Raw genomic sequence first — 56,549 nt, 5'->3', positions numbered from 1 at the left:
CGTGCGGGTCGGACAGGGCCCGGGCCAGGGCGGGGATGCCCAGGTCCGGCGCGGCGGCGGACAGGGCCGTCGCCGCGCCCCGGCGGACCTGCCAGGCGGGGTCCTCCTGGGCCGCCAGGGCCTCCGCGTCCAGCGGCGGCGGGCATCCGGCCGAGGCCAGGGCCTCCAGGGCGGCGGCCCGTACGAGGACGTCCCCGTCCCGCAGCAGCGGCGTGAGCAGTCGCCTGGCCTCCGCCGCGGGGCCGCCGGGCGCCAGGGTGCCCAGTGCGCCCGCGGTCGCCACCCGCACCTCGCGCGACGCGTCCGCGGCCCCCGGCTCCAGCGCGGTGAGCGCGTCCACCGACACCAGCCCCCGTACGGCCTGGAGGCGGACCTCGATCGCCGCGTCCGTCAGCGTCCCCGCGAACAGCTCGGCGTCGCCGAGGCTCAGCGCGCGCAGGACGTCCAGGGACGCGGCGCGCACCGACGGGTCGGGCACCGTGAGGGCGTGCAGCAGGGGGTCGCGCAAGGCGGCGTCCGGGGGCAGGACCTCGACCAGTTCGCGCAGCGAAGCGGCTGCCCCGGCGCGTACGCCGGCGTCCGCGTCGGCCAGCGCCGCCGCCAGCGCCGGGCCGGTGCCCGGTGGGGCGGTCTCGGTGAGGGTGGCGACGGCGGCGCGCCGGACGGCCGGGTCGGAGTCGGTGAGGTAGGGCCGCAGGGCCGGGAGTTCGGGCTGTTCGTCGGCGAGGGCGAGGAGTTCGAGGATGCGGGGGGAGGAGGTCGGGGTGGATGCCTTCGTACGCTCTGGCGAGGCTCCGTCGACCGGCCGTCCCGATCCGCGCGGCGCGGTCTCGCGCGGGCCCGCCGTGGCGACCTGCTCGGGGTGCACCTCGCCGATCGGCCGGGACGCGCCGCCGACCGGCGCGTACTCGTCGATCGGCACGAGGTACGGAGCCACCGGCCGGGCCGTGAACTCCATCGCCCCCGAGGCCGACTTCCGCAGGTCGAGATGGTGCAGCCAGTCCGTGTCGTCGCGCCGCGGATGGTCGGTGCGCTCGTGGTAGAGCCCCCACCGGCTCTCGGTGCGGGCGAGCGAGGACCGGGCGGCCATCTCGGCGCAGTCGCGGATGAAGCTGACCTCCGCGCAGCGCATCAGCTCGTGCGGGGTGCGGGCGCCCATGGCGGCGATGTCCCCGCGCATCCGCTCGAACGCCTCGACGGCGAGCGACAGCCGGGCGCCGCTCTTGGGCGGGGCGACGTAGTCGTTGACGAAGCGCCGCAGCTTGTACTCGACCTGCGGCTGCGGCGGCCCGTCGGGGTTCCGCAGCGGCGCGTACACGAGGGCGTGCGCTTCGGCGAGCTGGTCGCGCGGGAGTTCGCCGTCGTACGCGCGGTACCGGGCGGCGTCCGCGCCCGCCAGATCGCCGAAGACGAAGGCGCCGATCATGTAGTTGTGCGGTACGCACGCCAGGTCCCCGGCCGCGTACAGCCCCGGCACCGTGGTGCGCGCGTGGTCGTCGACCCGTACGCCGGAGGCCGAATGGCCGCCGCACAGGCCGATCTCGGAGATGTGCATCTCCACGTCGTGGGTGCGGTAGTCATGGCCGCGGCCCGCGTGGAAGGCGGCGCGGGTGGGGCGTTCGGTGGAGTGCAGGATGGATTCCAGCGCGGCCACCGACTCCTCCGGCAGATGGCTGAGCTTCAGATAGACCGGGCCGCGCTCGCTCGCCACCTCCGCCGCGAACTCGGACATCATCTGCCCGGACCAGTAGTCGGAGTCGACGAACCGCTCACCGTGCCGGTTGACCTGGTAGCCGCCGAAGGGGTTGGCGACATAGGCGCAGGCCGGGCCGTTGTAGTCCTTGATCAGCGGGTTGATCTGGAAGCATTCGATCCCAGTCAGCTCGGCGCCCGCGTGGTACGCCATGGCGTAGCCGTCGCCCGCATTGGTGGGGTTCTCGTACGTCCCGTACAGATAGCCGCTGGCGGGCAGCCCGAGCCGCCCGCAGGCGCCGGTGGCCAGGATCACGGCCCCGGCCCGTACGGTGACGAAGTGCCCGGTGCGGGTGTGGAAGCCCGCGGCGCCGACGGCCCGGCCGCCCGCGGTGAGGACGCGCACCGGCATGACCCGGTTCTCGATCCGGATGCGCTCGCGCATCTCGCGCCGCCGCAGCTGCCGGTAGAGGACCTTCTTGACGTCCTTGCCCTCGGGCATCGGCAGCACGTACGAGCCGGAGCGGTGCACTTGGCGGACCGCGTACTCGCCGTGCTCGTCCTTCTCGAACTTCACCCCGTACCGCTCCAGACGCTTGACCATGTCGAAGCCCCGGGTGGCGGTCTGCCGGACGGTGGACTGGTCGACGACGCCGTCGTTGGCGCGGGTGATCTCGGCGACGTAGTCGTCCGGTTCGGCCCGGCCGGGGACGACGGCGTTGTTGACGCCGTCCATGCCCATAGCGAGCGCGCCGGAGTGGCGGACGTGGGCCTTCTCCAGCAGCAGGACGGAGGCCCCGCGCTCGGCGGCGGTGAGCGCGGCCATGGTCCCGGCCGTGCCGCCGCCGATGACCAGGACGTCACAGGACAGCTCCTCGGCCGCGTCGAGCGAGGGGATCTCCAGGGTTTGCTCGGTTGTCACGGGTGCGCCTTTCACGTACCGAGGGATTCGAGGACCTGGCGGCGCAGCGCGACGGTCGCGGCGGCGTCGTGCGCCGCGCGCTCGCGCGGATGCGGTACGCCGAGCACCCGGGCCGTGCCCGCGCCGTCCAGGAGGGCGATGCGGTCGCCGAGGAATACCGCCTCGTCCACGTCGTGGGTGACGAAGACGACGGTGGCGTGCGTCCCGTCCAGCACCTCCACCAGCAGTCGCTGCATCCCGGCCCGGGTCTGGGCGTCGAGCGCGCCGAACGGCTCGTCCATCAGGACGGCGCGCGGCGCACCGGCCAGCGCGCGGGCGAGCTGCACGCGCTGCCGCTGACCGCCGGACAGCTGGTGCGGCAGGCGCCGGGCGTGGTCGGTGAGCCCGACCCGCTCCAGCCACTCCGCGGCCCGGGCGCGGCGCGCGGCCCGCGGTACGCCGCGGATGGCGAGCGGGAGTTCCACATTGGCGCCGACGGTGCGCCAGGGGAGCAGTGCGTCGTCCTGGAAGACCAGGGCGCGGTCGGCGTGGGGGCGGGTGAGCGGTTCGCCGTCCTGGGTGACCCGCCCGCCGAGGACCGGCAGCAGCCCGGCCAGGGTGCGCAGCAGGGTCGACTTGCCGCAGCCGGACGGGCCGACGACGGTCAGCACCTCGCCGGGGGCCACGTCCAGGTCGAGGCCGTGCAGGACCGGCGCCCCGGGGCGGCCGAGGACGGCGTCGTGCAGCCGCAGCCGCAGCCCGGGTGGGGCCGGGGCGGCGGTGCGCGGGGCGGCCTCCTGCTGGGTGGTGACATCGGACGTGGTCACGGTGTGCCCTTCCCTGTGAGGTGCGCCGACGGGGCCGTGTTCTCGGTGCGCGGCAGCCAGCGGGTCAGCCTGCGGCCCGCCACCTCCACCGCGGTGGAGGTCAGCCAGCCGAGCAGGCCGATCGTGGTCATGCCGACGAAGACGCCCGGATAGTCGACGATCGTGTAGTCCTGCCAGGTGCGGTAGCCGACCCCGTACGCGCCGGAGATCATCTCGGCGGAGATCACACAGATCCACGAGACGCCGATGCCGACCGAAAGACCGCCGAGGATGCCGGGCAGCGCGCCCGGCAGCACCACCGAGCGCAGGACGCGCCACCGCCCGCCGCCCATGGTCAGCACGGCCTCCTCCCACACCGGCGTCAGGGCGCGCACCGCGTGCCGGGTGCTGACCATGACGGGGAAGAAGGCGGCGGTGAAGGTGATGAAGACGATGCCCTGTTCATTGCTGGGGAACAGCAGGATCGCGACCGGGACGAGTGCGATGGCCGGGATCGGGCGGAGCACTTCGAGGACCGGGCTCAGCAGATCGGACACCAGCGGCGAGCGGGCGATCGCGGTGCCGACGACGACGCCGAGGACGGCGGCGAGCGCGAAGCCGGTGAGGATGCGGGTGAGGCTGTCGGTCAGGTCCTGCCAGTAGGCGCCGGTGGCCAGGCGCCCGGCGAAGGTGTGGGCGACCTGGGTGACGGTCGGGAACTGGGCGAACCGCAGCCACAGGGTGACCTTCTGCGTGGTGAGCAGCTGCCACAGGCCGAGCGCGGCCAGCAGGGAGGCGGCGCGCAGGGCGTACCGCGGCCAGGGGCGGCGGTGCCGCGGTGCGGCGGCGGGTGGGGCGGGTGCGGGGCGTACGGGGGCGGTGGCCACCGTGCCCTCTTCGGCGGAGGCGGCGGACGTGGCGGAGGCGGTCACTTCGCCTCCTTCAGCGCCGTGGCGTACGACACGAGCCGGGCGCCGGGATGCGCGGCGATCCACGTACGGGCGTTGTCCGCCGTGACGAACGCGTGCGGCTGCCCGCCGTCCTCGGCCCACACCGCCCGGTCCGCGAACCAGCGCGTCCCGGTGGCCGCGTCGGGCACGTAAGCGGCCCGGACCTTGCCCTGGTGGGCGGCGGTGAAGCGGAGCAGCTCGGCGGAGGAGCGGAAGCCGCGGACCGTGTTCTCGCCCTTGAGCCACACCTGGTCGGGGGAGGCGGGCGGGGCGGCGCGCAGCGCCTTCGCGTAGGCCCCCGCGCTCCCGTACGCCTGTTTGAGGTAGCTGTCGTCGACGAAGGAGTTCACGTCCACCGGGCCGGTCAGCTTGGCCTTGCGGAGGATCGGGACGTCCTTCTTGAGGGCGGAGATCAGCGCGGGTTTGAGGGCGGGGTCGAAGGTCGATATGCCGCCCTCGCCGTTGTAGAGGTAGACCACCTCGGGCGGCAGCCCGGTCGCCTTCGCCACCTTCTGAGCGGCGGGGAGCGGATGGTCGTCCAGATAGCGGGTGGCGTCGATCTGTGCGGACAGGAACGCCTTGAGGACGTCCGGCTTCTCCTTCGCGAACGCGTCGCGCGCGGTGACCCCGTGGAACGTCGGCAGGTCCAGCCGGGAGCCGTCGTACAGCGCCTTGGCCTTCCCCTGGAACGCCAGCAGCCCCGGCCAGGCCACGAACTGCGAGAGGGCGTCCGCGCTGCCCGACTCCAGGGCGGACGCGCCGACGGCGGGCTGCTGGTTGAGCTTCTCGATGCCGCCCTCGGGGTCGATACCGGCCTTTTGCAGCGCGCGGACGAGTGTGCCGTCGGCGGCCGAACCGACGCTGGTGGAGACCTTCTTGCCGCGCAGTCCCGACAGGTCGCGCAGCTTCGACTTCGGCGCGGTGACGACGGTGTTGAGGCCGCCGCGCAGGTTGTAGCCGGTCACGGAGACCAGCCGGGTGGGGGCGTTCAGCTGCGTACCGCGCCCGGAGTTGATCAGCAGCGGGAAGTCGCCCATCGAGCCGATGTCGACCTTCCCGGCCACCATCTGCGCGGTGATGGGCGCCCCGGTGGCGTAGTCCTGCCACTTCACCTTGTACGTGATGCCCTTGCGGTGGCCGAGCGCGCGCAGTTCGCGCTCGAAGTAGCCGAGCGACCGCAGCAGGGTTCCCGCGGTCGTGGTGTTGATGGTCTTGGACTGGTAGCCGACGGTGACGGTCACGGTCTTGCCGCCCGCTTCCGCGTCGCCGCCGCAGCCGGTCAGGGACAGCAGCAGGGCACCGGCGGCAAGGGCGGCCGGAAGGGTCGTGCGCTGCATCGGGGGGCCTTTCACCTAAGGAGATAGGGCATGTTGACCGTGACCGCGTCGGTGGGACACCGCGCGGCGCACGGGCCGCAGTACCAGCACTCGTCCACGTGCATGTACGCCTTGCCGCTGTCGGGGTGGATCGCGAGGGAGTCCAGCGGGCACATGTCCACGCACAGGGTGCAGCCGTCGATGCACTTCGACTCGTCGATCGTCACGGGAACGTCGGCACGCTGAGGCGTCAGAGGCATGGCTGTCTCCAGGGAGGGCGCTAAGGGTGGGTGGTGAAGGGGGGTGGTTCAGGCGGTACGGCGCAGCAGCCCGCTCATGGTGATCCGGTCGCCGCGGAAGCGGATGAACTCCAGGTCCACCGGGCGTCCGTCGGCCAGGTGGCTGAGCCGTTCCAGCATGAGGACGGCCGCACCGCGCGGAGCCTGGAGCACGGTGGCCGAGTGCGCGTCGGCGTTGACGGCCTCGAGGGTGATCTCGGCGGTGCCGAGCCGCTGTCCGGTGATCTTCTCGATCAGCCGGAAGACATCGGTGTTCTCCAGATCGGCGCCCAGCAGCTCGGTGCCGATGTCCATGGGGAGGTAGGTGAGGTCGAGGGAGAGCGGCAGTCCGTCGAGCTGCCGCAGCCGCTCGACGTAGAGCACATCGGAGCGTACGGGGACGCGCAGCCGGTCGGCGACGCAGGCCGGGGCGGGCACCGGACCGACGGTGCGCACCTCGTTGGTGACCCGGCCGTGTTCCTTCAGGGTCTCGGCCAGCCCCTGAAGCCGGTCGAGGCCGTGCGGATACTTCTCGGCCACGACGACCGTGCCCACGCCCGGCTGCCGTTCCACCAGGCCCTCGGCGCGCAGCAGTCCGAGCGCCTGGCGCACGGTGTTGCGGGACGCGCCGTAGTCCGCGCCGAGCGCGTCCTCCAGCGGCAGGACGCCCCCGGGGAAGCCCCCGGTCAGGATCTGGTGGCGGAGCAGATCGGCGAGCTGCCGGGCCTGGTCGGCGCGCAACCGGCGACGGCGCGCGGCAGCGAGCGGCGGGGCGTGCTCGCGGGTGCGTTCGGCTGGCATCGGCCGGCTCCGGGGTGTGCTGGGTGGGCGGCGGTTCGTCTTCGGACCATGTCGTGTTCGGACCATACCGACGGGGCCGGTGCGATGGTGTTGCCAGCACATTGCGCCACCTGGCGGACCGTTGGAAACCGGTCTGACCTGCGGCTTCCGGGGGCGAGGAAGCAAGATCTGCCACTGTGCGCGGCGAGCCCCCGGCGTTTCGCGCCGGGGGCTCGCGGGGGTTTCGCGGGGCGGTGGATCAGCTGGAGGGGAGGTTCGTCGGCAGGTCGGTGGGGATGTCGGAGGGGAGCTTGGTCGGAATGTTCGACGGGAAGTCGCTGGGGGAGGTGGTCCGGGTGAACGTGTCGTTCTCGGAGAGCGCGTCCCAGTCGACCGTGAGCGTCTTGCCGTCCCCGCTCGGGGCCACCTTGCCCATGGTGCGGTCGGTGTTGCCGTCCGCGCACTTGAACATCAGCATCTTCTCGCCGGTGTCGGTGTACTCACCGGTGCACATGTGCTTGCCCGCGATCAGGGTGGCCTTCTCACCGCCGATGGACAGGATGACCGTCTGGCCGCCGGTCTTGGCGACATAGGCGCCGGTGATCTTGGAGTCCGCGCCCCCCTCCGCCGGGGCGCTCGACTCCTGCGCCGAGGGGGTGTCCTTGGACGTGTCCTTCGTCCCCTCGTCGCTGTCACTGCCACAGGCCGTCAGCAGGAGGGCGGCCGCGGCCACCGTCCCGGCGATGCTCGCTGCCTTCTTCACGCGCGTCTCCTCGGAAATCCAGGGCTGTCAGGTATCAGGGCTATCAGGGCAGGAGCACGACAAATTAGCAGTCGCTCATGACGCCGCCGGAACAACGTGGCCGGTCACCTCACCCATACCGATGCGGACCCCGCCAGGGCCCGGTGCCCAGGCCGTGAGGGTCACCTCGTCGCCGTCCTCCAGGAAGGTCCGGGTGCCGCCGGGGAGGCGCAGCGGATCGCGGCCGCCCCAGGTGAGTTCGAGCAGGCAGCCCAGCTCGTCCGGGCGCGGGCCGCTGACCGTGCCGGAGGCGAAGACGTCGCCGGTGCGCAGCGAGGCGCCGTTCACGGTCAGGTGCGTGAGCTGCTGGGCCGCCGTCCAGTACATGGCGGAGAAGGGGGGCCGGGAGACGGTGTGGCCGTTGACGGCGACCTCGATGCGCAGATCGAACCCGCCGGGCTCGGCGGCCGAGTCGTCGAGGTACGGCAGCGGCGGTACGTCGCGGGCGGGCGGGGCGGTACGGGCCGCGGCGAGGGCGTCCAGCGGGGTGATCCAGGCGGCGAGGGAGGTGCCGAAGGACTTGCCGAGGAAGGGGCCGAGGGGGCGGTACTCCCAGGCCTGGATGTCGCGGGCGGACCAGTCGTTGAGGAGGCAGACGCCGAAGACGTGATCGTGGAACCCGGCGAGCGGCAGCGGTGTATTCAGAGGTGAGGGCGCGCCGACGACGAAGGCGACCTCGGCTTCGAAGTCGAGGCGCAGCGAGGGGCCGAACACCGGCCGGGGAGGAGCGGGCGATGCGGGGGCAGTTGATGTGGGGCCATCCGACGGAGGGGCATCCGGCGGAGGGGCATCCGGCGAGGGCGCGGGCAGGCGCTGGCCGTGGGGGCGGACGATGGGCGAGCCCGAGACGAGCACGGTGCCGGCCCGGCCGTGGTAGCCGATCGGCATGTGCTTCCAGTTGGGGGTGAGGGCGTCGCCGTCCGGGCGGAAGATCTTGCCCGCGTTGGAGGCGTGATGCTCGCTGGCGAAGAAGTCGACATAGTCCGCCACCTCGATCGGGAGGTGGAGCGCCAGGGTGGTGAGGGGGTGCATCAGGGGCTCGATGGCGGGCCGGTGCGCCGGGTTGGTCAGCCAGTCGCGCAGCTCCGCGCGGACGGCCTGCCAGACCGGACGGCCCGCGGCCATCAGCGGGTTGAGGGAGGAGGCGCCGAGCAGTTCGGCGTGCGGGGAGGCCGCGGCCGCCGCGGCGGCGCCCGCGTCCAGTACGTGGCCGCCGTAGCGCACGCCGATTTTCCGCAGATGAGGGGCGTCGGAGGTGGTGAACACGCCATAGGGGAGGTTGTCCGGTCCGAAGGGATCGCCTTCGGGCAGGTCGAGCGGGCTTCGCTGCGCCATGGGTGGTGCCTCGCCTTCTCCTCGTCGCCAGGGTGGGCCGGTCCACACCCTATGGCGCGAGGGGCCGCCACCCTTGTGGGGTGACTGCCACCTAAAGGGATGGCAATGTCCGGATAATCCTTGCTGGAGGGAGTAATTCCGAAGTAGCGTCCTTCACTAGGTCACGCACAGTGGGGGGACCACTGCGGTGGGGTGACCGAGGGGGGCTTGTGGCGAGCAGTGCCGTGCCGTTCGCGGTGGACCGTTCCGTGCCGGGGCTGATCGTGAAGATAGGCGATTACCCGCTGCACCACGGGGGCGTGGGGGCCATTCGCTCCCTGGGCCGTCTCGGCGTCCCCATGTACGCGGTCACCGAGGACCGTTGGACCCCGGCCGCCCGATCGCGCTATCTGCGGCGGGCCTTCGTCTGGCCGACCACCGGCAGGGAGCGGCCGGAGCGGCTGGTGGAGGGGCTGCTGCGGGCGGGGCGGGCGATCGGCCGTCCGGCCGTCCTGCTGCCCACGGACGAGGAGGCGGCGGTGCTGATCGGCGAGCATGCCGATGTGCTCGCCGGGCAGGGCCGGTTCCTCTTCCCGCGCACCGAGCCGGGGCTGCCCAGGCGGCTGGCCAGCAAGCAGGGGCTGCACGGGCTGTGCGTCGAGCACGGGGTGCCCACCCCGGAGGCGGCGTTCCCCGGTTCGTACGCGGACGTCAAGGCGTTCGCGGTGAGCGCGCGGTTTCCGGTCGTCGCCAAGAACCGGGAGGCGTTCGAGCGGCGGCGGCAGCCCGCGGTGGGCGGCACGACCCGGATCGCCGGGCCGCGCGAGCTGCTGGCGCTGGCCAGGAACTGGGGGCCGCGGCCCGGGGTGGTGCTCCAGGAGTACCTGCCGCGGGAGTCCGCCGAGGACTGGATCGTGCACGCCTACTTCGACGCGGAGTCCACGCCGCTGGCGATGTTCACCGGCGTCAAGGTGCGGTCCTGGCCGCCGCACGCGGGCATGACGGCGTGTGCGTACGCGGTGGACAACAAGGAGCTGGCCGGGATGACGGCCCGGTTCATCCGGCGGATCGGCTTCAGCGGCATCGTCGATCTGGACTGGCGCTTCGACCGGCGGGACGGGCGGTACAAGCTGCTGGACTTCAACCCGCGGATGGGCGCGCAGTTCCGGCTCTTCGAGAACGAGGCGGGACTCGACGTCGTCCGGGCCCAGCACCTCGATCTGACGGGGCGCACGGTGCCCGAGGCCGAGCAGTTGGCGGACCGGCGGTTCGTCGTGGAGAACATCGACCTGCCCGCCCTGCTCGCCTACCGCCGCAGTGGATACACCACGCCGCACGCGCCCGCCCGGGCGAGCGGCACCGAGCTGGCCTGGGCCGCGCGTGACGACATGCGGCCGTTCTTCACCATGCTGGCGCGCTGCGTGGGGCCCGGTGCGGCGCATCTGTACCGGATGTGGCGCGCCAAGAACAGGTGACACCCAGGGGAGGGGATTCGTGAACGATCCGGTAGTAGTCATCGGGGCCGGTCCGTACGGTCTGTCGACCGCCGCCCACTTACGCGCCCGCGGCCTGCCGGTCCGCGTCTTCGGGGAGCCGATGGTGAGCTGGCGCGAGCAGATGCCCGCGGGCATGCTGCTCAAGTCCACCCCGGTCGCGTCGACCATCGACGCACCGCAGCCGGGGCACACCCTGCTGGACTACTGCCACGCGGTGGGCGGCGAGCGGTATCAGTCCGACTGGGACATCATCCCCGTCGAGACCTTCGCGGAGTACGGGCTGTGGTTCCAGGAGCGGCTGGTGCCGGATCTGGAGCGGACCCGGGTGGTGGCCGTCGACCGGCGGGGCGGCCGCTTCGAGCTGAAGCTGGACTCGGGGGAGCAGTTCACGGCGCGGGCGGTCGTCGTGGCCAGCGGGCTCGACGGGCTCGCCCATCTGCCCGCCGAGTTCGCCGCCGCCGTCCCCGACGGACCGTCCGCCGCCGGGCCGGTCTCGCACAGTTCGCACCACCGGGACCTCGGGCGGTTCGCGGGGCGCACGGTGGTGGTGGTCGGCGCCGGGCAGTCGGCGCTGGAGAGCGCGGTGCTGCTGGCCGAGGCGGGCGCCGCTTCGGTGCGGGTGGTGGCCCGGGGGAAGGCCGCCGTCTCCTTCGGCGCCCCGCCGGACCGTCAGCCCCGGCTGCGGCCCGAATCGCCCTTCGGGCGCGCCTGGTCGCTGTATGCGCTGTCGTACCACGCGGCGGGTTTCCGGCGGCTGCCCGCACCGGTCCGGGAGTATCTGGTGCGCTCGGTGCTCGGGCCCAAGGGCGCCTGGTGGCTGCGCGGGCGCTTCGCGGGGCGGGTGCAGGTCACCCAGGGAGTGCGGATCACCCGGGTCACCGTGGAGAGCGGCGGCAGGCCGGTGCTCACGCTGCGCCGCGGCAGCGGCCGGGTCGGCGAGCTGGCCGCGGACCACGTCATGGCCGCGACGGGCTACCGGATGGATCTGGCCGCGCTCGGCTTCCTCGGCGCCGAGCTGCGCGCCCAAGTGGAGACCGGCGCCGGCGGGCCCCGGCTGGACGCGGGGTACGGCTCGTCCGTGCCGGGGCTGTATTTCACCGGGCTCCCGGCGGCGGCCTCCTTCGGCCCGGTGATGCGGTTCGTCTGCGGCACGGAGTACGCGTCGCCCCGGCTGGCGAAGGCGGTGGCCGCCACGCACGGCTAGGCGATCCGGGCCCCGGGACACCCCGTGGGCCCGGCCGCGGCCCCCGGCCGGTGAACGGCCTGGGGCCGCATGATGAATGATCTGCTGGTGATCGCGGTACCGGGTGGGTGAGCCGGTCGATCCGGGCGAGGGCCTTGTGCGGCGCACAAGGCGGGAAGGCGCCCACAGTGATCGATACCCGACCGGATACGCTGCCTTTTGGTGGAGGCGGCGACACATCGACATTCCGCGTGAACGTAGGCAGACAGGAGTACCCCGTGAGCGTCATCGGGCCCTTCGGGCTGAGCGTGCGGGACCAGACTCTGGAAGCCGACACCCAGGCCGGGCTGACGGCTGTCGAAGAGGGCCTGTTGGAGGCCACCAAGAGCGACGTGCCCTTCATCACCGAGGCCGCCCAGCATCTGGTGCGCGCGGGCGGCAAGCGTTTCCGGCCACTGCTGGTGCTGCTGGCCGCGCAGTTCGGCGATCCGTACGCCCCCGGTGTGGTGCCCTCGGCGGTCGTCGTCGAGCTGACCCATCTGGCCACGCTCTACCACGACGACGTGATGGACGAGGCGGACGTGCGGCGCGGGGTGCCCAGCGCCAACGCCCGCTGGGGCAACTCGGTCGCGGTGCTCACCGGTGACTTCCTCTTCGCCCGCGCCTCCCACGTCCTGGCCGATCTGGGACCGGAGGCGGTGCGGGTCCAGGCCGAGGCGTTCGAGCGGCTGGTGACGGGCCAGATCCTGGAGACAGCGGGACCGCGCGGCCGCGACCCCATCGAGCACTATCTCGACGTCCTCGCGGGCAAGACGGGTTCGCTGATCGCCGTCTCGGGGCGGTTCGGCGCGATGATGTCGGGCGCCGACGAGTCCATCGTCAACATCCTGACCCAGTACGGGGAGCGGCTGGGGATGGCCTTCCAGCTGGCGGACGACGTGCTGGACATCGCCAGCGACAGCCATGAGTCCGGCAAGACCCCCGGCACCGATCTGCGGGAGGGTATCGCCACCCTCCCCGTCCTGCATCTGCGGGCGCAGGCGGAGGCGACCGGTGCGCCGGAGGACCGGGAGCTGTGCGAGCTGCTGGCGGGCGACCTCACCGACGACGCCCGCCACGCGGAGGTGCTGCGGCGGCTGCGCGCCCACCCCGCCCTGGAGCAGGCCCGCCAGGACACGCTGCGCTATGCGGCGGAGGCCCGTTCGATGCTGGCCCCGCTGCCGGCGGGCCCGGCGAAGTCGGCCCTGGAGGGCCTGTGCGACGCGGTGGCCCACCGCGCCGGATGATCCGGGCGTTTTCGCGGTAGCGAGACCCCCTACGGGATACCCCGAGGGGGATCCGCCCCGTGGCGCGGATCGTCATACCCGAGAGGTACGCGGACTTGATCCTGCGGGCTGACGTATCGGGCCTTCCGATTTGGTGGGATGAGAACACCACCACATGGCGGGATCGGGAGACAATGGCCCGAGAGGTGGACGAGTGCAGGCTGACAACCGCCGCCGACGACGGAGGTAGAGCAACATGGCACGGATCCGACCGATACAGGTCGCCGACGACGGCTTCTGGGACGAGGAACGACCAACACGGCGCACCAAGGCGCTCCGCTACGGGGCGCCGGTCGCGGTGGCGGGCATCGCTGCCGCGACGATCGGGCTCGTCCCGGCGCTGGCCAGCAGCGGTGCCCCGGATCTGCCGAAGATCACGGCGCAGCAGCTGATCAGCAAGATGGCCGCCTCGGACCAGCAGCAGGTGTCCGGCTCGCTGAAGATCACCACCGACTTGGGTCTGCCCACGCTGCCGGGCGGCGGCTCCCTCGCCGGGGCCGCGAACGACCTCGCGGGCGACAAGGGCGCGACCGCCTCGCCGGAGTCCAAGCTCACCGAGCTGGTGTCCGGGACGCACACGCTGCGGGTGGCCGCCGACGGCCCCGACAAGCAGCGGGTGTCGATCGTCGAGAACGCCGCCGAGTACAGCATGATCCACAATGGTGATCAGTTGTGGGCGTACGACAGCGGCAGCAACTCCGTCTTCCACTCGAAGGACGCCGGGGGCAAGCGCGACCACCGGAGCGAGACGCCCCGCGACCTGGGGGACGCCACCCCGCAGCAGTTCGCCAAGCAGATGCTCGCCGCCGTGGACAAGACCACCGAGGTGACGGTCGACGGCACCACCAGCGTCGCCGGGCGGGACGCCTACCAGCTGCTGATCAAGCCCAAGCAGAGCGCGTCCACGGTCGGCTCGGTCCGGATCGCGGTCGACGCGGACAACGGGGTGCCGCTGAAGTTCACCCTCACCCCGAAGAGCGGCGGCAAGGCCGCCATCGACGTGGGCTTCACCAAGGTGGACTTCGGCAAGCCCGCCGCGGGCACCTTCGACTTCACCCCGCCCAAGGGCGCCAAGGTCACCGAGGACGGCGCCCGCGGCCCGGGCCACCAGGAGAAGGGCTTCAAGGGCCGGCCGGGCGGCGCGGACGCCATGGCGGGGTCGCTGTCCGGGCTGAACGTCACCGGCGAGGGCTGGGACACCATCGCCCGCCTCGACGACGGCCAGAAGTCCGGTGCGAGCGGCGAGGCGCCCTCCGCCCCGAAGAGCGGCGACGGCGGAGCGGCCTCCGGCCTCCTCGGCAGCTTCGGCAAGAAGGTCAAGGGCGACTTCGGCTCCGGCACGGTGTTCAGCACCCGCCTGGTGAACGCGCTGATGACCGACGACGGCAAGGTCTTCGTCGGCGCGGTCGACAAGGACGCCCTGGTCGCGGCCGCCAACAAGGCCAAGTAGAAGAACCGGGAAGGAGAGCCCGTGGACGAGCCGTCCCCCGATGCCGTGGTGGAGACCCGCGGGCTCACCAAGCGCTACCGGGGCGGACAGCTCGCCGTGGACGGGCTCGACCTGACCGTGCCGCGCGGCAGCGTCTTCGGCTTCCTCGGGCCCAACGGCTCGGGGAAGACGACGACGATCCGCATGCTCATGGGCCTGATCGAGCCCACCTCGGGCGGCGCCCGGCTGCTGGGGCGGCCGATGCCGCGTGCCGCCCGCAGCGTGCTGCCGAGGGTGGGCGCCCTCATCGAGGGGCCCGCCCTCTACCCGTATCTGAGCGGCCGGGACAATCTGCTGCGCTACGACGCCGCCGACCCGACCGCCGACCCCCGCACCCGTGCCGCCCGCGCCGCGGCCGCCCTGGACCGGGTCGGGCTCGGGGCCGCGGCGGGGAAGAAGGCGCGGGCGTACTCGCTGGGGATGAAGCAGCGCCTCGGTCTGGCCGCCGCCCTGCTCCAGCCGCGTGAGCTGCTGGTGCTCGACGAGCCGACCAACGGGCTCGACCCCCAGGGCATGCGCGAGATCCGCACCCTGGTGCGCGAGCTGGCCCGGGAGGGCACCACGGTCTTCCTCTCCTCGCACCTCCTGGACGAGATCGAACAGGTCTGCACCCATGCGGCGGTCATGGCCCAGGGCCGTCTGATCGCCCAGGGCACGGTCGCCGAGCTGGCGGCGGGCAGCCGCGGCAGGCTGTCCGTCACCACGCCGGACCCGGCCGACGCCGTCCGCGTCCTCAAGGAGCACGGGGTGACGGACCTGGTGGTCCTGGAGGAGCGGGTCTCCGGGGAGCTGCCCACGCCCGCGCCCGAACCGGCCGACCTGAACGCCGCCCTGGTGCGCGCCGGGGTGCGGGTACGGGCCTTCGGCGCCGAGGGCGCCTCGCTGGAGGACGCCTTCGTCGCGCTCACCGGGGAGGGATTCGATGTCGCGGGCTGAAGCGACGGGAGCGGCTGAAGCGACGGGAGTGGCTGAAACGGACGGGGTGCCCCGGCCGCGTCCGCTGTGGACCCTGGCCCTCTTCCGCAGCGAGCTGTCCACCACCTTCCGCCGCTGGCGCACGTTGGCGCTGCTCGGGGTGCTCGCGGCCGTCCCGGTCCTGATCGGCGTCGCCGTGAAGATCGAGACCAGCGACGGCGGCGGCTTCGGCCGGGGCGGCGGAGGCGGGGGAGGCGGCGGAAGCGGTGACGGGCCCGCCTTCTTCTCCCAGATCACCAACAACGGGATCTTTCTCGTCTTCGCCGCGCTGGCGGCGACGCTGCCCGTCTTCCTGCCCATGGCCATCGGCGTGATCGCCGGAGACTCCATCGCCGGTGAGGCGGGCCAGGGGACGCTGCGCTATCTGCTGGTCGCCCCCGCCGGGCGCACCCGGCTGCTGCTCGCCAAGTTCGTCACCATCCTGGCGTTCTGCCTGGCCGCGACCCTGGCGGTGGCCGCCGCCGGGCTCGCGACCGGGGCGATGCTGTTCCCGCTCGGCGATGTCACGCTGATCTCCGGCACCTCGGTGTCCTTCGGGGACGCGCTGGTGCGGGCGCTGGGCGTGGCGGGCGTCGTGGCGGTGTCCCTGGTGGGGATCGCGACGGTGGGCCTGTTCATCTCCACCCTCACCAACAGCGGCATCGCGGCCATGGCGACCACCGTCGGGCTCGTGGTCACGGTGCAGATCCTGGACACGATCCCGCAGCTGCACGCGATCCATCCGTATCTCTTCCCGCACTACTGGCTCAGCTTCGCGGATCTGCTCCGCCAGCCGGTCTACTGGGACCAGCTGATCAAGAACGCCGAGTTGCAGGGGCTGTATCTGGCCGTGTTCGGCTCGGCGGCCTGGGCCCGGTTCACGGCGAAGGACATCACGGTCTGAGCGGTCCGGTGGTCCGAGCGGGCCGAGCGCGCCGAGCGGGCCGAGCGGTCCGAGCGGTCCGTACGCCAGGCGTACGGACCGCTCAGAAATGCCGGAGTGTCAGGCGGACAGCGTCCAGAGGGCATACGCGATGGCGTCGCTGTTGCGGTCCAGCGCGGTGTCGTTGGTGTTGGACGTGGTGTCGCACGACCGGTGGTAGCAGCTGTCGAACGCCTTACCGGAGGTGCCGCCCCACTTCTGGGCCTGGGCGGCGGTCTTGATGTAGTCGGCGCCGCTGAACAGGCCGCCCACCGGGATGCCCGCGTTCTTGAACGGCGCGTGGTCGGAGCGCCCGTCGCCCTCGGTCTCTATCTCCGTCGGGACGCCCTTGGTGGCGAAGAAGTCCTTGAAGACCCCTTCGAGCCGGGTGTCGTCGTCGTAGACGAAGTAACCGGGGTTGGGCGAGCCGATCATGTCGAAGTTGAGATAGCTGTCGATCTTCGCCCGGTTGGCGGACGACAGCCCGCTGACGTAGTTCCGGGACCCGACCATGCCCAGCTCCTCGGCGCCCCACCAGGCGAACCGCAGATGCTTGGTGGGCTTCAGCCCCGAACGGGCCACGGTGAGCGCGGCTTCCAGGACACCGGCGGACCCCGAGCCGTTGTCGTTGATGCCGGGCCCGGCGGAGACGGAGTCCAGGTGGGCACCGGCGAACACCACCTTGTTGGTGTCGCCGCCGGGCCAGTCGGCGATGAGGTTGTAGCCGGTGGAGCCGCTGGAGGTGAACTGCTGGACCGTGGTGGTGAACCCGGCCGCGTCCAGCGCGCCCTTGATGTAGTCGAGGGACGCCTTGTAGCCGGGGCGGCCGTGGGCGCGGTTGCCGCCGTTGGCGGTGGCGATGGACTGGAGCTTGGTCAGATGGGCCTTGACGTTCGCGAGGGGCACGTCCGGTACGGCGAGGGCGGCGGCCGCCGGGGGCGGCGGGGGAGCCGCGGCGGCCGCGGAGGTGGCGGGGACGGCCGAGACCAGCGCGGCTATGGCCGCTCCGGCGGCGACGGCGGTGGCCGCCCGGCGGGACGCGGAACGCCTCGCGGATCTTCGGGGGGTGGCGATGCGGTGCGGATCAGCACATGACGACATGGGGGGCTCCGATTCCGAACGGGAACTGCACGGAATGACGTGACGCTGTGTGATGCACGTACGTACGTTTACCCATGGGGGTGGGTGGTGGAGCAGTCGTACAAAATGAACGCCGTAATGGCGCGAGGCTGATGCTCCGGGTGGGGCTGACCCCGCGTCAAGAGCGGAAACCGGACATCAACCGCCGGATATCGGTCCCGGCCGTGCCTCCGCCGCCTCCGCCACCGCCCTGGCCGGGGCCGCGGCCGCCAGCCCGGCGGCCTCCGCCAGCTCCCGGCGGGCCCGCCGCCCGGCCCGCAGCGCGTCCCAGGTGAGCAGCGCCAGCGCGAGCCAGACGAGGGCGAAGCCCGCCCACCGCTCGGGCGGCATCGACTCGTGGAAGACGACAAGACCGAGGATGAACTGGGAGGTGGGGGTGAGGTACTGGAGCATCCCGATCGTCGACAGCGGCAGCCGCACCGCCGCGGCCCCGAAGAGGATCAGTGGCACCGCCGTGATCAGCCCGCAGCTCACCAGCAGCGCCGAGTGCCCGATGCCGCCGCTGCCGAACGTGCTGTCGCCGCGCGCCTGGAGGAACAGCAGGAAGCCGAACGCGGGCAGGAACTGGACGGCCGTCTCGGCGGCCAGCGACTCCAGCCCGTCCAGCCCGATCCGCTTTTTGACCAGGCCGTACGTGGCGAAGGAGAACGCCAGGGTGAGCGCGATCCAGGGCAGCTTGCCGTAGCCGATGGACAGGACGACCACCGCCACCACGCCCACGCCGACCGCCGCCCACTGCGCCGGGCGCAGCCGCTCGCGCAGCAGCAGGACGCCGAAGCCGATGCTGACCAGGGGGTTGATGAAGTATCCGAGCGCGGTCTCGACCACGTGCCCGCTGTTGACGCCCCAGATGTACAGGCCCCAGTTGACGGATATCGCGGTCGCGGCGACCGCGACGAGACCGAGCCGCCGGGGCTCCCGCAGCAGCGGGCGGATCCAGGACCGGCGGCGCAGCACCAGCAGCACGAGCCCGACGATCACCAGCGACCAGACCATGCGGTGGGCGAGGATCTCGACCGCCCCGGCGGGCTGGAGCAGTGGCCAGTAGAGCGGGGCGAGGCCCCACAGACCGTACGCGGCGAAGCCGTAGACGAGCCCGGAGCGGTCCTGGTGGGCTTGAGTCTGCGGCGGTGATTGCGGCTGCACGAAGGCCCCTCCCCGACGGCGTGACGGGCCCTGAAGAGGTGCCCGTCCGAAGGTAACGCCGGGTGGCCCGCCTGTCATCACCGTATCCGCGATACGGGACTGACAGGCGGACCGGGCCGCTCAGCCCTTGAGGGCCACCGCGACGGAGTCCGCGATCGGCGTGGTCGGGCGGCCGATCAGCCGGGACAGGTCGCCGGGGGTGGCGGCCAGCAGCCCGCGCCCGATCGCCGTGTCGACGTCGGCCAGGATGGCGGCCAGCGGCTCGGGCAGGCCCGCGCCGGTCAGGATCGCCTGGACCTCCTCCTCGGACACGGCGCGGTAGACGATCTCCTTGCCGGTCTGCCGGGCGATCTCGGCGGCGTACTCGGCGAAGCTCCAGGCGGTGTCGCCGGACAGCTCGTACGCGGTGTTCTCGTGGCCCTCGCCGGTCAGTACGGCGACGGCGGCCGCCGCGTAGTCGGCGCGCGTGGCGGAGGCGACCCGGCCCTCGCCCGCGGCGGCGACTACGGCGCCGTGCTCCAGCACGGGGGCCAGCCGCTCGGTGAAGTTCTCGTTGTACCAGCCGTTGCGCAGCAGGACGTACGGCAGACCGGACGCGGTGATGGCCTGCTCGGTGGCCCGGTGCTCGTCGGCGAGCGTGAAGTCGGCGGCCGGGCCGCCCAGCACGCTGGTGTACGCGAACAGCGCGACCCCGGCCTCCTTGGCGGCGTCGATGACGGCCTGGTGCTGCGGGATGCGCTGCCCGATCTCGCTGCCGGAGATCAGCAGCACCTTGTCGCCCGCGGCGAAGGCGCCGCGCAGCGTCTCGGGGTGGCTGTAGTCGGCCACCTTCAGGGTGACGCCGCGGGCGGCGAGCGGGGCGGCCTTGTCGGCGTCGCGTACGACCGCGGTGACCTGGTCGGCCGGAACCTTCTCCAGCAGGCCGTCGATGACGAGGCGGCCGAGGGCCCCGGTGGCTCCGGTGACGACGATGCTCATGGGTGGATCTCTCTCCTCTGGATCTTCTTCTGGATGCGTGATCCACCCTAGGCGCAGCGCTAACCATTCGAAAGTACCCACTTTGAAGTAAGGTACTGGCATGTACGTAAGCAAGGACGGTCCGGTCTGTCCCTCGCGGCTGATCCTGGAGCACATGACCAGCCGCTGGGGTGTGCTGGTCTTCGCCGTGCTGCTGGAGGGCCCCCGCCGCTTCAGCGAGCTGCGGCGCGAGATCGGCGCGGTGAGCGAGAAGATGCTCGCCCAGACGCTCCAGACCCTGGAGCGCGACGGTTTCGTCCACCGCGAGGCGCACCCCGTCATCCCGCCGCGGGTGGACTACTCGCTGACCGGGCTGGGCCGGGAGGCGGCGAGCCGGGTGTGGGCGCTGTCGGGCTGGGCGGAGGAGCACGCCCCGCAGGTGCTGGCGGCCCGGGAGACGTACGACGCGGCCCGGGAGGCATACGAAGCGGCCAGGCCGGGTGCGTAGACCCGGCCTGGCCGCGTTGGTTGTCGGACCTGGTACGGCTCAGCCGACTACGGTCCAGGTGTCGTTCCCCGCGAGCAGCGCGCCGAGGTCGCCCTTGCCCTTGCGCTCGACGGCGGCGTCGATCTGGGTCGACATCTGGTCGTCGTACACCGGCCGCCGGACGTCCCGCAGCACCCCGATGGGGGTGTGGTGGAGGGTGTCCGGGTGGGCCAGCCGGGACAGCGCGAAGGCGGTGGTAGGGGAGGTCGCGTGGGCGTCGTGGACGAGGATCCGGCCCTCGTTCTCCGGGGTGACCGCGACGACCTCCAGATCGCCGGTGGCCTGGTCCCGTACGACGCCCTTGGCGCCGTCGACGCCGAAGCGGATCGGCCGCCCGTGCTCCAGCCGGATCACGGCCTCCTCGGCCTGCTCCTTGTCCTTGAGCGCCTCGAAGGCGCCGTCGTTGAAGATGTTGCAGTTCTGGTAGATCTCCACCAGCGCGGTCCCCGGGTGGGCGGCGGCCTCGCGCAGCACCTGGGTGAGGTGCTTGCGGTCGGAGTCCACGGTCCGGGCGACGAAGCCCGCCTCGGCGCCGATGGCCAGGGAGAGCGGGTTGAAGGGTGCGTCCAGGGAGCCCATCGGGGTGGACTTGGTGATCTTGCCGACCTCGGACGTCGGGCTGTACTGGCCCTTCGTGAGGCCGTAGATGCGGTTGTTGAAGAGCAGGATCTTCAGGTTCACATTGCGGCGCAGGGCGTGGATGAGGTGGTTGCCGCCGATGGACAGCGCGTCGCCGTCACCGGTGACCACCCACACCGACAGATCGCGCCGCGAGGCCGCGAGGCCGGTGGCGATGGCGGGGGCGCGGCCGTGGATCGAGTGCATCCCGTAGGTGTTCATGTAGTACGGGAAGCGGGAGGAGCAGCCGATGCCGGAGACGAAGACGATGTTCTCCTTCGCCAGCCCCAGCTCGGGCATGAAGCCCTGCACGGCGGCGAGGACCGCGTAGTCGCCGCAGCCGGGGCACCAGCGCACTTCCTGGTCGGACTTGAAGTCCTTCATGGACTGCTTGCCCTCGGCCTTGGGCACCAGGGACAGCGCCTCGGTCAGGGCGAGGGGCGGCTGCGAGAGGGTCTCAGTCATCGATGGCCTCCTTGAGGACCGACGCCAGCTGCTCGGCCTTGAACGGCAGCCCCCGCACCTGGGTGAAGGAGCGGGCGTCGACGAGGTACTTGGCGCGGATGAGGGTGGCGAGCTGGCCGAGGTTCATCTCGGGCACGACGACCTTGTCGTACCGGGCCAGCACCGCGCCGAGGTTGGCCGGGAAGGGGTTGAGGTGGCGCAGATGGGCCTGCGCGATCCGGTCGCCCGCGCGGCGCACCCGGCGCACCGCGGCGGTGATCGGCCCGTACGTCGAGCCCCAGCCCAGCACCAGGGTGCGGGCGTCGCCCGTCGGGTCGTCGACCGCCAGCTCCTCGACCTCGATGCCGTCGACCTTGGCCTGCCGGACGCGGACCATGTGGTCGTGGTTGGCGGGGTCGTAGGAGATGTTGCCGGTGCCGTCCTGCTTCTCGATGCCGCCGATGCGGTGTTCGAGGCCCGGGGTGCCGGGCACCGCCCAGGGGCGGGCCAGGGTCTGCGGGTCGCGCTTGTACGGCCAGAAGACCTCGGTGCCGTCCTCGGTGGTGTGGTTGGGGCCGGTCGCGAACTGGACCCGCAGATCCGGCAGCCCGTCGACCTCCGGCACCCGCCACGGCTCCGACCCGTTGGCCAGATAGCCGTCGGAGAGCACGAAGACCGGGGTGCGGTAGGTGAGCGCGATCCGCGCCGCGTCCAGCGTGGCGTCGAAGCAGTCGGCGGGGGTCTTCGGCGCCACGATCGGCACCGGGGCCTCGCCGTTGCGCCCGTACATGGCCTGGAGCAGATCCGCCTGCTCGGTCTTGGTCGGCAGTCCGGTGGACGGCCCGCCGCGCTGGATGTCGATCACCAGCAGCGGCAGCTCAAGCGACACCGCGAGACCGATGGTCTCCGACTTCAGCGCCACGCCGGGGCCGGAGGTGGTGGTCACCGCGAGCTGCCCGCCGAACGCCGCCCCCAGCGCCGCGCCGATCCCGGCGATCTCGTCCTCGGCCTGGAAGGTGCGCACGCCGAAGTTCTTGTGCTTGCTCAGCTCGTGCAGGATGTCGGAGGCCGGGGTGATCGGGTACGAGCCCAGGAACAGCGGCAGATCCGCCTGCTGGGACGCGGCGATCAGCCCGTACGACAGCGCAAGGTTGCCGGAGATGTTCCGGTACGTACCCGCCGGGAAGGCGGTCGCGGCGGGCGCCACCTCGTAGGAGACCGCGAAGTCCTCGGTCGTCTCGCCGAAGTTCCACCCGGCCCGGAAGGCCGCCACGTTCGCCTCGGCGATCTCCGGCTTCTTGGCGAACTTCTGGCGCAGGAACGCCTCGGTGTTCTCCGTGGGCCGGTGGTACATCCACGACAGCAGGCCGAGCGCGAACATGTTCTTGCTGCGCTCCGCCTCCTTCCGCGACAGCCCGAACTCCTTCAGGGCCTCCACCGTCAGCGTCGTCAGCGGCACCGGGTGGACCTGGTAGGCCTCCAGCGAGCCGTCCTCGAGCGGGCTGCGGTCGTAGCCGACCTTCGCCATCGGGCGCTTGGTGAACTCGTCGGTGTTGACGATGATGTCGGCGCCGCGCGGTACGTCGCCCAGGTTGGCCTTGAGCGCGGCCGGGTTCATCGCCACCAGGACGTCCGGCGCGTCGCCGGGGGTGAGGATGTCGTGATCGGCGAAGTGGAGCTGGAAGCTCGACACTCCGGGCAGGGTTCCGGCGGGGGCGCGGATCTCCGCCGGGAAGTTCGGCAGGGTCGACAGGTCGTTCCCGAAGGACGCCGTCTCCGAGGTGAAGCGGTCTCCGGTGAGCTGCATACCGTCACCGGAGTCACCCGCGAATCGGATGATCACACGATCCAGACGGCGGACCTCCTTGCCGCCGTCCGGTGTTCCCCGTTCCCCGGCGAGCCCTCGCTCGCCCTGCTGATCGGCTGGTTCGGCCTGTTCGGCCGGGCTGACCTGGCTGGTCACTGCTTCGGACCTCCCTCGAGGCGGCGCACCTGGACCGTCGGTGCCGACCGGTTGTCCCATGACCATCGTACGTCGGTAAGGCTGGCCTTCCTTGGCCGGATCCCTTGGCGGATCCCGCGCCAAGTGTCCGCTATATGACAATGTGGCACGACTTTCCCCGTCCCCCGTGGTGTCATTTCGGGTGATCCCCGTCACTCGGCCTTTGGTGCCGCTTTGGTCCTACGACCGGCGCTCGACCGGCACTGTCAGGAGTTGAGGTAGGTGAGCACCGCGAGCACCCGGCGGTGATCCCCGTCACTCGGCGACAGGCCGAGCTTCAGGAAGATGTTGCTGACGTGCTTCTCGACCGCGCCGTCGCTCACCACCAGCTGCCTGGCGATGGCCCCGTTCGTCCGGCCCTCGGCCATCAGGACCAGGACCTCCCGCTCCCGCGGGGTGAGCCCGGCCAGCACATCCTGCTTACGGCTGCGCCCCAGCAGCTGGGCTACGACCTCCGGATCCAGCGCCGTACCGCCGCTCGCCACCCGCACCACCGCGTCCACGAACTCGCGCACCTCGGCCACCCGGTCCTTGAGCAGATAGCCGATGCCGCGGCTGTTCCCGGCCAGCAGCTCGGTCGCGTACTGCTCCTCCACGTACTGCGACAGCACCAGCACCCCGAGCCCCGGATGGTCGCGGCGCAGCTGGATGGCGGCCCGTACCCCCTCGTCGGTGTGGGTGGGCGGCATCCGTACGTCGGCGACCACCACATCCGGCAGCGCGCCCTCGTCGGCCAGCGCGCGGACCGTCTTGACCAGCGCCTCCCCGTCCCCCACGCCCGCGACGACCTCATGGCCGCGGTCGGTCAGCAGCCGGGTCAGGCCCTCCCGCAGCAGCACCGAATCCTCGGCGATGACCACCCGCACTCTGTCTTCCACGATGCCCGGCCCCCAGTTGCCGTTCGAATTGTCGGGGCCAGCATTCCAGGATTCGGACGAATCCGCCGCGTATAGCGCGCGTCATGCGGACCGTGTCAGCGCCAGGGCAGCTCGACCGTCACCGACGTCGGGCCGCCGGGCGGGGAGTGGACGATCAGCACCCCGTCGACCGCCTCGATGCGGTCGGCAAGACCGGCCAGCCCACTGCCCCCGGCCCCGCTGCCCGCCCCGCCGCGTCCGTCGTCGCCGACCCGCAGCATCACACGGCCGTCGGCGCGCCACACGTCGATGTCGGCGGTGTGGGCGTGGCTGTGTTTGCTGATGTTCTGGAGGAGTTCGGAGACGGTGAAGTAGGCGATGCCTTCGATGGCGGGTGCGGGTCGCTGGGGTAGGTCGACGGTGACGGTGACGGGGACGGTGCAGCGGGCGGCGAGTGCGGAGAGGGCGGGGCCGAGTCCGCGGTCGGTGAGGATGGCGGGGTGGATGCCGCGGGCGAGGTCGCGGAGTTCTTGGAGGGCGAGTTTTACTTCGCCGTGTGCTTCGTCGACCATGCGGGCGGCTGCTTGGGGGTCTTCGTCGAGTTTTTCTTTGGCGAGGCCGAGGTCCATGGCGAGGGCGACGAGGCGGGCTTGTGCTCCGTCGTGGAGGTCGCGTTCGATGCGGCGCAGGTCGGCGGCGGCGGTGTCGACCACCGTGCCCCGGTCCGACTCCAGCTCCCACACCCGCGACGCCAGCCGGGACGGGCCCAGCAGCCCGGTCACCAGCAGCCGGTCGACGGACGTCAGCGCCCGCATCACCCACGGCGTCGCCAGCAGGAACAGCACCCCCACGACACAGGTCGCGGTGATCTCGAACGAGGTGTCGAGGTAGAGGTGCCACCCTCGCTCGTCGTCCCCGAACAGTTCCATGCCCGGCCGGTCGAGGTACGCGGGGAAGACCCACCGCCACAGCGGATACGTCGCGAACCCCCAGCCGTAGCAGGCGAACACGATCCCCACGGTGAACGCGAAGATCGCCCACGGCAGGTGCAGCAGCGCGTACAGCACATGCCGCCACGACGTGCCGCTCTTCAGCAGCGCCCCCACCCACGACACCGGCCCCCGCTTGCCGCCCGCCGCGCGGACCGGCTCCGGCTCGGCCACGTCGAGGCCCAGCAGCGCCCGGGCGCGGGCCCGCTCCACGACCCCGATGCCCCGGCAGCCCGCCAGGGCGGCGCCGAGCACCGGAACGCCGAGGAAGGTGATCAGGAGGCCCGCGCCGAGGGAGAGCATGACGACCGCGTACGTGAAGGTCAGGATCGACATCGGCAGGCTGATCAGCAGATAGAGGAACTCCCGCCAGACGCGGGCCTGGAACGGCGCGCGCAGTACCGGCGGCACCAGGCCGCCCCGGGGCTCGCTCCCCGGCCCGTACGGTCCGTATGCGGTGGCCATCTCGTCGTCCGTCCTCCCGAACCGAAGCCGGTGCCCGGCTTGTCCGCTGTCGTCGTCATCCAGAGTCCCGGGGAGCGGCGGTCCCGGCCATGAAGCGGGTCGGCGTCTTCGCCCGGGGGCTAACCCCACCCCTCGCACCGCCCTACCGGGTCTTGCGGGCCGTCGCCGGGGGGCGGGGGACGCCGCCCGTACGGCTCGTACCGTCCCGGTCGCGCCACGGCAGCTCGGCGTCCACCGAGGTCGGGCCGCCGGGCGGGGACGCCACCGTGAACCGGCCGTCGACCGCCTCGATGCGCTCGGCCAGACCCGCCAGCCCGCCGCCCCCGGCCGGGGCCGCGCCACCGCGCCCGTCGTCCCGCACTCCGATCAGCAACCGGCTGCCCGACCGGGACAGCGACACGTCGGCGGTGTGGGCGTGGCTGTGTTTGCTGATGTTCTGGAGGAGTTCGGAGACGGTGAAGTAGGCGATGCCTTCGATGGCGGGTGCGGGTCGCTGGGGTAGGTCGACGGTGACGGTGACGGGGACGGTGCAGCGGGCGGCGAGTGCGGAGAGGGCGGGGCCGAGTCCGCGGTCGGTGAGGATGGCGGGGTGGATGCCGCGGGCGAGGTCGCGGAGTTCTTGGAGGGCGAGTTTTACTTCGCCGTGTGCTTCGTCGACCATGCGGGCGGCTGCTTGGGGGTCTTCGTCGAGTTTTTCTTTGGCGAGGCCGAGGTCCATGGCGAGGGCGACGAGGCGGGCTTGTGCTCCGTCGTGGAGGTCGCGTTCGATGCGGCGCAGGTCGGCGGCGGCGGTGTCGACCACCGTTCCCCGATCCGACTCCAGCTCCGCGATCCGCCGCTCCAGCTCGTCCGACGGCGACAGCAGCCCGCGCACCATCACCCGGTCCACGTTGGTCAGCGCCCTGGCGATCCACGGCAGCACCGGCCAGGCGATGAACAGCGAGGTCAGCGTCAGGGTGAAGGTGAGGATGCCCCAGGGCAGCCGGATGGCCGCGTACAGCGTGGCGCGCCAGCCCACCGGATCCCGCAGGCTCCGCCACAGCCAGCTGAAGAAGCCGTCGTCCAGCCCGCGCGGCATGCGGCTGGGCTCGTCCACCCGGAGCGCCAGCAGCGTACGGGCGCGGCTCCGCTCGCACCGGGCGAACCACCGGCTGCCCAGCAGCCCCAGCGCCAGCACCGGCAGCCCGCCGATCGTGACCGCCATGCCCACGCCCACGGCCAGCCACATCAGGGCGTAGACGAAGCCGAAGACGCCCAGCGGCAGATTGAGCAGGAGATGGGAGATCTCCTTCCAGGTCTGCGCGGGATAGGCGAAGGCGGGCGGGCGCGGCAGCCGCTCGACGCGCTCGTCGCCGGAACCGGCAGGGGAACCGGCGGGGGAGCCGTCGGGGGAACTGGAGGTCATGGCACCAAAGAGTGCCGCGCCCCGGCGGGCGGCGCCATGGGGTACATCGCCGGACGCGAGTAGGGCTAGCCCCCGTAGCCCCAGCCTCCGTGGGCTCCGCGCTCCGCATGCCGGACGGGCGGATCACCCCACCGCCGGTAGGGCCTAGACTCCCGTGCGTACGGATCGTCGAACACACGCGGTCGACGAGCAGCAGGCAGGACAGGGAGCGAGGGGCGGACGTGCCGGAGGCGACGACCGTACGCGCGGCCAGTGGCGTCCCGCTCGCGGCCGACTATTTCCACGCCTATACGGTGGTGGGCCTGGTCGCGGCGGTCGGGGTGCTCTTCGTGGCCGTGGCCTTCGGGGCAGGGCGGCTGCTGCGGCCGGTGGTGCCGACGCCCGAGAAGCTGCTGACGTACGAGTGCGGCGTGGACCCCGTGGGCGAGAGCTGGGCACACACCCAGGTCCGCTACTACGTCTACGCTTTCTTGTATGTGATTTTCGCGGTGGATTCGATCTTCCTGTTCCCATGGGCGACGGTCTTCGCCGCGCCCGGTTTCGGCGCCGCCACCCTGGTGGAGATGTTCATCTTCCTCGGGTTCCTCGCCGTAGGTCTGCTGTACGCATGGAAGAAGGGCGTCCTGGAATGGACGTGACACCGACCCCCGCGCAGGCTCCCGTGGATCTCCCGGAGCCGCGCCGCCTCGGCCCGCTCGCCCGGCTGGCGCCCGAACCGATGAAGGTGGTCCTGAACTGGGGCCGCCGCTACAGCCTGTGGGTCTTCAACTTCGGGCTGGCCTGCTGCGCCATCGAGTTCATCGCCGCCTCGATGGCCCGCCACGACTTCATCCGGCTCGGCGTGATCCCCTTCGCGCCCGGACCGCGCCAGGCCGACCTGATGGTCGTCTCCGGCACCGTCACCGACAAGATGGCGCCCGCGGTCAAGCGGCTCTACGAGCAGATGCCGGAGCCGAAGTACGTGATCTCCTTCGGCGCCTGCTCGAACTGCGGCGGCCCCTACTGGGACTCGTACGCCGTGACCAAGGGCGTCGACCAGATCATCCCGGTCGATGTGTACGTCCCCGGCTGCCCGCCCCGGCCCGAGGCGCTGCTCCAGGGCATCCTCAAGCTCCAGGAGAAGATCGCCCGCGAGTCGCTGGGGGAGCGGTACGCGAAGGGCGGCCGCCCGTCCACGGCCGCGCTGCGCAGCGGTCTGGTCGCGCCCCCGGCCGCCGGGGAGGACACGCCATGACCGAGCCGACCGAGGCCGCTGAGCCTGTCGAGCCTGCTGAGCAGGCGGTGGGCTGGCTGCCGGGCCCCGCCCCCGAGCTGTTCGGCGCGGGCGCCACGGCCGAGGAGTCATACGGCCTGCTCACGGTCGACGTGCCCGCCGACGCCTGGATCGCGGCGCTGGAGACCGCCCGCGACACCCTCGGCTGCACCTACTTCGACTGGCTGAGCGCCGTGGACGAGCCCGGCGTGGGCTTCCGGGTGGCCGCGCACGTCGCCGCCCTCACCCCGGGCGCCGCCATACGCCGCCTGCTGGTCCGCACCACCGTGCCGCACGACGCGGCCACGCTGCCCACCGCCGTGGGCGTCTACGCGGGCGCGGCCTGGCACGAGCGCGAGACCCACGAGATGTTCGGGATCGGCTTCAGCGGCCACCCCGGCCTCGCGCCGCTGCTGCTGCCCGACAGCTTCGAGGGCCACCCGCTGCGCAAGGACTTCGTGCTGGCGGCCCGGGTCGCCAAGGCATGGCCGGGCGCGAAGGAGCCGGGGGAGTCCGACCACGGCGGCCCCAAGCGGCGCCAGATGCTTCCCCCGGGCGTGCCCGACCCCAACGAATGGGGCCCGCTCAAGGGCCAGCTCCCGCCCGCCCCGGCCCGCCCGGCCCGAGGCGCCCGCGCCGCGGGCGACCGCCCGGTGCGCCGCACGCGCACCGCGTCGGCCGGTTCGGCGTCCCAGTCCGAAGCGGCCGCCGAGCCGAAGACCACCGACGCTGCCCCGCCCGAGCGCCCGGCCCGCCGCACGCGCAGCGCGTCGGCGGGCTCGGCGAGCCAGCAGGCGGCGGCCGCCGAACCGACGGCGCCGGAGCCGACCCCGGCGCCCGAGGGCGACAGCGCGGCCAAGCCCGACGCCTCGGACGCGGCAACGACCGAGCGCCCGGCGCGGCGGCCGCGCTCGTCCGACGCCCCCTGGCACCACGCACGCCCGGCACAAGACGACGCGGAGCAGGGCGCCGCGGAACCGGGCGCCCCGGAGCAACCGGAAGCCGCGAAACCCGAAGCCGCGAAACCCGGCACCGCGAAACCGGAAGGCGACGAACCGGAAACCGGTGAACCCGGCAACGGCGAACCGCACGACGAGACGACCCGACCCGACGGCCCACCAGGAGGCACCGCGTGAACGACGTCCTCGACGTCGCGCTGCGACTGCTCGTCCTCCTCGTCGCGTTCCTGGTCCTCCCGCTGCTCGTCGGCCAGACCGAGCACAAGGTCATGGCCCATATGCAGGGCCGCCTCGGGCCGATGTACGCGGGCGGCTTCCACGGGTGGGCCCAGCTGGTCGCGGACGGCGTGAAGTTCGCGCAGAAGGAGGACGTCGTGCCGGCCGGGGCCGACCGGCGGATCTTCCAGCTCGCGCCCGCCGTCGCGCTGCTGCCGTATCTGCTGGTCCTGGTCGCGATCCCGGTCGGCCCCGGCAGCGGCGCGGTCGGGCAGGTCGTCGACGCGGGCATCTTCTTCGTGCTCGCCGTGATGGGCGTCGGCGTGCTGGGCTCGCTGATGGCGGGCTGGGCGTCGGCGAATAAGTTCTCCCTGCTCGGCGGGTTGCGGACGGCCGCCCAGCTCATGGCGTACGAGCTGCCGATGCTGCTCACCGCCGCGTCCGTGGCGATGGCCGCGGGCACGGTGTCGCTGCCCGGCATCCTCGACGCGTTCCAGTGGTGGTGGGTGCCGTGGCAGATCGTCGGCGGGCTGGTGTTCTTCACCGCCGGGCTGGCCGAGCTGCAACGGCCGCCGTTCGACGCCCCGGTGGCCGACTCCGAGATCATCTTCGGCGCGTACACCGAGTACACCGGGCTGCGCTTCGCGCTCTTCCTGCTCGCCGAGTACGCGGGCATCGTGATCCTCTGCGGTCTGACCACCGTCCTGTTCCTCGGCGGCTGGCACGGACCGTTCTCGGGCGACGTGGGCTGGCTGTGGACGCTGCTCAAGACGGCCGTCCTCGCCTTCGTCGTGATCTGGCTGCGGGTGAGCTATCCGCGGCTGCGCGAGGACCAGTTGCAGAAGCTCGCCTGGACCTGCCTCATTCCGCTCTCGCTGGCCCAGATCGCCCTCACCGGCGTCGTCAAGGTGGTGATTTCCTGATGGGTATTCCCGGCTCCGGCCTGGCCAAGGGCCTGGCCGTCACCCTGCGCACGATGACCCGCAGGTCGCACACCGCGCAGTATCCGGACGCCCAGCCCGAACTGCCGCCCCGCACCCGTGGGGTGATCGGGCTGTTCGAGGAGAACTGCACGGTCTGCATGCTGTGCGCGCGCGAGTGCCCGGACTGGTGCATCTACATCGACTCGCACAAGGAGACGGTGCCCCCGGCGGCGCCGGGCGGGCGCGAGCGCAGCCGCAATGTGCTGGATCGGTTCGCCATCGACTTCGCCCTGTGCATGTACTGCGGTATCTGCATCGAGGTGTGTCCTTTCGACGCGCTGTTCTGGTCGCCGGAGTTCGAGTACGCGGAGGAGGACATCCGCGACCTCACCCATGAGCGGGACAAGCTCCGCGAATGGATGTGGACCGTGCCCGCGCCGCCCGCGCTCGACCCGGCCGCCGAGGAGCCGAAGGAGATCGCCGCCGCCCGCAAGGCCGCCGAGAAGGCCGCCGCGGCGGAGGCGGCCAAGGCCGCCGAGGCTTCCGAGGCCAACGGCAGCGATGCCGACGGGCAGAGCGGGGCCGCCTCGTGAGCACCGCGGTCCAGCTGGCCGCCACCGGCCACGGGTTCCTGTCGCCCACCGGCGTGGAGATCGCCTTCCTCCTGGTGGGCATCGCGACGTTCGGCGCGGCCGTCGTCACCGTCACCACCAAGCAACTGGTGCACGCCGCGCTGTGGCTGGTGGTGGCGCTCGGCGGGCTCGCCGTGGAGTATCTGCTGCTCACCGCGGAGTTCATCGCCTGGGTGCAGGTGCTGATCTACGTCGGCTCCGTCGTCGTCCTCCTCCTCTTCGGGCTGATGCTGACCAAGGCGCCCATCGGCCGCTCCCCGGACGCCGATTCGGGCAACCGCCCGGCCGCCCTCGCGGTGGCCGTCGCCGCCGCGGCCGCGCTGGTGTGGGTGGTCGTGGACGCCTTCCGGGCCACCTGGATCGAGCTGGACAAGGGCGTACAGGGCTCCACCGCGGTCTCCGGTGAGAGCCTGTTCCGCTACTGGGTGCTGCCGTTCGAGGCGCTGTCCGTGCTGCTGCTCGCCGCGCTCGTCGGCGCGATCGTGCTGTCCCGCAAGAAGGTTGAGGAGAAGCGCTGATGCACCTCGCCTACCCCGCCGTGCTCGCCGTCCTCCTCTTCTGCACCGGTCTGTACGGCGTGCTGGCCCGCCGCAACGCGATCCTGGTGCTGATGTCGGTCGAGCTGATGCTCAACGCCGTCAACCTCAACCTCGTCGCCTTCGACGTCTGGCTCCGCGACACCCTGCACGCGGGCCAGGCGCTCACCCTGTTCACCATCGCCATCGCCGCCGCCGAGATCGGCATCGGTCTCGCCATCGTCCTGCTCGTCTACCGCAACCGGGGCACCTCCGACGTCGACCGGCTCCGGGACCTGGCCGACCCCCCGCCGAGCGGTCAGGACCCCATGGACGACGGCGACGACAGCATGGCAGCCGCCACTGACAACGGCCCCGACACCGAGGGCGCCCGGAGGCAGACCGCGTGACGACCACGACCGCCGCCGTTCTCGTCCCGCTCCTGCCCTTCCTCGGTGCCGCCGCGGGACTCCTGCTGGGCCGTCGCGCCCCCGGCTTCGTACGCCCCCTCGCCATCCTGCCGACCCTCGCCGCGACCGTGCTCGCCGTGCTGGTCGCCGTACGGCAGGGCGGCGGCGAGGGCGCCGGGAAGGCGCCGCTGACGATCGCCACCCGGCTCGCCGACACCGGCTCGGTCCCGATCGACCTGGCGCTGCACATCGACGGGTTCGCCGCCCTGGTCGCGGTCCTCGTCGGCGTCGTCGCGTGCTGCGTGCAGATCTACTCGACCGGCTATCTGCGGGACGACCCCCGCTACCCGTCCTACGCCGCGCTCGTCTCCCTCTTCACCGCCGCGATGCTCCTCGTCGTCTACTCCGACGACCTGATCGTGCTGCTCGTCGGCTGGGAGATCATGGGCATCTGCTCGTACTTCCTGGTCGGCCACTACTGGGAGACCGCGGCCGCCCGGTCAGCCTCCCTGAAGGCGTTCCTGGTCACCAAGCTCGGCGACGTCCCGTTCCTGATCGGCATCTTCGCGCTCGCCGGGGACACCGGCACGTTCCGCATCAGTGAGATCTACGCCCGGCTCACCGCCAGCACCTCCGGCGTCCCGCTGGACCACCCCACCCTGATCGCGCTGCTGCTGCTGGCCGGGGTCGCGGGCAAGTCGGCCCAGTTCCCGCTGCACACCTGGCTGCCGGACGCGATGGCGGGCCCCACCCCGGTGTCCGCGCTGATCCACGCGGCCACCATGGTCGCCGCCGGTGTCTACTTCATCGCCCGGCTGCTGCCCGTCTTCGTCTCCTCCGCCGCCGCGCTCGCCGTCCTCGCCGCCATGGCGGCGGTCACCATGGTCGGCTCGGCGCTCGCCGCGCTCGCCCAGGACGACATCAAGCGCGTCCTCGCCTACTCGACCGTCGGCCAGCTCGGCTACATGACCGGCGCGCTGGCTGTCGACGACCGCGGCGCGGCCGTCTTCCACCTCATCGCCCACGGCGCGTTCAAGGCGCTGCTCTTCCTCGGCGCGGGCGTGATCATCCACGCGGCCGGGACGAACTCCCTCGCCGCCATGTCCCGCATGAGCGGCCTCGCCAAGCGCATCCCCGACGCCTACTGGACGGTCACGGTCGCGCTGCTCGCGCTCGCCGCCATCCCGCCGTTCGCGGGCTTCTTCTCCAAGGAAGCCGTCCTCGGCGCCGCCGAGCACGCCGCCACCGGCCACACCTCCGCCGTGCCCACCGGCGTCGGCTGGACCGTGCTCGTGGCCGGGCTGCTCACCGCGCTGCTCACCGCCGCGTACGCCGGTCGGCTGTGGCTGCTCGCCTTCCGCGGCAAGGGCGAACAGGCCCCCGACCACGGCAGGCAGCCGGCCGCCCTCAACATCGTCCTGTGGGTGCTCTTCGTCCCCACGCTCGCCCTCGGGCTGTCCTACGGCACCCTCCCCGACTGGTTCGACGGCGAGACCCTCACCCCGACCCTCACCACCTCCGTGCTCGGCACCGGCGCCGCCCTCGTCGGCGTCCTCGTCATGTACGCCGCGTGGCGGCACACCTCGGCCCGGGCCGCCCGCGTACCGCTCGGTGCCGTGGCCGCCCACCCCGACGCCGCCGACGCGGTCTCCGAGGTCGAGGCCATCGCCACCCACGAGGCCGCGTACGGCTCCATCGCCGGGGCCACCGACCCCGCCGACCCCGGCCGCCTCCTCCTCGGCCCCCTCCACCGCCACGCGGCAGTCGGCTTCCACCTGGATGCCGTCTACCACGCCCTGTTCGTCCGCCCCGTGCGCGCCGCCGCCACCCTCGTCCGCTTCCTCGACCGTGAGGTCGTGGAGGCTTACGTACGCGGCGCGGCCGGTACCCCCCGGCTGCTCGGCGCGGCCGTCCGCCGCGCCCAGACGGGCAACGTGCAGACCTATCTCGGCGTGCTGCTCGCGGGCTCCCTCGTCCTGGCCGTGGCCGCCGTCCTCGTCGCAGCGGGAGCCTGACCCGTGAACCACACCGTCCTGCAATACCTCCTCGCGGCCGTCGTCGTGCTCCCCCTGCTCGGCTCCGTCGCCGCCCTGCTCCCCGCCCCGCCCGGCTTCAAGGGCCGCGACCCGGAGCAGGCCGTGCTGCGCCACGGCGTCACCGTCACCGGCGCCGTGCTCGCCGCCGCCATCGCGCTCGCCGCGGGCTTCGACCACGGCCGCCCGGGCACGATGCAGGCCCAGACCGACATCAGCTGGATCCCGGCGCTGGACATCCGTGTCCACCTCGGCGTGGACGGCGTCTCGCTGCCGCTGCTCGTCCTGACCGCGCTGCTGACGTTCCTCTGCGCGCTCTACTCGTACAAGAACATGCCCGCCGGAGGCTCCGCCCCCTCGTCAAAGGGTTTTGTCTCGCTGCTGCTCCTCCTTGAGTGCGGCACGCTGGCCAGCTTCGCGGTCCTCGACCTGGTGCTGTTCTTCCTGGCGTTCGAGATGACGCTCATCCCGATGTACTTCCTCATCAACCGGTGGGGAGGCGCCGGACGGGAGCGCGCCGCCTGGCGGTTCATCCTCTACACGCTGCTCGGCTCCGTCGTCATGCTGCTCGGCCTCCTCCTCATCGGGGTCAAGGGCGGCACCTTCGACATGGTGGCACTCGCCACCGACAATGGGGCCGCGCTCAGCCACACCAGCCAGCTCATCGCGGCCCTCGCCATCATCGTCGGACTCGCCGTCAAGGCCCCGATGTGGCCGCTGCACAGCTGGCTGCCGGACGCCCACACCGCCGCGCCCACCGTCGGCTCGGTCCTCCTCGCGGGCGTCCTGCTCAAGATGGGCACGTACGGACTGGTCCGCATCGTGCTGCCGATGGTCCCCGAGGGCGCCCACACCTTCGCGCCCTACCTGGCCGCGTTCGCCGTCGTCGGCATCATCTACGGATCGCTCGCCTGCCTGGCGCTGGCCCGCTCCGGCGCGGGCGGCGACCTCAAGCGGCTCATCGCCTACTCCTCCGTCGGCCACATGGGCTTCGTCCTGCTGGGCATCGCCACCCTCACCCCCACCGGCGTGAACGGCGCGCTGTTCGCCAACATCGCCCACGGCCTCATCACCGGCCTGCTCTTCTTCCTGGTCGGCGCCCTCAAGGACCGCTCCGGCACCACCGACCTCGACCAGCTCTCGGGCGCCAGCGGCGCGGCCCTCTACGGCCGGGCGCCCCGCCTCGGCGGGCTGCTCGCCTTCGGTGCCGTCGCCTCCCTGGGGCTGCCAGGACTCGCCGGATTCTGGGGCGAGATGCTCGCCATGTTCGGCGCCTTCGAACCCGCCGACGGGCTCAGCCGCCCGGCCTACCTCACCTATATGGCGCTCGCCGGGTTCGGCACCCTGCTCACCGCCGCCTACATGCTCATCGTCGTACGGCGCGTCTGCATGGGCGACCACCCCGTGGAACCCGGGGCCGAACACGGCGCCGCCCGGCCCGCCCTGGCCGATGTCCACGGCTACGAATTCGCCGCCTGGAGCCCCCTGGTGGCCCTCACCGTCCTCGCCGGACTGTGGCCAGCGGCCCTCCTCGGCCTCACCGACCCGGCCGTGCAGCAGATCCTCGCGGGAGGCAACTGATGACACCGCTCGCCTCTGGTCTCGCCGCGGGCCTCGTCCAGTCCGTCGACTGGCCCGCCGTCGCCCCGCCCACCATCGCCGCCGTGGCCGGGCTCGCCGTCCTCGTCGCCGACCTCTTCCTGCCCGAGCGCAGGAAGCCGCTGCTGGGCTGGCTGGCCATCGCGGGCCTCGTCCTCGCCGGACTCAGCCTGCTGCCGCTGCTCCACGACGACCGCTCCACCTTCTGCGTCGGCTCCGGCTCCGCCGCCGTGTGCAGCTACACGGCCGACTCCTTCACCCTCGTCATCCAGCTGCTGGTGTTCGGCGGGGCGCTGCTCACCGCGCTGCTGTCCATCAGCGGCATCCAGGATCTGCGGCTCCCCGCGGGCGAGTTCTGGTTCCTGCTGCTGTCGTCCGCCTCCGGCGCGGCCCTGCTGCCCGCCTCCCGGGACCTCGCGACCCTCGTCGTCGCCCTGGAGGTGGCCTCCCTCCCCGCCTTCGCACTCGTCGGACTCCGCCGGGAGAGCCGGCTCTCCTCCGAGGCCGCGCTGAAGTTCTTCCTCTCCTCGGTCACCGCGACCGCCGTCATGCTGCTCGGCGTCAGCTTCGTCTACGCCGCCACCGGCAGCCTGCACCTGACGCAGATCGCCGACGGCCTCGCCCACGTCGACCCGCGGCTCGACACGCTCGCCCGGACGGGCGCCGTCCTCACCCTGGTCGGCTTCGCCTTCAAGACCGCCGCCGTGCCCTTCCACTTCTGGGTCCCGGACACCTACGTCGGCGCGCCCATCCCGGTGGCCGCCTATCTCTCCGTCGTCGGCAAGGCGGTCGGCTTCTCCGGCCTCATCCTGGTGACCCTCCTCGCCTTCCCGCCCTACGACGACGTGTGGGGCCCGGCCATCGCCGTCCTCGCCGCCCTCACCATGACCGCGGGCAACGTCGCCGCCCTGCGCCAGCGCCCCGAGCGCGCGCACAGCGCCGTACGCCTGTTGGCCTGGTCCTCCGTCGGCCAGGCGGGCTACCTGCTGGTCCCCATCGCGGCCGCCGGATACGCGGGTACGGCCGACGACGCGGTCCACGCCATCGGCTCGACCGTCGCGTACGCCCTCATGTACGCGGCCGTGAACCTCGGCGCCTTCGCGGTCGTCGCCCTCGTCGCCCGTACGCACCCCACCGGCCGCATCACCGACTACCGCGGCCTGTACGCCACCCGCCCGGCCGCCGCCCTCGCGCTCGGCTTCTTCCTGCTGTGCCTGGCCGGACTGCCGCCGGGCGTCATCGGTCTCTTCGCCAAGGTGACCGTCTTCTCCACGGCCGTCCACGCGGGGCTCGGCTGGCTGGCCGTCGTGATGGCGGTGAACGTGGTGATCGCCCTCTACTACTACCTCCAGTGGACGACGGTCCTCTTCCGCGCACCGGCCGCGGCCCCCGAGGCCGAGGGCACCGCCGTCACCCCGGTGGCGTCCACCGCCCCCCTGACGGCCGCCATCGGACTCGCCGCCGTCCTCGGCATCGCCCTGTCCGGCGCCCCCCAGCTCGTCCTCCGATTCGCCTCGGGCGCCCTGCTGTAGAGCCGCCCAAGGTGCACAAAGTGCACAAGGGAACTAGTGCCCCCGAGCTGGCGTTGACCAGTTCAGGAGGTTCCACTGAAAGGTGGAGACACCAGTCAAGGGGTTCCCCTGGGCATCATTGGGAGGGCGTACAGTGCACCGCCGGCACAATGGGCTGAAGACCGCCGTACTCCTCGGGGGACTGTCGGCGCTCATCATCGTCATCGGCAGCTTCTTCGGCCGCATGGGGCTGATCATCGCGGTCTTCGTCGCCCTCGGGACGAACGCGTACGCCTACTGGAACAGCGACAAGCTCGCCCTGCGGGCCATGCGGGCGCGTCCCGTCAGCGAGTTCGAGGCGCCGGGGCTCTACCGGATGGTGCGCGAGCTGTCGACGGCCGCCCGCCAGCCCATGCCGCGGCTCTACATCTCCCCGACCGAGGCCCCCAACGCCTTCGCGACCGGCCGCAACCCCCGCAAGGCGGCCGTCTGCTGCACCGACGGCATCCTGCGGCTGCTCGACGAGCGCGAGCTGCGCGGGGTCATCGGCCATGAGCTGAGCCATGTCTACAACCGCGACATCCTCATCTCCTCCATCGCCGGGGCGCTCGCCAGCGTGGTGGTGTTCCTGGTGAACTTCGCCTGGCTGATCCCCGTCGGCCGGTCCGACGACGACGAGGGCCCCGGATTCATCGGCATGCTGCTGATCATGTTCCTCGGCCCGCTGGCCGCCGCCATCATCCAGCTCGCCGTCAGCCGCTCCCGCGAGTACGAGGCGGACGCGTCCGGCGCGCAGCTCACCGGTGATCCGTTGGCCCTGGCCAGCGCCCTGCGTAAGCTCGAAGCAGGGGCACAAGCGCTTCCGCTGCCCCCGGAGCCCCGGCTGGAGACCGCCAGCCATATGATGATCACCAACCCGTTCGGGGCGGGTGGCGGCATGTCCAAGCTGTTCTCCACGCACCCGCCCATGCGGGAGCGCATCGCACGACTAGAAAAGATGGCGGGGGACCATCGATGAAGACAATTCTCAATCTGATCTGGCTCGTACTCAGCGGGTTCTGGATGGCGTGCGGCTATGTGCTCGCCGGTCTGCTGCTGTGCATCACCATCATCGGCATCCCGTTCGGGATCGCCTCGTTCCGCATCGCCGGGTACGCGCTGTGGCCCTTCGGCCGCATGGCCGTCCCCCGCCGCGACGCCGGTGCCGCCTCCTGCGTGGGCAACGTGCTGTGGCTCGTCCTCGCGGGCTGGTGGCTGGCCCTCGGCCACATCGTCACTGGTGTCCTGCTGTGCGTGACGATCATCGGCATCCCGCTGGGCATCGCCAACTTCAAGCTGATCCCGATCTCCCTGACCCCCCTCGGCCACGACATCGTCCCCACGGACCAGCCCTTCACCGGACGCTGAGCCGGTCCGTCCGGTTCAGCTCGCCCGCGCGGTGTGCCTCGCGAGGTCCAGGAGTGCGGGCGGAGCGTCCGGTTGGTGCGCCACGACCAGCAGCGTGGTGCGCAGCCGGTCGCGGCTGCGCTCGGAGGTGACCGTCTCCAGCAGGGTGTTGATCGAGGCCAGCGTCGCCTCGCACTCACGCCACGCGCGGGTGGCCGCGTACGCCGACAGCAGGGCGACGCTGTAGTAGAGCGCCCCCCGGCCGCCCGGGAAGTCCGCCGAGGCCAGTTCGAGCGCGCGCTGCATCTTGGGGATCGCGGCCCTGGCCTCACCGGCGGCAAGGAGCGCCTCGCCCTCGTGGCCGGTGAGCTCGCTGTCGTTCACCCACCACGCCCACGCCGGGTCCCGGGGGCTGATCGAGTCCTCAAGACCGGCCCTGGCGCCCCTCAGCTCGGCCAGCGCCCGCCGGTGGTCGCCCACTTGGGCGAGCGCCCTGCCCCGGCGTACGCGTGCGAGCAGCGTGATGCGAGGCGGGACGCGGAGCCCCGTCAGCAACTCGTCCGCGATCCGTAGCGCCTCGCCCGCCCGGCCGGTCTGTACGTCGTGCATCGCGAGCATGTCCAGGGCGAACCACTCCATGGTCCTGTCCCCGGCCTGCCGGGCGAGCAGATGGGACTCCAGGAACGCCGTCCGCGAGGCGTCCCACTGCCGGGAGTCGAACAGCAGCCAGCCCGCGATCTCGGCAAGCTCGGCGACAGCCGACAGGTACCCGGCCCGCGCCCGGTCGGGAACGGCGCCCCGGTCCAGCTTCCGCTGCTCCGCCCGCCAGACCCGCACGGCGGCCGGTGCCACCGCCGTACCGCCGTACCGGTTGTCGTGCGCCAGCAGGTGGGCGACGGAGGCACGCATGTGCGCGATGTCTCCGTCGACGCCGGTGGGCCGCTCGGCGCCCGGCTCCGGCTGGCGCACCTCGGGCACTCTGAGCGAGACCAGCGCTCCGTCCGCCTCCAGCAGGCCGTCCAGGGCCGCTGCCAGCGCCTCCGAGGGCTGCTGTCTGCCGTTGATCACTCGCGAGACGTAGGCGGGGTCGTAATTGAGCGCACGGGCGGTGGCGCGCAGGGACATGCCCCGCTCGGCGAGCAGAGCACGAACGCGCGATCCGAAATCGCCCATGGCGGGACCCCCTGCGTGGACCGTTGACTCCTCAGCGTAGTCAACGTCCGTCAACTCCCGCAGGTACGGGCCCGCCCTCAAGGATGGCCGCAACAGCACCAACGAGAGGGAAGAAGCACGATGGACGGCCTGCGCCTACTGCCCTGGACCACCCCGGACGGCAAGCCCTGCTACCTCTCCTCCGGCGACGCCGACAGCCGGATGAACCGGCGGGCGGACGAGGTCGAGGCCGTGCAGCTGCACATGGGCACCGAACTGCTGGCCCACGCCCGCGCCCTGCTGGGCGACCGCAGGGCGCACGCCGGGGAGCTGCGCTACCTGGCGCACCGGCTGACCGAGGCCCTCCGCGACGCCCTGCGGATCGCCGAGAGCCGGGGCGAGCGGCTGGCGGCGGCTGCCGCCGCCGGGGAGGGGGCCGCCGCACGCGAACGCCGGGGCCCGCAAGGCCCCGGCGTGCCGTGAAGCGGCCGCGAACCACCTACCGGTAGTTGACGAACTGGATCGCGAAGTCCAGGTCCTTCCCCTTCAGCAGCGCGATCACGGACTGGAGGTCGTCCCGGCTCTTCGAGGTGACCCGCAGCTCCTCGCCCTGCACCTGCGCCTTGACGCCCTTCGGGCCCTCATCGCGGATGATCTTGGCGACCTTCTTCGCGTTGTCCTGGGAGATGCCCTCCTGGAGCGACGCGAAGATCTTGTACTCCTTGCCGGACGCCTGCGGCTCACCCGCGTCCAGCGCCTTCAGCGAGATCCCGCGCTTGACCAGCTTGGACTGGAAGACGTCGAGGATCGCCTTCACCCGCTCCTCGGAGTTCGCGCGCATCTCGATCCGCTCGCCCGACCAGTCGATCGAGGCCCCGACGTTCTTGAAGTCGTAGCGCTGGGAGATCTCGCGGCTCGCCTGGTTGAGCGCGTTGTCGACCTCCTGCCGCTCGACCTTCGAGACGATGTCGAAACTGGAGTCGGCCATCTTGAGTTGGCTCCTCGTACGTAGATCCGTCAGTGGCACGGCCCAGCGGACCGTAGGCGCCAGCCTAGCCATCCCGGCCATGATCCAGAGGCGATCAACCGGGTGGCGGACCACCCCCCGGCATCAGGTATTGTTTACGTCGTTGCCAGGGAGCAGCACCGCGAAAGCGGGGCAGGACACCTGGCCACATCCCAGGCGGTGTGCCCGAGTGGCCAATGGGAGCGGACTGTAAATCCGTCGGCTTAGCCTACCCAGGTTCGAATCCTGGCGCCGCCACGCTGGGAAAACGGCCCCCGAGCCGCGGAAACGCGGCCGGGGGCCGTTGTCATTACGCTGAAAACGTGCCCAGGTACGAGCAGATCGCCGACGCGCGGCTGGCCGCCGGGACGCCGCGCTGTCGCGTCCGGCGGAGCAGCGACCGGCACCAGTGGGAGAAGGACCGGGTGCGCAAGCCCCGGGCCGAGCGGCTGAGGACCGGGGCCACGGAGTACGACACCGGGCTCGAGGTGACCGATCTCGCCTTCCGCGCCGCGTACCGCGAGGCGACGGCGGACGAGGGCCTGGCGGCGGCCTTCGGGGTGCCGGTGGGGACGCGGCTGCTGGAGCGGATGTACCGCACCAACTGCCGGGCGGAGGACGCCCCCTTCGCGCTGGTGCACTCGTATCTCGTCCACGACATGGTGGCCGCGAACCCCGAGCTGCTCGACGCCGCCAACGAGCCCTGGCCCGGGGGCACCCAGAGCCAGCTCGCCACGCTCGGCATCGAGCTGGACCGTATCGAGGAGCGCGTCACGGCCCGCCCGCCGACGGCGGAGGAAGTCCGGGAACTCGGCCTGGGGGAGGGCGTAGCGCTGATCCTCCTGCGGAAGGTCTGCACCGACACGACAGGCCGGGTCGTCGAGGTCTCGGACGTGAGACTGCCAGGTGACCGAACGGAGCTCGTCTTCACGACGCCCCTGACAAGGTGGTGACATGCCGAACACCATCACGGTCATCACCGCGGTCCACGCTCCGGCCGCCGGTCATCTGCCGGACGCGTACGCGTCGTTGTGCGAGCAGGAGCTGCCGGACGGCTGGGAGTGGCAGTGGGTCGTCCAGGAGGACGGCGAGACCGACGCCGTACGCCCCTACGTCCCCCACGACGACCGGATCAGCTTCGGCCAGGGCCGGGCCGGGCGGGCGGCCATGGCCCGCACGATGGGGCTCTCCCGGGCCGAGGGCGCCTACGTGAAGGTGCTGGACGCCGACGACATGCTGACCCCCGGCGCCCTCGCCCGCGACCTGCGCGCGCTGACCGGCAACCCCGGCCTCGGCTGGGCCACCTCGCGGGCCCTGGACCTGCTGCCCGACGGCTCGACCGTCGGCTTCGAGGGCGACCCGCCGCAGGGCCCGCTCGCGCGCGGCGCCGTCCTCGGCCACTGGAAGGCCCACGACTACCGCGCCCAGGTCCACCCGGCGACCCTGTGCGTCCGCCGCGACCTGCTGCTGGCCCTCGGCGGCTGGATGGCCCTGCCCGCCTCCGAGGACACCGGCCTGCTGCTGGCCCTCAGCGCGGTCAGCCGCGGCTGGTTCACCGCCGAGACGGGCCTCCTCTACCGCAAATGGCCGGGCCAGGTCACCAGCCACGCGTCCCACGCGGACGCGACCGAGCGCGAGGCCCGCTTCGCGGTCGTCGAGGCCCGCGCCCGCGTGCTGGCGGCGATGGACGGCTGGCGGTACGAGGCGGGATGACGCCCGCGGCGGTCAGGGCAGGGTCTCGGCGTCGACCCGGGAGAAGACCAGGTCGCTCTCGGCCGTGACCGGGCCCCGCCAGCGGGTCGGGACCTCGGGGGCGCGGCGCAGGGCGGGTGGGTAGCTGGTGGCGGCGTAGTCGTTGGCCAGGTGGTAGGTGTGGAAGCCGTGGGACGTCAGGGCTGCCAGCAGCTCCTCGACGGATTCGCCCAGGTCGGCCATGCGGTCCGGGGTGACCTCGATGGTCAGCTCGGCGTCGGGGCGAAGACGGTCGAGCAGGGGGAGGAGGCCGCGGACCACGCCGCCTTCCGCGCCTTCGACGTCGATCTTGATGACCCGGGCCCGGGCGATCTCGTCGTCGGTGAGGAGGTCGGGCAGGGGTCGGGCCGCGATGTCGAAGGTGGACTCGGCGGGGCCGTCGTAGGGGACGATGCTGTTCGCGCCCATGTTGCGGGAGCTGGCGAGGACGAAGGTCAGCAGCTCGTCGCGGTCGGAGACGGCGGCGTTGAGCGCGCGGATGTTGGTGCCGGCGTTGCGCCGGGCGTGGCGCAGGAGCAGCTGGTGGAACCTCGGGGACGCCTCGACCGCGACCACCGCCCCGCCGGGGCCGACGAGGCGTGAGGCGAGGACGCTGTAGTAGCCGATGTTGGCGCCGACGTCCACGAAGACGTCGCCGGGCCGCAGCCTGCGCTGGAGCCAGCGCGTCATATGGGGTTCCCAGACGCCGAAGAGGTACAGGTACCGCTGGATGAGGTCCTGGGTGTCGACGGCGAAGGTGGCGCCGAAGCGGGTGCGGGCCAGGCGGTGCAGGGGGCGGTCGCGGAGGGCGGCGTTCAGGCGCCGCTCGATCAGGGTCCGCTTTCCGGCGCTCCAGGGCGCGTGGCGGACGTACGCGCGGCCGAGGTCCAGGGCGGCCTGGTCGAGCCACGGGATCACGGGAGACACGGGAGACCTCCGGCTTCGCGGCGGGCGGTGCGGGCCGCCGGTGCGCAGGCAAACGCCCGATCGCTGGCGACGGGGGATGCACCAGCGATCGGGCTGTTCCCCAGCGTAACGCGACTCCGCGCGTCAGGGTGCCGACTGGTCGGAATGAACGCGGAGTTGTGATCGTGATCACTCACCGAGGGCCCCCTTTCTCAGCGCCCGCACGGGGGCTCGTACGACATGCGGGGCAGATATTCGTGCCACTTCTCCGGCGTCAGTACCTCCCGCGTCATGGAGCAGACGCGGTGGATGGCCTTGTCGACGTCCAGGTCCCACAGCCGGACCGTATCGGCACCGGTCGACACCCCGAGCATGTGACTCTTGGGGCTGAACGACAGGAAGTTGCCGGTCTTGGCGTTGGGGCTCATCGACTGGCCGATGGCTTCGGCCCTGGACGGCACGGAGATGTCCCAGAGCCGGACCGCGTTGTCGTTGCCGCCGCTGGCCAGCGTGTGGCCGTCCCGGCTGAGGGTGAGCGAGACGATGGAGTCGGTGTGGCCGGTGAGCGGGCGGCCCAGCCGGGTCGCCCGGCGGGGATCGCTGACGTTCCAGAGCCGGACCGTGTTGTCGTCGCTGCCGCTGGCCAGGGTGCGGCCGTCCGGGCTGTAGGCGAGCGCGTTGACGGGGCCGAGGTGGCCCGTGAGCGGGCGGCCCAGCGGTACGGCGTGCCGCGGGTCGGTGACCTTCCACAGCCGGAGGGTGTTGTCCGCGCTGCCGCTGGCGAGGGTGTGGCCGTCCGGGCTGAAGAGGAGCGCGTTGACGTAGCCCTTGTGGCCGGTGAGCGGCGCGCCGAGCGGACGGACGTGGGACGGGTCGCTGACGTCCCACAGCCGGATCGTGCGGTCGTCGTACACGGTGGCCAGGGTGCGTCCGTCCGGGCTGAAGGCCAGCGCGCCCGCGAACCGTGTCCGCAGGTCGAAGGACGGCCCGAAGGGGACGGGGTGGGCCGGATCGCTGACGTTCCACAGCCGCACCGCGGCGCTCCCGGTCATCACTGCGAAGATGCGGCCGTCAGGGGAGAACGTCGGCTCCCGCGGCGAGCCCTTCCCCGGCCTGAACGGCTTGCCCATCGGCACCGGCCGCCCCGGCTTCGCCACGTTCCACATCCGGATCTTCTCGTCGCGCGCCGCCGTGGCGAGCACCCGCCCGTCCGGGCGGAAGGCGCCGACCCGGCCGATCATGTCCGATGTCGGGATCGACCACAGGCGGACCGTGTTGTCGCCGGTCCCGGTGGCCAGCGTCCGGCCGTCGGGGCTGAAGCCGAGGGCGTACATCTCGCCGCTGCTCCCGGCCAGCGGCTCGCCGACCTGCGACGGATACGCCGGATCCTCGACGTTCCACAGGCTCGCCGTGCTGTCCTGGCTGGCGGCGGCGAGCATGGTGCCGTCCGGGCTGAACGCCACGGACCAGACGGGGCCGGTGTGGCCGGTGAGCGGCGGGCCCAGCGGCTCCGCGTGCCGCCGGTCGCCGACGTCCCACAGCCGGACGGTGTTGTCGGCGGCGCCGCTGGCGAGGGTGCGGCCGTCGGGGCTGAACGCCACGGAGTGCACCAGGTCCGTATGGCCGGTCAGCGCCTTGCCGATGCGCTTCGGACGGCGCGGATCGGCCATGTTCCACAGCCTGATCATGCCGTCGTCGCCCCCGCCCGCCAGGGTGCGGCCGTCGGGGCTGAACGCGATGGAGCGCACGGCGGCGGTGGAGCCGGTCAGCGCGCCGAGCGGCTTCGGCCGCCGCCGGTCGCGCATGTTCCACAGCCGCACCCTGCGGTTGTCGGTGGCGGCGGCCAGGGTCTTCCCGTCCGGGCTGAAGGCGATCAGGTAGATCGTGCCGTCGTGGCCGGACAGGGGCGCGCCGAGCGACCGCGGATGCGCGGGATCGGTCACGTCCCACAGCCGGACCGTGCCGTCGTCCCCGGCGCTGGCGAGGGTGCGGCCGTCCGGGCTGAAGACCGCGCTGCTCACCCAGCTGGTGTGGCCGGTGAGCGGCTTGCCCAGGGGTTTGGGGCGCGTCGGGTCGCTGGTGTCCCAGAGCCGTACGGTCCGGTCGTAGGCGGCGGTGGCCAGGGTCTTGCCGTCCGGGCTGAACGAGGTGAGGTAGACGGCGCCGGTGTGGCCGAGCAGCGGGGTGGCCAGCGGCGCGTTCACGATGGAGATCAGCCGGTTCTTGGTGGCCTGGTCGTCAGGGCGCAGCCGGTGTGCCACCAGGGCGAGCTGGGCGGACAGCGACGGATCGCGGTACTCGAAGCGGTCGGCCTCGGTGACCACCTGCTCGAACACCGCGTCGTCCCGCTGCTGCCACGCGATCACCGCCGCGCCGACCGCCACCATCGCCAGCGCGACCAGGGCCGCCACCGCGCCCCGGCTGAGCCAGATGACGCGTCTGCGCAGCCGCACCGAGGCGGCCAGGAACTCCACCGCGCTGCGGGTCAGCAGGGTGTCCCCGGCGGACTTCGCCCAGGTGTGGGCCTGCTCGAGACGGGAGCCCCGGTAGAGCAGGGACGGGTCGCGGTTCATGCCCTCCCAGGCCCGGCCGTCCTCCTCCAGTCGCTGGCGCAGCAGATGGTCGTTGCGGCCCTCGTCGATCCAGTCGCGCAGCCGGGGCCAGGCGTGCAGCAGCGCCTCGTGGGTGATCTCCACGGTCTCCGCGTCGAGGGTCACCAGGCGGGCGCGGACCAGCGCTTCGAGGGATTCCTCGGTCTTGCCGGGCTCCGTCGACTCCTCCGCCAGCTGCCGCCGCGTCCCCCGTCTGCGGGTGGCCTGGGTGTCCTCGCCGAGCCTCACCAGCCGCAGGAGCAGCAGCCGCGCGGCGGTGCGCGCCGCGGGGTCGAGGCCGGTCCAGGCCCGTTCGGCCGTCGCGGCCACCGCGCCCTGGATGCCGCCCGCCGCGCGGTAGCCGGCCAGGGTCAGCCGTCCCGCCTTGCGGCGCTGCCAGGTGACGAGCAGGGCGTGGGAGAGGAGCGGCAGTACGCCCGCGTCATGGGTGCCGCGGGGGCTGTCGGCGCTCACCTCCCGGACGATCAGTTCCGCGAGGCCCGGTTCGAGTTCGAGCCCCACGGCCTTGGCCGGGCCGGTCACCGCCTCGCGCAGCTCGGCGACGGTCAGCGGGCCGAGCACCATGTGGCGGTGCTGGAGCGCGTCGGCCAGTTCGGGGTAGGCCAGGCACTGCTCGTAGAAGTCGGCGCGTATGCCGAGGACGACGAGGACGGGCGCCGGTTCACCGGAGGCGGCGGCCGAGCACGCGGCGTGCAGCAGCTGGATGAACGTGCGCCGGTCCGCCTCGTCGGTGCCGAGGGTGAACGCCTCCTCGAACTGGTCCACGATGAGGACCGGCCGGGCCGCCGAGGTCTCCGCCCAGGCCGCGACGGCCTCCCGCACCGCGCGCGCGAAGCCCGGCGTACCGGGCTTCTTGGGGAGGGCGTCCGTGAGCCCGGGTATCCGGCGGGTCAGTTCCGCGAGCGGATCGCCGCCCGGCGCGAGCTGGAGCACCTCCCGCTCCCGGCCGTCCCCGTCGCCCAGCGCGCCGTTCTCCAGCGCGGGCACCAGTCCGGCGTTCAGCAGGGAGGACTTGCCCGCGCCCGAGGCGCCCACGAGCATGACCAGGCCGCCCGTCTTCTCCGCCCCGCGCAGCTGGGCGACGAGCGCTTCGGTGCTCCGCTCCCGGCCGAAGAACCACCGGGCGTCCTGCTGCCGGTACGCGGCGAGCCCCCGGTAGGGGCACACCGCGCCGGGGACGGCCGGGGCGTCGGCCGGGGGCCGCTCCTCCTCGTCCGCGGCCGCCGGGGGGCGCATCCCGACCGGGTCGGCCACCGCGCGCTCCCAGAGGCGCTGCCACTGGGCCATGTCGTACAGGCCGGTGGACACCGGTGCGGGGCGCTGCCGACGGGCGTCGGGGATCAGTACGTGCAGCACCGCGGCGAGGGCCGCGAACTGGGCGGGTACATTCTTGGCCCGCCGCCAGTCGCTGATCCGCTGAGCGGACACCCGTACGGGGCGCCCCCGCTCGTCGACCCGCTGAAGCCGGACGACGGCCTCGCTGACGCTCTTGAGGGGAGGATTGCCGGCCTCCCGGTAGAGCAGCGCGAGACGTTCCGCGAAGGCCGTGCGTACCCCTGAGTCGGAACTCAAGGTCTCCACTCCTTACTTCCCCCGCGCCTGGACATCCGGACCGGAAAACTCACTTTATACGGATGACCTGCGACGAAGGCCGCGGCCCGGGACCGGAACCTCCTCGGCGGAACATGCAGCTGGCAGGATCACAGCCCAGTACCGCAGCGCCCTTCCGCGGATCCGCACCCGTACGGGGGGGTGCGGATCGGCACCGCTCCACCGTTCGGCACCGGTCCCCGCGTGGGGAGGGACCGGCGCCGAACGCCGTGGGGCGCGAAGGCGGCACGGGCGCGGAGCACGGACGGCCGACAGGCGAACTGACTGTTGATCAGACATGTACCGATCCCACGACCGTCGCCGCCGTGAGGCAAGGGGTCGGCCCGCTATCCCGCCATGATGGCCGAAAGAGGCCCCTGGTCACTTCCTGTCGAAGTCCAGCTCCAGCATCCGGATCGCGTTGCCGCGCAGGATCTTGTACGTGGTCTCCGGCGACAGCCCGGCGACGTGCTCGGCCGCGATCCGCTTGGTGTGCGGCCAGGTGGAGTCCACGTGCGGGTAGTCGGTCTCGAACGTCGCGTTGTCCACCCCGACCGTGTCGAGCGAGGCGACGCCGTGCCGGTCGCGGAAGAAGCAGCAGTAGATCTGCCGGTAGTAGTACGTGGACGGCGGCTCGGGGATCAGGTCCCGCACCCCGCCCCACGCCCGGTGCTCCTCCCAGACGTCGTCCGCGCGCTCCAGGGCGTACGGGATCCAGCCCATCTGGCCCTCGGCGTACGCGAGCTTCAGCCGCGGGAACTTCACCAGGACGCCGCTGAAGAGGAAGTCCATCATCGACGCCATGGCGTTGTTGAAGCTCAGCGCGGCCTGCACGGCGGGCGGGGCGTCCGGGGAGGCGGCGGGCATCTGCGAGGACGAGCCGATGTGCATGCACACGACCGTGCCCGTCGCCTCGCACTCGGCGAAGAACGGGTCCCAGTAGCCGCTGTGGATGCTGGGCAGCCCGAGGTACGTGGGGATCTCGCTGAACGTCACGGCGCGCACGCCCCGCGCCGCGTTCCGGCGGATCTCCGCCACGGCCAGCTCGACGTCCCACAGCGGGATCAGGCACAGCGGGATCAGCCGCCCGCCGCTGTCCCCGCACCACTCCTCGACCATCCAGTCGTTGTACGCCCGCACGCAGGCCAGCCCGACCTCCTTGTCGCCGGCCTCGGCGAACGTCTGGCCGCAGAAGCGGGGGAAGGTCGGGAAGCACAGCGACGCCTCGACATGGTTCATCTCCATGTCCGCGATCCGCGCCTTGGGGTCCCAGCACCCGCGGCGCATCTGCTCGCGGGTGATGCCCTCCAGGGTCATCTCGTCCCGGGAGAAACCGACGGCCGCGATGATCCGCTTGTACGGGAACAGCCCGCCCTCGTACTCCCACCAGTCCGTGAGCTGACCGTCCGGGTCGGTCGTGATGCGGTACTTGCCGCCGACGTACGCCAGTTCCCCGATCCCGGCCGTCAGTGGCTTCGGGCCGCGGTCCCGGTACTTGGCCGGAAGCCAGGTCTCGAAGAGATGGGCGGGCTCGATCACGTGGTCGTCCACGCTGATGACCATGGGCAGCTCGGTCGCGCCGGTCGTCTCGCCCGTCATGGCGTCATCTCCCATGTAATCTGACGGTCCGTCAGATGTAGGGTAGAGGTGACTGCCTCAGGCAACAAGAAGCGGGCCGTGCCCGTTTCCACGGGGCCACCCGGGGCAAACGCCGCACAGCGGCGGGGGCCGGACATCAGGAGGCACAGGGTGAACGCATCGTCGATCGCACGGGGACTTCATCTGACGCCGCGCACCCGCACCCGTCCTCCGCGCGGGGCCGTCGAGACCGCGGCTCGCTGCGGTCTCACCGCGCGTGGCGTCCTCTACCTGCTCATCGGCGTCCTCGCCCTGCGCATCGCCTTCGGCGACGGCGGCGAACAGGCCGACCGGAGCGGGGCCCTCCAGGTGCTCGCCCACCAGCCGTTCGGCGCGGCCCTCGTCTGGGCCGTCGGCGCCGGACTGGTCTGCATGGCGCTCTGGCGGCTGTCCGAAGCGGCCTTCGGGGCTGCCGGACCGGACGGCCGCAAGCCCACCAAGCGCCTCGCCGGGGCCGCCCGCGCCGTCTTCTACGCCTTCGTCGCCTACTCCGTGCTCGCCTTCGCCGCCGGTGAGCAGGGCAGCGGCTCCAGCGACCGGCAGTCCCAGGACGTCACGGCCCGCGCCCTCGCCCTGCCGGAGGGCCGCTGGCTGGTGGGCCTAGGCGGTGCGGTGGTCGCCGGGGCCGGGGTGTGGATCGCCGTACGGGCCCTGCTGCGCACCTTCCGCAAGCACCTGGCCGTCTCCCGGCTGCCCCGCCGGGCCCAGCGCGCCGTGGAGGCCCTGGGTGTCTGCGGCGGGGTCGCCCGCGGCGCCGTCTTCGCGGTCGCGGGCGGCTTCGCGGTCTCCGCGGCCGTACGGTACGACCCGGACCGCGCCAAGGGCGTCGACGACACCCTCCGCACCTTCGCCTCCACCGCGGCGGGCCCCTGGCTGCTGGCGGCGGTAGCCGCGGGCCTGGCGCTGTTCGGGGTCTTCTCCTTCGCGATGGCCCGCTGGCGCCGCGTCTGAGGTCGGGGGGCTCCGCCCCCCGAACCCCCCGCCGGGGCTCCGCCCCGGACCCCGGCGCGGTGCGTCCGGTGGGTGGTGCCGGTGCGGGGCCTCCGGGGCAGGGTCCCGGACCGCATATTTACGGCGCCGCCGGCGTAGAACGTGTCGTGAGCGTCAGGCGATCGGCGCCACAAATACACGTCAGCGTCCGAGACTCCACCCCTGCGCCCCCACCCCTCCCGCCACATGGCGGCCACCCGTCGGCGGCCCACGGTCCGCCCGGCCTGGCCGGTCGGGTGGCCGTCGTACGGCCACCCGCCACCGGGCGAACCGGAAGCGGGCCGGGCGTCGGAGCCACCGAGCCGGTGGCCGCCGGTCGGCGGGAGGGGGCGGGGTCGCATCCCGCCCCCGCCTGGCCGGGCGGCCCGGAAGCGGGCCGGACGTCGGGGCCACCGGCGGGTGACCGCCGACGATGCGGGAGGGTGCGGGGTCGCAGGGGTGGGGTCCTGGACGTTACGTGTATTTGTGGCGCCTGCTTCCGGCCCACCCCACGTCTCCGGGCACCGGCGCCAAAAATATACGAGTCCAGGGCCGTGCCCCGGAGGCGCCGCACCCGGCACCCACCACCGAAGCCCCGGCGTACCACCCCGCACCCCGCAGGGCGCCGTCAGCCGCCGTCGGCGACTGCGCGTACCGCTTCCGCCACCGGCACCTGGCCGCCCAGTAGTTCGAGGGTGCGGCCCGCCGTGCGGGGTTCGTCCAGGAGGGCGGCCAGGACGGCGGCCACGTCGTCGCGGGTCACTTCGGCGCGGCCCGTGTGCTCGGCCAGGTGCACCAGGCCCGTGCCCGGGTCGTCGGTGAGGCGGCCCGGGCGCAGCACGGTCCAGTCGAGGGCGCGGCGGGCGCGGAGGTCGTCGTCCGCGGCGCCCTTCGCGCGCAGGTAGGCGGCGAAGACGGGGTCCATGTCGGGCGCGGGCTCGCGGTCGGCGCCCATCGCGGAGACGGTGACGAACCGCCGTACGCCCGCCTGCTCGGCCGCGTCCGCGAAGAGCACGGAGGCCCCGCGGTCGACGGTCTCCTTGCGGGCGGTGCCGCTGCCAGGCCCCGCACCGGCGGCGAACACCACCGCGTCCGCGCCCTCCAGATGCTTGGCCACGTCGCCCACGGAGGCCGATTCGAGGTCGCACACGACGGGTTCGGCGCCCGCCGCCAGCAGGTCGCCCGCCTGTTCCGGCTTGCGGACGATGCCCGCCACTTCGTCCCCGCGCGCGGAGAGCAGCCGCTCCAGCCGCAGCGCGATCTGTCCATGTCCACCAGCGATGACAATGCGCATGATCCCGACCGTACGCCGGTTGACCTATGACTGCCCGTCGCCGTCCGCGGGCCGGGACGGGGGCGGCGACGGGGGCCGGGACTGCCGCGGCAGGTCGAGGGCCACGGCGGCGGCCGAGTCGCAGTACTCCCGCACCGCGCTGGTGCGGGCGACGACGCGGCCGTCGTGCACCACGACCCGGCTGTACGCGAGCGAGAGCACCCCCGCGAGCCCGTCGCCCCGTACGGCCAGCAGCTCCGCGGGGAACCCGGCCTCGACGCGCACCTCGGGCAGACCGAGCGCGGCCCGCGCCCGCGCGCAGACCGCGTCGTACGCCTCCGCGGGGGCCAGTTCGCCCCGGGAGGCCAGCAGATAGGCGGCCTCCAGGGGATCACCCCGCCCGACGGGGTTGACGGTGTCGCGGAGGGCACCGCTCCCGGCGGCGACCCGCACCCCCGCGGCCCGCAGCAGCCGCACCGGCGCGCACCCGGCCACGCGCGCCCCCCGCTCGCCCCGGTCCTCCAGCCCGACGCAGTCGCCCTGGGGCAGGCAGACCACGGTGACGCCCGCGGCCGCGAGCCGGTCGGCGACCCGCGCCGCGACGTCGCGGGGCAGCCGGGCCAGCCCGCCGCAGGGGCCGACGGTGACGCCGGGCCGCAGACCCCCGGCCATCGCCGCGAACCGGGCGAGCCGGGCCGGGTCGTCGCCGTCCGTGTGGAGGTCGACGGCGCACCCGTGGCGGGCCGCGAGGTCGAGGACGGCCTCGGCGTGACCGGTCGGGTCGGGGTCGAGGTCGGGGCAGCCGCCGATGACGGAGGCGCCCATCCCCACGGCGTCCCGCAGCATCGCGAGCCCGCCCGCCCCGGCGGCCCCGGTCAGCACCCGCGGGACGGCGACCGCGCCGAGGTCGACGAGCCCGCGGAGGCTGTGCCGGGCCGCCAGCACGGCCTCCAGGGAGCGCAGCCCGTGCACCCCGCCGATCCGCACATGGGTGCGCACGGCGGTGGCCCCGTGGCCGAGGTGCAGCAGGGCGGCCTCGGTGGTGCGGCGCTGGACGTCCTCGGCGCCGAAGGGGACGGGGCCCGCGAGGCCGGCGGTCAGGGCGGTGTCGCAGTGGGCGTGCGGTTCGGCGGGGGCGGGGAGCAGCAGGTACCCGCCGAGGTCGAGCCGCGGCCCGGGGGCCAGGCTGCCGGTGGTGCCGACCGCCTCGATCCGCCCGCCGCTGAGCCGTACGTCCACCGTGCGGCCGTCGGCGAGCCGGGCGCCGCCGAGGACCAGCGCGGTGGACCCGGAAGAAGCGGTGGGACCGGGGGCCGCCCCGCCGTCGTTTCCGGAGGGCTGCTGCTGGTGGCTCTCGGGCGGCTGGCTCTCGGGCATCGCACTCCAGGTCACGCGGGAGGTCACGCGGGAGATCACGCGGGGTGAGCCGAGCCTAGGACGCGGTGGGGGCGGCTTCGCGGAGGAGCCGAATAGTCGTACCGGTGTGGTGCGTGAGCACTCTGCGTCGCACGCGGCCGCACGCACCGGCCCTGCGCCGATACGGATTTCACCTTCGGCGGCCGAGCGTGTAATGTCTTCATCGCTCGCCCCAATAGCTCAGTCGGCAGAGCGTCTCCATGGTAAGGAGAAGGTCTACGGTTCGATTCCGTATTGGGGCTCTGATGTGTAAGGTATCCCGTTCGACTTCGGTCGGGCGGGGTCCGGATCACATCGAAGCGGTGTAGCTCAGTCGGTAGAGCAAGCGGCTCATAATCGCTGTGTCACCGGTTCAAGTCCGGTCACCGCTACACACAGTAGCCGATTGTGGGGTCGGTCCTCCGGTCGGCTACTCTTTACTGCGTTCTTCTATCCCATCCGTTCGTCAAGGAGCACTCAACGTGGCTGCCACCGACGTCCGCCCGAAGATCACGCTGGCCTGCGTGGAGTGCAAGGAGCGGAACTACATCACCAAGAAGAACCGGCGTAACGACCCGGATCGTCTTGAGATCAAGAAGCACTGCCCGCGTTGCAACGCGCACACCGCGCACCGCGAGACGCGATAGCCATAAACTCTCATTCGAGGCCGCCCCCACTAGCGGGGGTGGCCTCGTTTCGTTAGTCATCAACAGCAGGAGGTGCCGAGGCGATGGCGCTTGATCCGTCTTTCGTCGGGCGGACCTACCCGCCCACCGACCCGTACGAGGTCGGCAGGGAGAAGATCCGCGAATTCGCCGAATCGATCGGCGAGACCAACCCGGTCTACACCGATCAGGAGGCGGCCAAGGCGCTCGGCTACTCCGATGTGATCGCCCCGCCGACGTTCGTGTTCGCGATCACCTTCAAGGCCGCGCGGCACCTGGTCGTCGGCGACCCGCAGCTGGGCCTGGACTTCAACCGGGTGGTGCACGGGGACCAGAAGTTCGCGTACACCCGGCCCATCGAGGCGACCGACCGCCTTACCGTCGTCACCAGGATCGACGACATCAAGTCGCTCGCGGGCAACGATGTGATCCTCATCAGCGGTGAGGTGCGCGACGCCGCGGGCGAGCACGTGGTGACCGCGATGACGAAACTGGTGGCGCGCGCAGCCGAAGCGGAGGACAGAGGATGACCGCCAAGATCTCGTACGACGCCGTCGAGGTCGGCACCGACCTTCCCCCGCAGACCTTCCCGGTGAACCGAGCCGACCTGATCCGGTACGCCGGGGCTTCCGGCGACTTCAACCCGATCCACTGGAACGAGAAGTTCGCCAAGGAGGTCGGCCTCCCCGACGTCATCGCCCACGGCATGTTCACCATGGCCGAGGCGATCCGCGTGGTGACCGACTGGACCGGCGACCCCGGCGCCGTCGCCGACTACGGCGTGCGCTTCACCAAGCCGGTCGTCGTCCCGAACGACGACAAGGGCGCGCTCATCGAGGTTGCCGCCAAGGTCGCCGCCAAGCTGGACGACGAGGCCCGTACGGTCCGCGTGGACATCACCGCGACCAGTGAGGGCCAGAAGGTGCTGGGCATGGCCCGCGCCGTCGTCCGCCTCGCCTGAGTCGTCCGCCTCGCCTAATCCCTGGGGCCCCCACACGCCCCCGGCATCGCGCCGGGGGCGCCCCCGTACTCTTGAGCGCGTGCAGGAACTCCATGACGCCCCCCTCGCCCCCCTCACCACCTTCCGCCTCGGCGGCCCGGCCACCCGTCTGATCACGGCCACCACCGACGACGAGGTGATCGCCGCGGTCCGCGAGGCCGACGCGAGCGGCACGCCACTGCTGCTGATCGGCGGCGGCAGCAACCTGGTCATCGCCGACAAGGGCTTCGACGGCACCGCCCTGCACATCGCGACCAGCGGCTTCACCCTCGACGGCACCCGGCTGGAGCTGGCCGCGGGCGAGAACTGGTCCGACGCGGTGGCCCGTACGGTCGAGGCGGGCCTCGCCGGTATCGAGTGCCTGGCCGGAATCCCCGGTTCCGCGGGCGCGACCCCGATACAGAACGTCGGGGCGTACGGCCAGGAGGTCTCCGCCACCCTCACCGAGGTGGTCGCCTACGACCGCCGAGCCGACGCCGTCGTGACCATCCCCGCCGCCGACTGCGCCTTCTCCTACCGCCACAGCCGCTTCAAGGCCGAGCCGGACCGCCACGTCGTCCTGCGGGTCCGCTTCGAGCTGGAGGACGCGGGCGGCGCGTCCGCGCCCATCAAGTACGCCGAGACCGCCCGGGTGCTCGGCGTCGAGGTGGGCGACCGGGTGCCCGCCGAGACCGCGCGCCGGACCGTGCTGTCGCTGCGCGCGGGCAAGGGCATGGTGCTCGACCCCGAGGACCACGACACCTGGTCGGCGGGGTCGTTCTTCACCAACCCGGTGCTGACCGAGAGCGCGTACGAGGCATTCCTGGCCCGCGTCGCCGACCGCCTCGGCGCGGACGTCGCCCCGCCCGCCTTCCCGGCGGGGGAGGGGCGGATCAAGACCTCCGCGGCCTGGCTGATCGACAAGGCGGGCTTCACCAAGGGCTACGGCACAGGACCGGCCCGCATCTCCACCAAGCACACCCTCGCGCTCACCAACCGCGGCGAGGCCACCACCGAGGACCTGCTGGCGCTGGCCCGCGAGGTGGTGGCCGGGGTCGAGGAGGCGTTCGGCGTACGGCTGGTCAACGAGCCGGTCACGGTGGGCGTGAGCCTGTAGCGAATGCAACGAATGGACCTAGGAACGTTCCTAGGTCCATTCGTTACGCGACCCAGTCGTCGATACCCGCCAGCAGCCGCCGCCGTACGTCCTCCGGCGCCGCCGAGCCCCGTACCGACTGCCGCGCCAGCTCGGCCAGCTCCTCGTCGGTGAAGCCGTGGTGCTCGCGCGCCAGCTGGTACTGGGCGGCGAGCCGCGAGCCGAAGAGCAGCGGGTCGTCGGCGCCCAGCGCCATCGGCACCCCGGCGTCGTACAGGGTGCGCAGCGGTACGTCCTCGGGCTTCTCGTAGACCCCGAGCGCGACGTTGGACGACGGGCACACCTCGCAGGTCACCCCGCGGTCGGCCAGCCGGGCGAGCAGCCGCGGGTCCTCGGCGGCGCGCACTCCGTGGCCCACCCGGGAGGCGACGAGGTCGTCCAGGCAGTCGCGGACGCTGCCGGGCCCGGACAGCTCGCCGCCGTGCGGGGCGGCGAGCAGGCCGCCGTCCCGGGCGATGGCGAAGGCGCGGTCGAAGTCGCGGGCGAAGCCGCGCCGCTCGTCGTTGGAGAGCCCGAAGCCGACGACCCCGCGGTCCGCGAAGCGCACGGCGAGCCGGGCCAGGGTGCGGGCCTCCAGGGGGTGCTTCATGCGGTTCGCGGCGACCAGGACCCGTATCCCGAGCCCGGTGTCGCGGGAGGCCGCGTCGACCGCGTCGAGGATGATCTCCAGCGCCGGGATCAGCCCGCCCAGGCGCGGGGCGTACGAGGTGGGGTCGACCTGGATCTCCAGCCAGCCGGAGCCGTCGGCGACGTCCTCCTCGGCGGTCTCGCGCACCAGCCGCCGGATGTCGTCGGGTTCCCGGAGGCAGGACCGCGCGATGTCGTACAGCCGCTGGAAGCGGAACCAGCCGCGCTCGTCGGTGGCCCGCAGTCTCGGCGGCTCGCCGCCGCTCAGCGCCTCGGGCAGATGGACGCCGTACTTGTCGGCGAGTTCGAGGAGCGTGCCGGGGCGCATCGAACCGGTGAAGTGGAGATGCAGATGCGCCTTGGGGAGCAGATGTACATCGCGTGCCATCTGCAGATTTTGCCGCACGTCCGGACCTGCCGGTACCGCTTTCACCGAACGTGGGCTTGCTCGCACAGGAATCCGGGGCCGGTCGGGACCCGGCAGGTGGCCGGTACGGGAGCGGGGGGGGGGGGCCCGGCGCGGGGGCCCCCCCCCCCCGCGCCCCCCCCGCCCCCCCCGGGGGGGCCCCCCCCCCCGCCGGGGGGGGGGGGCGGCCCCCCCCCCCGCGGCCCGAGGCACCGCGCGGGCCACCGCCC

General features: G+C 72.4%; 51 protein-coding genes and 3 tRNA genes (1 of these 54 running past the window's edge). 30 read left to right on the top strand and 24 right to left on the bottom strand.

Going from position 1 to position 56,549, the window contains the following annotated elements:
- The 8 genes from ACH4TL_RS38490 to fahA form a co-directional block, all read right to left on the bottom strand.
- Window positions 1-2,614 carry the 5' portion of a fumarate reductase/succinate dehydrogenase flavoprotein subunit gene (locus ACH4TL_RS38490; RefSeq protein ID WP_398325209.1) on the bottom strand. 137 nt of this gene lie to the left of the window's left edge, so the window shows 2,614 of its 2,751 coding nt (coding positions 1-2,614); the start codon lies at window positions 2,612-2,614; its stop codon lies off the left edge, out of view.
- An 11-nt stretch (window positions 2,615-2,625) separates the two neighbouring features.
- On the bottom strand, window positions 2,626-3,351 hold the full coding sequence (locus ACH4TL_RS38485; RefSeq protein WP_398325474.1) for an ABC transporter ATP-binding protein: 726 nt from the start codon (window positions 3,349-3,351) through the stop codon (window positions 2,626-2,628).
- 65 nt (window positions 3,352-3,416) lie between these two features.
- Window positions 3,417-4,205 carry an ABC transporter permease gene (locus tag ACH4TL_RS38480; RefSeq protein WP_398325471.1) on the bottom strand — a complete coding sequence of 263 codons (789 nt, stop codon included), beginning with the start codon at window positions 4,203-4,205 and terminating at the stop codon, window positions 3,417-3,419.
- Window positions 4,206-4,327: 122 nt separating this feature from the next.
- Window positions 4,328-5,686 carry an ABC transporter substrate-binding protein gene (locus tag ACH4TL_RS38475; RefSeq protein ID WP_398325206.1) on the bottom strand — a complete coding sequence of 453 codons (1,359 nt, stop codon included), beginning with the start codon at window positions 5,684-5,686 and terminating at the stop codon, window positions 4,328-4,330.
- Window positions 5,687-5,697: 11 nt separating this feature from the next.
- Window positions 5,698-5,925, bottom strand: a complete 228-nt coding sequence (locus ACH4TL_RS38470; RefSeq protein ID WP_358627876.1) for a ferredoxin family protein — start codon at window positions 5,923-5,925, stop codon at window positions 5,698-5,700.
- A gap of 48 nt (window positions 5,926-5,973) precedes the next feature.
- On the bottom strand, window positions 5,974-6,744 hold the full coding sequence (locus ACH4TL_RS38465) for a GntR family transcriptional regulator (protein ID WP_398325203.1): 771 nt from the start codon (window positions 6,742-6,744) through the stop codon (window positions 5,974-5,976).
- Window positions 6,745-6,982: 238 nt separating this feature from the next.
- On the bottom strand, window positions 6,983-7,486 hold the full coding sequence (locus ACH4TL_RS38460) for a hypothetical protein (protein ID WP_398325200.1): 504 nt from the start codon (window positions 7,484-7,486) through the stop codon (window positions 6,983-6,985).
- Between the two features lie 75 nt (window positions 7,487-7,561).
- Window positions 7,562-8,860, bottom strand: coding sequence for a fumarylacetoacetase (gene fahA, locus ACH4TL_RS38455; protein ID WP_398325197.1), 1,299 nt, complete (start codon window positions 8,858-8,860; stop codon window positions 7,562-7,564).
- A gap of 209 nt (window positions 8,861-9,069) precedes the next feature.
- On the opposite strand from fahA, the gene ACH4TL_RS38450 reads away from it, so the two are divergent.
- The 6 genes from ACH4TL_RS38450 to ACH4TL_RS38425 all read left to right on the top strand — a co-directional run bounded on the left by ACH4TL_RS38450 (window position 9,070) and on the right by ACH4TL_RS38425 (window position 16,190).
- Complete coding sequence (locus ACH4TL_RS38450; RefSeq protein WP_398325194.1) at window positions 9,070-10,314, top strand: ATP-grasp domain-containing protein; 1,245 nt, start codon at window positions 9,070-9,072, stop codon at window positions 10,312-10,314.
- A 19-nt stretch (window positions 10,315-10,333) separates the two neighbouring features.
- The gene (locus tag ACH4TL_RS38445; protein ID WP_398325191.1) at window positions 10,334-11,539 is read left to right on the top strand and encodes an FAD-dependent oxidoreductase; all 1,206 of its coding nucleotides are present in this window, start codon (window positions 10,334-10,336) and stop codon (window positions 11,537-11,539) included.
- 257 nt (window positions 11,540-11,796) lie between these two features.
- Window positions 11,797-12,804: a polyprenyl synthetase family protein gene (locus ACH4TL_RS38440; protein ID WP_398325188.1), complete on the top strand. Its 1,008-nt coding sequence runs from the start codon at window positions 11,797-11,799 to the stop codon at window positions 12,802-12,804.
- 235 nt (window positions 12,805-13,039) lie between these two features.
- Window positions 13,040-14,293, top strand: a complete 1,254-nt coding sequence (locus tag ACH4TL_RS38435) for an outer membrane lipoprotein carrier protein LolA (RefSeq protein WP_398325185.1) — start codon at window positions 13,040-13,042, stop codon at window positions 14,291-14,293.
- Between the two features lie 21 nt (window positions 14,294-14,314).
- Entirely contained in the window at window positions 14,315-15,268 is a 954-nt protein-coding gene (locus tag ACH4TL_RS38430; protein WP_398325182.1) for an ABC transporter ATP-binding protein, read from the top strand.
- Entirely contained in the window at window positions 15,255-16,190 is a 936-nt protein-coding gene (locus ACH4TL_RS38425; RefSeq protein ID WP_398325178.1) for an ABC transporter permease, read from the top strand. The genes ACH4TL_RS38430 and ACH4TL_RS38425 overlap by 14 nt, the downstream gene beginning before the upstream one ends.
- Before the next feature lie 99 nt (window positions 16,191-16,289).
- Here ACH4TL_RS38425 and ACH4TL_RS38420 read toward each other — a convergent pair whose 3' ends face one another.
- The 3 genes from ACH4TL_RS38420 to ACH4TL_RS38410 all read right to left on the bottom strand — a co-directional run bounded on the left by ACH4TL_RS38420 (window position 16,290) and on the right by ACH4TL_RS38410 (window position 19,472).
- Window positions 16,290-17,309, bottom strand: a complete 1,020-nt coding sequence (locus ACH4TL_RS38420) for a M28 family metallopeptidase (RefSeq protein ID WP_398325175.1) — start codon at window positions 17,307-17,309, stop codon at window positions 16,290-16,292.
- 177 nt (window positions 17,310-17,486) lie between these two features.
- The gene (gene rarD, locus ACH4TL_RS38415) at window positions 17,487-18,494 is read right to left on the bottom strand and encodes an EamA family transporter RarD (protein ID WP_398325172.1); all 1,008 of its coding nucleotides are present in this window, start codon (window positions 18,492-18,494) and stop codon (window positions 17,487-17,489) included.
- Window positions 18,495-18,614: 120 nt separating this feature from the next.
- On the bottom strand, window positions 18,615-19,472 hold the full coding sequence (locus ACH4TL_RS38410; protein ID WP_398325169.1) for an SDR family oxidoreductase: 858 nt from the start codon (window positions 19,470-19,472) through the stop codon (window positions 18,615-18,617).
- Between the two features lie 100 nt (window positions 19,473-19,572).
- On the opposite strand from ACH4TL_RS38410, the gene ACH4TL_RS38405 reads away from it, so the two are divergent.
- On the top strand, window positions 19,573-19,959 hold the full coding sequence (locus tag ACH4TL_RS38405) for a winged helix-turn-helix transcriptional regulator (RefSeq protein WP_398325166.1): 387 nt from the start codon (window positions 19,573-19,575) through the stop codon (window positions 19,957-19,959).
- Between the two features lie 39 nt (window positions 19,960-19,998).
- Here the strand turns inward: ACH4TL_RS38405 and ACH4TL_RS38400 are convergent, their stop codons facing one another.
- The 5 genes from ACH4TL_RS38400 to ACH4TL_RS38380 form a co-directional block, all read right to left on the bottom strand.
- On the bottom strand, window positions 19,999-21,081 hold the full coding sequence (locus tag ACH4TL_RS38400; RefSeq protein ID WP_398325163.1) for a 2-oxoacid:ferredoxin oxidoreductase subunit beta: 1,083 nt from the start codon (window positions 21,079-21,081) through the stop codon (window positions 19,999-20,001).
- The gene (locus tag ACH4TL_RS38395; protein ID WP_398325160.1) at window positions 21,074-23,023 is read right to left on the bottom strand and encodes a 2-oxoacid:acceptor oxidoreductase subunit alpha; all 1,950 of its coding nucleotides are present in this window, start codon (window positions 23,021-23,023) and stop codon (window positions 21,074-21,076) included. The genes ACH4TL_RS38400 and ACH4TL_RS38395 overlap by 8 nt, the downstream gene beginning before the upstream one ends.
- A 245-nt stretch (window positions 23,024-23,268) precedes the next feature.
- Window positions 23,269-23,928, bottom strand: coding sequence for a response regulator (locus ACH4TL_RS38390; protein ID WP_398325468.1), 660 nt, complete (start codon window positions 23,926-23,928; stop codon window positions 23,269-23,271).
- A gap of 107 nt (window positions 23,929-24,035) precedes the next feature.
- Entirely contained in the window at window positions 24,036-25,373 is a 1,338-nt protein-coding gene (locus tag ACH4TL_RS38385) for a sensor histidine kinase (RefSeq protein WP_398325157.1), read from the bottom strand.
- A 142-nt stretch (window positions 25,374-25,515) separates the two neighbouring features.
- On the bottom strand, window positions 25,516-26,778 hold the full coding sequence (locus tag ACH4TL_RS38380) for a sensor histidine kinase (protein ID WP_398325154.1): 1,263 nt from the start codon (window positions 26,776-26,778) through the stop codon (window positions 25,516-25,518).
- 221 nt (window positions 26,779-26,999) lie between these two features.
- Between ACH4TL_RS38380 and ACH4TL_RS38375 the strand changes: the two genes are divergently transcribed.
- The 12 genes from ACH4TL_RS38375 (at window position 27,000) to ACH4TL_RS38320 (ending at window position 38,235) form a co-directional block, all read left to right on the top strand.
- Entirely contained in the window at window positions 27,000-27,416 is a 417-nt protein-coding gene (locus tag ACH4TL_RS38375; protein WP_398325151.1) for an NADH-quinone oxidoreductase subunit A, read from the top strand.
- Complete coding sequence (locus tag ACH4TL_RS38370; RefSeq protein WP_398325148.1) at window positions 27,407-28,012, top strand: NADH-quinone oxidoreductase subunit B; 606 nt, start codon at window positions 27,407-27,409, stop codon at window positions 28,010-28,012. The genes ACH4TL_RS38375 and ACH4TL_RS38370 overlap by 10 nt, the downstream gene beginning before the upstream one ends.
- Window positions 28,009-29,166 (top strand): NADH-quinone oxidoreductase subunit C, encoded by a 1,158-nt coding sequence (locus tag ACH4TL_RS38365; protein WP_398325145.1) that lies wholly within the window; start codon window positions 28,009-28,011, stop codon window positions 29,164-29,166. The genes ACH4TL_RS38370 and ACH4TL_RS38365 overlap by 4 nt, the downstream gene beginning before the upstream one ends.
- The gene (locus tag ACH4TL_RS38360) at window positions 29,163-30,128 is read left to right on the top strand and encodes an NADH-quinone oxidoreductase subunit H (protein WP_398325142.1); all 966 of its coding nucleotides are present in this window, start codon (window positions 29,163-29,165) and stop codon (window positions 30,126-30,128) included. Before ACH4TL_RS38365 ends, ACH4TL_RS38360 begins: the two co-directional genes overlap by 4 nt.
- Window positions 30,128-30,721: a NuoI/complex I 23 kDa subunit family protein gene (locus ACH4TL_RS38355; RefSeq protein WP_398325139.1), complete on the top strand. Its 594-nt coding sequence runs from the start codon at window positions 30,128-30,130 to the stop codon at window positions 30,719-30,721. The genes ACH4TL_RS38360 and ACH4TL_RS38355 overlap by 1 nt, the downstream gene beginning before the upstream one ends.
- Window positions 30,718-31,278 (top strand): NADH-quinone oxidoreductase subunit J, encoded by a 561-nt coding sequence (locus ACH4TL_RS38350; RefSeq protein WP_398325136.1) that lies wholly within the window; start codon window positions 30,718-30,720, stop codon window positions 31,276-31,278. Before ACH4TL_RS38355 ends, ACH4TL_RS38350 begins: the two co-directional genes overlap by 4 nt.
- Window positions 31,278-31,685, top strand: a complete 408-nt coding sequence (nuoK, locus tag ACH4TL_RS38345) for an NADH-quinone oxidoreductase subunit NuoK (RefSeq protein WP_398325133.1) — start codon at window positions 31,278-31,280, stop codon at window positions 31,683-31,685. The genes ACH4TL_RS38350 and nuoK overlap by 1 nt, the downstream gene beginning before the upstream one ends.
- A complete protein-coding gene (locus ACH4TL_RS38340; protein ID WP_398325130.1) occupies window positions 31,682-33,700 on the top strand; it encodes an NADH-quinone oxidoreductase subunit L in 2,019 nt (672 codons plus the stop codon). Before nuoK ends, ACH4TL_RS38340 begins: the two co-directional genes overlap by 4 nt.
- Window positions 33,701-33,703: 3 nt before the next feature.
- On the top strand, window positions 33,704-35,299 hold the full coding sequence (locus ACH4TL_RS38335; RefSeq protein WP_398325127.1) for a NuoM family protein: 1,596 nt from the start codon (window positions 33,704-33,706) through the stop codon (window positions 35,297-35,299).
- Window positions 35,299-36,849, top strand: a complete 1,551-nt coding sequence (locus ACH4TL_RS38330) for an NADH-quinone oxidoreductase subunit N (protein WP_398325124.1) — start codon at window positions 35,299-35,301, stop codon at window positions 36,847-36,849. Before ACH4TL_RS38335 ends, ACH4TL_RS38330 begins: the two co-directional genes overlap by 1 nt.
- A 133-nt stretch (window positions 36,850-36,982) precedes the next feature.
- Window positions 36,983-37,846, top strand: coding sequence for a zinc metalloprotease HtpX (htpX, locus tag ACH4TL_RS38325; protein WP_398325121.1), 864 nt, complete (start codon window positions 36,983-36,985; stop codon window positions 37,844-37,846).
- A complete protein-coding gene (locus ACH4TL_RS38320; RefSeq protein WP_398325118.1) occupies window positions 37,843-38,235 on the top strand; it encodes a YccF domain-containing protein in 393 nt (130 codons plus the stop codon). Before htpX ends, ACH4TL_RS38320 begins: the two co-directional genes overlap by 4 nt.
- A gap of 15 nt (window positions 38,236-38,250) precedes the next feature.
- Here the strand turns inward: ACH4TL_RS38320 and ACH4TL_RS38315 are convergent, their stop codons facing one another.
- On the bottom strand, window positions 38,251-39,387 hold the full coding sequence (locus tag ACH4TL_RS38315) for a helix-turn-helix domain-containing protein (RefSeq protein ID WP_398325115.1): 1,137 nt from the start codon (window positions 39,385-39,387) through the stop codon (window positions 38,251-38,253).
- A gap of 120 nt (window positions 39,388-39,507) precedes the next feature.
- On the opposite strand from ACH4TL_RS38315, the gene ACH4TL_RS38310 reads away from it, so the two are divergent.
- Window positions 39,508-39,849 (top strand): hypothetical protein, encoded by a 342-nt coding sequence (locus ACH4TL_RS38310; protein ID WP_398325112.1) that lies wholly within the window; start codon window positions 39,508-39,510, stop codon window positions 39,847-39,849.
- 16 nt (window positions 39,850-39,865) lie between these two features.
- Here the strand turns inward: ACH4TL_RS38310 and ACH4TL_RS38305 are convergent, their stop codons facing one another.
- Window positions 39,866-40,354, bottom strand: coding sequence for a YajQ family cyclic di-GMP-binding protein (locus tag ACH4TL_RS38305; RefSeq protein ID WP_055556037.1), 489 nt, complete (start codon window positions 40,352-40,354; stop codon window positions 39,866-39,868).
- 194 nt (window positions 40,355-40,548) lie between these two features.
- Between ACH4TL_RS38305 and ACH4TL_RS38300 the strand changes: the two genes are divergently transcribed.
- The 3 genes from ACH4TL_RS38300 to ACH4TL_RS38290 all read left to right on the top strand — a co-directional run bounded on the left by ACH4TL_RS38300 (window position 40,549) and on the right by ACH4TL_RS38290 (window position 42,085).
- Window positions 40,549-40,630, top strand: a tRNA-Tyr gene (locus tag ACH4TL_RS38300).
- 65 nt (window positions 40,631-40,695) lie between these two features.
- Entirely contained in the window at window positions 40,696-41,325 is a 630-nt protein-coding gene (locus ACH4TL_RS38295; RefSeq protein WP_398325108.1) for a UTRA domain-containing protein, read from the top strand.
- A gap of 1 nt (window position 41,326) precedes the next feature.
- Entirely contained in the window at window positions 41,327-42,085 is a 759-nt protein-coding gene (locus ACH4TL_RS38290) for a glycosyltransferase family 2 protein (RefSeq protein ID WP_398325105.1), read from the top strand.
- Window positions 42,086-42,097: 12 nt separating this feature from the next.
- Here ACH4TL_RS38290 and ACH4TL_RS38285 read toward each other — a convergent pair whose 3' ends face one another.
- From ACH4TL_RS38285 to ACH4TL_RS38275, 3 genes are all read right to left on the bottom strand, one after another.
- A complete protein-coding gene (locus tag ACH4TL_RS38285) occupies window positions 42,098-43,021 on the bottom strand; it encodes an FkbM family methyltransferase (protein ID WP_398325465.1) in 924 nt (307 codons plus the stop codon).
- 200 nt (window positions 43,022-43,221) lie between these two features.
- Complete coding sequence (locus ACH4TL_RS38280) at window positions 43,222-47,202, bottom strand: hypothetical protein (protein WP_398325102.1); 3,981 nt, start codon at window positions 47,200-47,202, stop codon at window positions 43,222-43,224.
- 390 nt (window positions 47,203-47,592) lie between these two features.
- Window positions 47,593-48,810 (bottom strand): amidohydrolase family protein, encoded by a 1,218-nt coding sequence (locus ACH4TL_RS38275; protein WP_398325099.1) that lies wholly within the window; start codon window positions 48,808-48,810, stop codon window positions 47,593-47,595.
- Between the two features lie 150 nt (window positions 48,811-48,960).
- Here ACH4TL_RS38275 and ACH4TL_RS38270 point away from each other — a divergent pair, with 150 nt between their 5' ends.
- On the top strand, window positions 48,961-49,800 hold the full coding sequence (locus ACH4TL_RS38270; RefSeq protein WP_398325096.1) for a DUF1206 domain-containing protein: 840 nt from the start codon (window positions 48,961-48,963) through the stop codon (window positions 49,798-49,800).
- Between the two features lie 646 nt (window positions 49,801-50,446).
- On the opposite strand, the gene ACH4TL_RS38265 is transcribed toward ACH4TL_RS38270, so the two are convergent.
- Together ACH4TL_RS38265 and ACH4TL_RS38260 are read right to left on the bottom strand one after the other, a co-directional pair.
- The gene (locus ACH4TL_RS38265) at window positions 50,447-51,112 is read right to left on the bottom strand and encodes an SDR family oxidoreductase (protein WP_398325093.1); all 666 of its coding nucleotides are present in this window, start codon (window positions 51,110-51,112) and stop codon (window positions 50,447-50,449) included.
- A 24-nt stretch (window positions 51,113-51,136) separates the two neighbouring features.
- Window positions 51,137-52,468 (bottom strand): hydrolase, encoded by a 1,332-nt coding sequence (locus ACH4TL_RS38260; protein ID WP_398325090.1) that lies wholly within the window; start codon window positions 52,466-52,468, stop codon window positions 51,137-51,139.
- 208 nt (window positions 52,469-52,676) lie between these two features.
- On the opposite strand from ACH4TL_RS38260, the gene ACH4TL_RS38255 reads away from it, so the two are divergent.
- The 6 genes from ACH4TL_RS38255 to ACH4TL_RS38230 all read left to right on the top strand — a co-directional run bounded on the left by ACH4TL_RS38255 (window position 52,677) and on the right by ACH4TL_RS38230 (window position 55,247).
- Window positions 52,677-52,749 (top strand) — tRNA-Thr (locus ACH4TL_RS38255).
- Between the two features lie 56 nt (window positions 52,750-52,805).
- Window positions 52,806-52,878: transfer RNA gene (locus ACH4TL_RS38250), tRNA-Met, on the top strand.
- 90 nt (window positions 52,879-52,968) lie between these two features.
- Window positions 52,969-53,133 (top strand): 50S ribosomal protein L33, encoded by a 165-nt coding sequence (gene rpmG, locus ACH4TL_RS38245; RefSeq protein WP_009715907.1) that lies wholly within the window; start codon window positions 52,969-52,971, stop codon window positions 53,131-53,133.
- Between the two features lie 83 nt (window positions 53,134-53,216).
- Window positions 53,217-53,681 (top strand): MaoC family dehydratase N-terminal domain-containing protein, encoded by a 465-nt coding sequence (locus ACH4TL_RS38240; RefSeq protein ID WP_398325087.1) that lies wholly within the window; start codon window positions 53,217-53,219, stop codon window positions 53,679-53,681.
- Window positions 53,678-54,112 (top strand): MaoC family dehydratase, encoded by a 435-nt coding sequence (locus tag ACH4TL_RS38235; RefSeq protein WP_398325084.1) that lies wholly within the window; start codon window positions 53,678-53,680, stop codon window positions 54,110-54,112. The genes ACH4TL_RS38240 and ACH4TL_RS38235 overlap by 4 nt, the downstream gene beginning before the upstream one ends.
- Window positions 54,113-54,191: 79 nt before the next feature.
- Window positions 54,192-55,247, top strand: coding sequence for a UDP-N-acetylmuramate dehydrogenase (locus ACH4TL_RS38230; protein ID WP_398325081.1), 1,056 nt, complete (start codon window positions 54,192-54,194; stop codon window positions 55,245-55,247).
- Between the two features lie 43 nt (window positions 55,248-55,290).
- Here ACH4TL_RS38230 and ACH4TL_RS38225 read toward each other — a convergent pair whose 3' ends face one another.
- Window positions 55,291-56,301, bottom strand: a complete 1,011-nt coding sequence (locus ACH4TL_RS38225) for an adenosine deaminase (RefSeq protein ID WP_398325078.1) — start codon at window positions 56,299-56,301, stop codon at window positions 55,291-55,293.
- Between the last annotated feature and the right edge of the window lie 248 nt (window positions 56,302-56,549).

This window comes from Streptomyces sp. NPDC021115, from assembly GCF_044333065.1.
In the GTDB taxonomy this organism is placed as follows: Bacteria; Actinomycetota; Actinomycetes; order Streptomycetales; family Streptomycetaceae; genus Streptomyces.
The sequence above is the reverse complement of the archived record's forward strand: the minus strand, read 5'-3'. Positions and strand labels throughout refer to the sequence as shown.

Bases quoted from the DNA above. Each gene is read 5' to 3' on its own strand.
- ACH4TL_RS38275 (WP_398325099.1), bottom strand. From the start codon at position 48,810: ATGACGGGCGAGACGACCGGCGCGACCGAGCTGCCCATGGTCATCAGC.
- ACH4TL_RS38465 (WP_398325203.1), bottom strand. From the start codon at position 6,744: ATGCCAGCCGAACGCACCCGCGAGCACGCCCCGCCGCTCGCTGCCGCG.
- ACH4TL_RS38260 (WP_398325090.1), bottom strand. From the start codon at position 52,468: ATGCCCGAGAGCCAGCCGCCCGAGAGCCACCAGCAGCAGCCCTCCGGA.
- ACH4TL_RS38265 (WP_398325093.1), bottom strand. From the start codon at position 51,112: ATGCGCATTGTCATCGCTGGTGGACATGGACAGATCGCGCTGCGGCTG.
- ACH4TL_RS38315 (WP_398325115.1), bottom strand. From the start codon at position 39,387: ATGGGCGATTTCGGATCGCGCGTTCGTGCTCTGCTCGCCGAGCGGGGC.
- ACH4TL_RS38290 (WP_398325105.1), top strand. From the start codon at position 41,327: ATGCCGAACACCATCACGGTCATCACCGCGGTCCACGCTCCGGCCGCC.
- ACH4TL_RS38435 (WP_398325185.1), top strand. From the start codon at position 13,040: ATGGCACGGATCCGACCGATACAGGTCGCCGACGACGGCTTCTGGGAC.
- ACH4TL_RS38355 (WP_398325139.1), top strand. From the start codon at position 30,128: ATGGGTATTCCCGGCTCCGGCCTGGCCAAGGGCCTGGCCGTCACCCTG.
- ACH4TL_RS38470 (WP_358627876.1), bottom strand. From the start codon at position 5,925: ATGCCTCTGACGCCTCAGCGTGCCGACGTTCCCGTGACGATCGACGAG.
- ACH4TL_RS38410 (WP_398325169.1), bottom strand. From the start codon at position 19,472: ATGAGCATCGTCGTCACCGGAGCCACCGGGGCCCTCGGCCGCCTCGTC.
- ACH4TL_RS38305 (WP_055556037.1), bottom strand. From the start codon at position 40,354: ATGGCCGACTCCAGTTTCGACATCGTCTCGAAGGTCGAGCGGCAGGAG.
- ACH4TL_RS38405 (WP_398325166.1), top strand. From the start codon at position 19,573: ATGTACGTAAGCAAGGACGGTCCGGTCTGTCCCTCGCGGCTGATCCTG.
- fahA (WP_398325197.1), bottom strand. From the start codon at position 8,860: ATGGCGCAGCGAAGCCCGCTCGACCTGCCCGAAGGCGATCCCTTCGGA.
- ACH4TL_RS38320 (WP_398325118.1), top strand. From the start codon at position 37,843: ATGAAGACAATTCTCAATCTGATCTGGCTCGTACTCAGCGGGTTCTGG.
- ACH4TL_RS38310 (WP_398325112.1), top strand. From the start codon at position 39,508: ATGGACGGCCTGCGCCTACTGCCCTGGACCACCCCGGACGGCAAGCCC.
- ACH4TL_RS38380 (WP_398325154.1), bottom strand. From the start codon at position 26,778: ATGACCTCCAGTTCCCCCGACGGCTCCCCCGCCGGTTCCCCTGCCGGT.
- ACH4TL_RS38365 (WP_398325145.1), top strand. From the start codon at position 28,009: ATGACCGAGCCGACCGAGGCCGCTGAGCCTGTCGAGCCTGCTGAGCAG.
- ACH4TL_RS38425 (WP_398325178.1), top strand. From the start codon at position 15,255: ATGTCGCGGGCTGAAGCGACGGGAGCGGCTGAAGCGACGGGAGTGGCT.
- ACH4TL_RS38225 (WP_398325078.1), bottom strand. From the start codon at position 56,301: ATGGCACGCGATGTACATCTGCTCCCCAAGGCGCATCTGCATCTCCAC.
- nuoK (WP_398325133.1), top strand. From the start codon at position 31,278: ATGCACCTCGCCTACCCCGCCGTGCTCGCCGTCCTCCTCTTCTGCACC.
- ACH4TL_RS38235 (WP_398325084.1), top strand. From the start codon at position 53,678: ATGACCGCCAAGATCTCGTACGACGCCGTCGAGGTCGGCACCGACCTT.
- ACH4TL_RS38400 (WP_398325163.1), bottom strand. From the start codon at position 21,081: ATGACTGAGACCCTCTCGCAGCCGCCCCTCGCCCTGACCGAGGCGCTG.
- ACH4TL_RS38385 (WP_398325157.1), bottom strand. From the start codon at position 25,373: ATGGCCACCGCATACGGACCGTACGGGCCGGGGAGCGAGCCCCGGGGC.
- ACH4TL_RS38420 (WP_398325175.1), bottom strand. From the start codon at position 17,309: ATGTCGTCATGTGCTGATCCGCACCGCATCGCCACCCCCCGAAGATCC.
- ACH4TL_RS38475 (WP_398325206.1), bottom strand. From the start codon at position 5,686: ATGCAGCGCACGACCCTTCCGGCCGCCCTTGCCGCCGGTGCCCTGCTG.
- ACH4TL_RS38370 (WP_398325148.1), top strand. From the start codon at position 27,407: ATGGACGTGACACCGACCCCCGCGCAGGCTCCCGTGGATCTCCCGGAG.
- ACH4TL_RS38240 (WP_398325087.1), top strand. From the start codon at position 53,217: ATGGCGCTTGATCCGTCTTTCGTCGGGCGGACCTACCCGCCCACCGAC.
- ACH4TL_RS38330 (WP_398325124.1), top strand. From the start codon at position 35,299: ATGACACCGCTCGCCTCTGGTCTCGCCGCGGGCCTCGTCCAGTCCGTC.